At 43.1% G+C, this 57671-nt stretch carries 53 protein-coding genes and 1 pseudogene (2 of these 54 cut by a window edge); 22 read left to right on the forward strand and 32 right to left on the reverse strand.

Features of this window, described 5'->3' with window-relative positions:
• From F0227_RS00485 to F0227_RS00500, 4 genes are all read left to right on the forward strand, one after another.
• Positions 1 to 700, forward strand: the 3' portion of a protein-coding gene (locus F0227_RS00485; protein ID WP_171751182.1) for a PfkB family carbohydrate kinase. Its footprint begins 254 nt before the window's first position; 700 of the gene's 954 nt are visible here — the last part of the coding sequence; its start codon lies beyond the left edge, outside the window; the stop codon is at positions 698 to 700.
• 83 nt (positions 701 to 783) lie between these two features.
• The gene (locus F0227_RS00490; RefSeq protein WP_171751183.1) at positions 784 to 2019 is read left to right on the forward strand and encodes an OFA family MFS transporter; all 1236 of its coding nucleotides are present in this window, start codon (positions 784 to 786) and stop codon (positions 2017 to 2019) included.
• Between the two features lie 149 nt (positions 2020 to 2168).
• A complete protein-coding gene (locus F0227_RS00495) occupies positions 2169 to 2936 on the forward strand; it encodes a GntR family transcriptional regulator (RefSeq protein ID WP_253821996.1) in 768 nt (255 codons plus the stop codon).
• 3 nt (positions 2937 to 2939) lie between these two features.
• Positions 2940 to 3611 (forward strand): Crp/Fnr family transcriptional regulator, encoded by a 672-nt coding sequence (locus F0227_RS00500; protein WP_171751184.1) that lies wholly within the window; start codon positions 2940 to 2942, stop codon positions 3609 to 3611.
• Between the two features lie 44 nt (positions 3612 to 3655).
• Here the strand turns inward: F0227_RS00500 and F0227_RS00505 are convergent, their stop codons facing one another.
• Both F0227_RS00505 and F0227_RS00510 read right to left on the reverse strand, forming a co-directional pair.
• A complete protein-coding gene (locus F0227_RS00505; protein WP_171751185.1) occupies positions 3656 to 5134 on the reverse strand; it encodes a sulfatase-like hydrolase/transferase in 1479 nt (492 codons plus the stop codon).
• A gap of 37 nt (positions 5135 to 5171) precedes the next feature.
• Entirely contained in the window at positions 5172 to 6428 is a 1257-nt protein-coding gene (locus tag F0227_RS00510) for an anaerobic sulfatase maturase (RefSeq protein WP_171751186.1), read from the reverse strand.
• 237 nt (positions 6429 to 6665) lie between these two features.
• Here F0227_RS00510 and F0227_RS00515 point away from each other — a divergent pair, with 237 nt between their 5' ends.
• The 4 genes from F0227_RS00515 to F0227_RS00530 all read left to right on the forward strand — a co-directional run bounded on the left by F0227_RS00515 (position 6666) and on the right by F0227_RS00530 (position 10333).
• A complete protein-coding gene (locus F0227_RS00515) occupies positions 6666 to 7562 on the forward strand; it encodes an ABC transporter six-transmembrane domain-containing protein (RefSeq protein WP_171751187.1) in 897 nt (298 codons plus the stop codon).
• Positions 7563 to 7638: 76 nt separating this feature from the next.
• Entirely contained in the window at positions 7639 to 8307 is a 669-nt protein-coding gene (locus tag F0227_RS00520) for a response regulator transcription factor (RefSeq protein WP_171751188.1), read from the forward strand.
• Positions 8308 to 8312: 5 nt separating this feature from the next.
• The gene (locus tag F0227_RS00525; protein ID WP_171751189.1) at positions 8313 to 9611 is read left to right on the forward strand and encodes a HAMP domain-containing histidine kinase; all 1299 of its coding nucleotides are present in this window, start codon (positions 8313 to 8315) and stop codon (positions 9609 to 9611) included.
• A gap of 95 nt (positions 9612 to 9706) precedes the next feature.
• Positions 9707 to 10333 carry a LysE family translocator gene (locus tag F0227_RS00530; protein ID WP_171751190.1) on the forward strand — a complete coding sequence of 209 codons (627 nt, stop codon included), beginning with the start codon at positions 9707 to 9709 and terminating at the stop codon, positions 10331 to 10333.
• Here the strand turns inward: F0227_RS00530 and F0227_RS00535 are convergent.
• Together F0227_RS00535 and F0227_RS00540 are read right to left on the reverse strand one after the other, a co-directional pair.
• Complete coding sequence (locus F0227_RS00535; RefSeq protein WP_171751191.1) at positions 10316 to 10915, reverse strand: HAD family hydrolase; 600 nt, start codon at positions 10913 to 10915, stop codon at positions 10316 to 10318. The genes F0227_RS00530 and F0227_RS00535 overlap by 18 nt on opposite strands.
• Positions 10916 to 10990: 75 nt before the next feature.
• Positions 10991 to 11857: a LysR family transcriptional regulator gene (locus F0227_RS00540; RefSeq protein WP_171751192.1), complete on the reverse strand. Its 867-nt coding sequence runs from the start codon at positions 11855 to 11857 to the stop codon at positions 10991 to 10993.
• Positions 11858 to 12062: 205 nt separating this feature from the next.
• Here F0227_RS00540 and F0227_RS00545 point away from each other — a divergent pair, with 205 nt between their 5' ends.
• Both F0227_RS00545 and F0227_RS00550 read left to right on the forward strand, forming a co-directional pair.
• Positions 12063 to 12353 (forward strand): antibiotic biosynthesis monooxygenase, encoded by a 291-nt coding sequence (locus F0227_RS00545; RefSeq protein WP_171751193.1) that lies wholly within the window; start codon positions 12063 to 12065, stop codon positions 12351 to 12353.
• Between the two features lie 41 nt (positions 12354 to 12394).
• Positions 12395 to 13393 (forward strand): Gfo/Idh/MocA family oxidoreductase, encoded by a 999-nt coding sequence (locus F0227_RS00550; protein WP_171751194.1) that lies wholly within the window; start codon positions 12395 to 12397, stop codon positions 13391 to 13393.
• A gap of 66 nt (positions 13394 to 13459) precedes the next feature.
• Here the strand turns inward: F0227_RS00550 and F0227_RS00555 are convergent, their stop codons facing one another.
• The 4 genes from F0227_RS00555 to betB all read right to left on the reverse strand — a co-directional run bounded on the left by F0227_RS00555 (position 13460) and on the right by betB (position 18433).
• Positions 13460 to 13708 carry a cysteine-rich CWC family protein gene (locus tag F0227_RS00555; RefSeq protein WP_171751195.1) on the reverse strand — a complete coding sequence of 83 codons (249 nt, stop codon included), beginning with the start codon at positions 13706 to 13708 and terminating at the stop codon, positions 13460 to 13462.
• A gap of 121 nt (positions 13709 to 13829) precedes the next feature.
• Entirely contained in the window at positions 13830 to 15047 is a 1218-nt protein-coding gene (locus F0227_RS00560; protein ID WP_171751196.1) for a BCCT family transporter, read from the reverse strand.
• 221 nt (positions 15048 to 15268) lie between these two features.
• Positions 15269 to 16957: a choline dehydrogenase gene (gene betA / locus F0227_RS00565; RefSeq protein ID WP_171751197.1), complete on the reverse strand. Its 1689-nt coding sequence runs from the start codon at positions 16955 to 16957 to the stop codon at positions 15269 to 15271.
• Positions 16958 to 16966: 9 nt separating this feature from the next.
• A complete protein-coding gene (gene betB / locus F0227_RS00570; protein WP_171751198.1) occupies positions 16967 to 18433 on the reverse strand; it encodes a betaine-aldehyde dehydrogenase in 1467 nt (488 codons plus the stop codon).
• A 768-nt stretch (positions 18434 to 19201) separates the two neighbouring features.
• Here betB and F0227_RS00575 point away from each other — a divergent pair.
• Positions 19202 to 19441 (forward strand): type II toxin-antitoxin system RelB/DinJ family antitoxin, encoded by a 240-nt coding sequence (locus tag F0227_RS00575; RefSeq protein WP_171751199.1) that lies wholly within the window; start codon positions 19202 to 19204, stop codon positions 19439 to 19441.
• Entirely contained in the window at positions 19431 to 19718 is a 288-nt protein-coding gene (locus F0227_RS00580) for a type II toxin-antitoxin system RelE/ParE family toxin (RefSeq protein WP_171751200.1), read from the forward strand. The genes F0227_RS00575 and F0227_RS00580 overlap by 11 nt, the downstream gene beginning before the upstream one ends.
• 135 nt (positions 19719 to 19853) lie before the next feature.
• Here the strand turns inward: F0227_RS00580 and F0227_RS00585 are convergent, their stop codons facing one another.
• A complete protein-coding gene (locus F0227_RS00585) occupies positions 19854 to 20021 on the reverse strand; it encodes a hypothetical protein (protein ID WP_171751201.1) in 168 nt (55 codons plus the stop codon).
• Between the two features lie 473 nt (positions 20022 to 20494).
• On the opposite strand from F0227_RS00585, the gene F0227_RS00590 reads away from it, so the two are divergent.
• Positions 20495 to 21319: a DUF2797 domain-containing protein gene (locus F0227_RS00590; protein ID WP_171751202.1), complete on the forward strand. Its 825-nt coding sequence runs from the start codon at positions 20495 to 20497 to the stop codon at positions 21317 to 21319.
• 464 nt (positions 21320 to 21783) lie between these two features.
• Positions 21784 to 23028: an MFS transporter gene (locus F0227_RS00595; RefSeq protein WP_171751203.1), complete on the forward strand. Its 1245-nt coding sequence runs from the start codon at positions 21784 to 21786 to the stop codon at positions 23026 to 23028.
• 107 nt (positions 23029 to 23135) lie between these two features.
• On the opposite strand, the gene F0227_RS00600 is transcribed toward F0227_RS00595, so the two are convergent.
• Entirely contained in the window at positions 23136 to 23546 is a 411-nt protein-coding gene (locus F0227_RS00600) for a hypothetical protein (RefSeq protein ID WP_171751204.1), read from the reverse strand.
• Between the two features lie 182 nt (positions 23547 to 23728).
• Between F0227_RS00600 and F0227_RS00605 the strand changes: the two genes are divergently transcribed.
• The 3 genes from F0227_RS00605 (at position 23729) to F0227_RS00615 (ending at position 27312) form a co-directional block, all read left to right on the forward strand.
• Positions 23729 to 24133 carry a copper resistance protein NlpE gene (locus F0227_RS00605; RefSeq protein WP_171751205.1) on the forward strand — a complete coding sequence of 135 codons (405 nt, stop codon included), beginning with the start codon at positions 23729 to 23731 and terminating at the stop codon, positions 24131 to 24133.
• A gap of 525 nt (positions 24134 to 24658) precedes the next feature.
• The gene (locus F0227_RS00610; RefSeq protein WP_171751206.1) at positions 24659 to 26107 is read left to right on the forward strand and encodes an SEL1-like repeat protein; all 1449 of its coding nucleotides are present in this window, start codon (positions 24659 to 24661) and stop codon (positions 26105 to 26107) included.
• 161 nt (positions 26108 to 26268) lie between these two features.
• On the forward strand, positions 26269 to 27312 hold the full coding sequence (locus F0227_RS00615; RefSeq protein ID WP_171751207.1) for an SEL1-like repeat protein: 1044 nt from the start codon (positions 26269 to 26271) through the stop codon (positions 27310 to 27312).
• Positions 27313 to 27343: 31 nt separating this feature from the next.
• On the opposite strand, the pseudogene F0227_RS00620 reads toward F0227_RS00615, so the two are convergent.
• A pseudogene (locus F0227_RS00620) lies at positions 27344 to 27499 on the reverse strand (ogr/Delta-like zinc finger family protein); the annotation flags it as partial.
• 404 nt (positions 27500 to 27903) lie between these two features.
• Here F0227_RS00620 and F0227_RS00625 point away from each other — a divergent pair.
• From F0227_RS00625 to F0227_RS00635, 3 genes are all read left to right on the forward strand, one after another.
• Positions 27904 to 28278: a tyrosine-type recombinase/integrase gene (locus tag F0227_RS00625; protein ID WP_253822000.1), complete on the forward strand. Its 375-nt coding sequence runs from the start codon at positions 27904 to 27906 to the stop codon at positions 28276 to 28278.
• Between the two features lie 209 nt (positions 28279 to 28487).
• The gene (locus tag F0227_RS00630) at positions 28488 to 28700 is read left to right on the forward strand and encodes a hypothetical protein (RefSeq protein ID WP_171751208.1); all 213 of its coding nucleotides are present in this window, start codon (positions 28488 to 28490) and stop codon (positions 28698 to 28700) included.
• Positions 28701 to 29075 (forward strand): hypothetical protein, encoded by a 375-nt coding sequence (locus F0227_RS00635; RefSeq protein ID WP_171751209.1) that lies wholly within the window; start codon positions 28701 to 28703, stop codon positions 29073 to 29075. It abuts the gene before it with no gap.
• A gap of 1 nt (position 29076) precedes the next feature.
• On the opposite strand, the gene F0227_RS00640 is transcribed toward F0227_RS00635, so the two are convergent.
• Together F0227_RS00640 and F0227_RS00645 are read right to left on the reverse strand one after the other, a co-directional pair.
• Entirely contained in the window at positions 29077 to 29658 is a 582-nt protein-coding gene (locus tag F0227_RS00640; protein ID WP_171751210.1) for a putative adenosine monophosphate-protein transferase Fic, read from the reverse strand.
• A 2-nt stretch (positions 29659 to 29660) separates the two neighbouring features.
• Entirely contained in the window at positions 29661 to 30125 is a 465-nt protein-coding gene (locus tag F0227_RS00645) for a YhfG family protein (RefSeq protein WP_171751211.1), read from the reverse strand.
• Between the two features lie 846 nt (positions 30126 to 30971).
• On the opposite strand from F0227_RS00645, the gene F0227_RS00650 reads away from it, so the two are divergent.
• Together F0227_RS00650 and F0227_RS00655 are read left to right on the forward strand one after the other, a co-directional pair.
• Entirely contained in the window at positions 30972 to 32069 is a 1098-nt protein-coding gene (locus F0227_RS00650) for a YdcF family protein (protein ID WP_171751212.1), read from the forward strand.
• Between the two features lie 395 nt (positions 32070 to 32464).
• Positions 32465 to 34234 (forward strand): methyl-accepting chemotaxis protein, encoded by a 1770-nt coding sequence (locus tag F0227_RS00655; protein ID WP_171751213.1) that lies wholly within the window; start codon positions 32465 to 32467, stop codon positions 34232 to 34234.
• Positions 34235 to 34329: 95 nt separating this feature from the next.
• Here the strand turns inward: F0227_RS00655 and F0227_RS00660 are convergent, their stop codons facing one another.
• From F0227_RS00660 to F0227_RS00750, 19 genes are all read right to left on the reverse strand, one after another.
• Complete coding sequence (locus tag F0227_RS00660; protein ID WP_171751214.1) at positions 34330 to 34914, reverse strand: serine/threonine-protein kinase; 585 nt, start codon at positions 34912 to 34914, stop codon at positions 34330 to 34332.
• A 14-nt stretch (positions 34915 to 34928) separates the two neighbouring features.
• A complete protein-coding gene (tssM, locus tag F0227_RS00665; protein WP_171751215.1) occupies positions 34929 to 38390 on the reverse strand; it encodes a type VI secretion system membrane subunit TssM in 3462 nt (1153 codons plus the stop codon).
• A 1-nt stretch (position 38391) separates the two neighbouring features.
• Positions 38392 to 39552 (reverse strand): type IVB secretion system protein IcmH/DotU, encoded by a 1161-nt coding sequence (icmH, locus tag F0227_RS00670; protein ID WP_171751216.1) that lies wholly within the window; start codon positions 39550 to 39552, stop codon positions 38392 to 38394.
• Between the two features lie 7 nt (positions 39553 to 39559).
• Positions 39560 to 40876, reverse strand: coding sequence for a type VI secretion system baseplate subunit TssK (tssK, locus tag F0227_RS00675; RefSeq protein ID WP_171751217.1), 1317 nt, complete (start codon positions 40874 to 40876; stop codon positions 39560 to 39562).
• Positions 40876 to 41343 carry a type VI secretion system lipoprotein TssJ gene (gene tssJ, locus F0227_RS00680; protein ID WP_171751218.1) on the reverse strand — a complete coding sequence of 156 codons (468 nt, stop codon included), beginning with the start codon at positions 41341 to 41343 and terminating at the stop codon, positions 40876 to 40878. The genes tssK and tssJ overlap by 1 nt, the downstream gene beginning before the upstream one ends.
• A gap of 1 nt (position 41344) precedes the next feature.
• The gene (locus F0227_RS00685; RefSeq protein ID WP_171751219.1) at positions 41345 to 42322 is read right to left on the reverse strand and encodes an FHA domain-containing protein; all 978 of its coding nucleotides are present in this window, start codon (positions 42320 to 42322) and stop codon (positions 41345 to 41347) included.
• 1 nt (position 42323) lies between these two features.
• Complete coding sequence (locus tag F0227_RS00690) at positions 42324 to 42998, reverse strand: transporter substrate-binding domain-containing protein (RefSeq protein WP_253822001.1); 675 nt, start codon at positions 42996 to 42998, stop codon at positions 42324 to 42326.
• A gap of 107 nt (positions 42999 to 43105) precedes the next feature.
• Positions 43106 to 44263, reverse strand: coding sequence for an ABC transporter substrate binding protein (locus F0227_RS00695; protein ID WP_171751220.1), 1158 nt, complete (start codon positions 44261 to 44263; stop codon positions 43106 to 43108).
• On the reverse strand, positions 44260 to 46455 hold the full coding sequence (locus F0227_RS00700) for an MFS transporter (RefSeq protein ID WP_171751221.1): 2196 nt from the start codon (positions 46453 to 46455) through the stop codon (positions 44260 to 44262). Before F0227_RS00700 ends, F0227_RS00695 begins: the two co-directional genes overlap by 4 nt.
• 6 nt (positions 46456 to 46461) lie before the next feature.
• Positions 46462 to 47619: an ATP-grasp domain-containing protein gene (locus F0227_RS00705; RefSeq protein ID WP_171751222.1), complete on the reverse strand. Its 1158-nt coding sequence runs from the start codon at positions 47617 to 47619 to the stop codon at positions 46462 to 46464.
• Positions 47620 to 47748: 129 nt separating this feature from the next.
• Positions 47749 to 50361, reverse strand: a complete 2613-nt coding sequence (tssH, locus tag F0227_RS00710) for a type VI secretion system ATPase TssH (RefSeq protein WP_171751223.1) — start codon at positions 50359 to 50361, stop codon at positions 47749 to 47751.
• Between the two features lie 2 nt (positions 50362 to 50363).
• A complete protein-coding gene (locus tag F0227_RS00715) occupies positions 50364 to 51353 on the reverse strand; it encodes a type VI secretion system baseplate subunit TssG (protein WP_171751225.1) in 990 nt (329 codons plus the stop codon).
• Positions 51335 to 53134, reverse strand: coding sequence for a type VI secretion system baseplate subunit TssF (gene tssF / locus F0227_RS00720; RefSeq protein WP_171751227.1), 1800 nt, complete (start codon positions 53132 to 53134; stop codon positions 51335 to 51337). Before tssF ends, F0227_RS00715 begins: the two co-directional genes overlap by 19 nt.
• Positions 53127 to 53549, reverse strand: a complete 423-nt coding sequence (gene tssE, locus F0227_RS00725) for a type VI secretion system baseplate subunit TssE (RefSeq protein WP_171751228.1) — start codon at positions 53547 to 53549, stop codon at positions 53127 to 53129. The genes tssF and tssE overlap by 8 nt, the downstream gene beginning before the upstream one ends.
• On the reverse strand, positions 53546 to 54853 hold the full coding sequence (locus tag F0227_RS00730; RefSeq protein ID WP_171751270.1) for a type VI secretion system contractile sheath large subunit: 1308 nt from the start codon (positions 54851 to 54853) through the stop codon (positions 53546 to 53548). The genes tssE and F0227_RS00730 overlap by 4 nt, the downstream gene beginning before the upstream one ends.
• Before the next feature lie 108 nt (positions 54854 to 54961).
• Positions 54962 to 56440: a type VI secretion system contractile sheath large subunit gene (gene tssC / locus F0227_RS00735; protein WP_171751231.1), complete on the reverse strand. Its 1479-nt coding sequence runs from the start codon at positions 56438 to 56440 to the stop codon at positions 54962 to 54964.
• Positions 56440 to 56949 carry a type VI secretion system contractile sheath small subunit gene (tssB, locus tag F0227_RS00740; protein ID WP_171751234.1) on the reverse strand — a complete coding sequence of 170 codons (510 nt, stop codon included), beginning with the start codon at positions 56947 to 56949 and terminating at the stop codon, positions 56440 to 56442. Before tssB ends, tssC begins: the two co-directional genes overlap by 1 nt.
• A 74-nt stretch (positions 56950 to 57023) precedes the next feature.
• Positions 57024 to 57542 (reverse strand): type VI secretion system tube protein Hcp, encoded by a 519-nt coding sequence (locus F0227_RS00745; RefSeq protein ID WP_171751235.1) that lies wholly within the window; start codon positions 57540 to 57542, stop codon positions 57024 to 57026.
• A 32-nt stretch (positions 57543 to 57574) separates the two neighbouring features.
• Positions 57575 to 57671: the end of a type VI secretion system ImpA family N-terminal domain-containing protein gene (locus F0227_RS00750; RefSeq protein ID WP_171751236.1), read on the reverse strand. The gene runs 1304 nt beyond the window's last position; 97 of the gene's 1401 nt are visible here — the last part of the coding sequence; the start codon falls outside the window, past its right edge; the stop codon is at positions 57575 to 57577.

Genomic DNA, 57671 nt, shown 5'->3' on the forward strand with positions numbered 1-57671 from the left:
AGAAACCGCCATGCTGGAAAAAGAGTTAAGCAGCAGTCTCTATAATCATAGCGGTGATAACGGCTGGTGTATGGCGCTCGTTGAACCCGATGGTGAACGAACATTTTTATCAGTCAGCGGCGTGGAAAATGACTGGTCGCTAGAGACGCTATCACAACTTCCCATAGAGAAAGACGCCATCATCTATCTATCAGGATACCAACTCTCCTCTTCCTGCGGGGACACCCTAGTCGCGTGGTTAGAATCGTTACCAGATACGGTCGACAAGTTTATCGACTTTGGCCCTAGAATTGCCGACATATCTAGCGAGCTCTTTGCGCGCATCATGGCGCTTAAACCCATTGTGTCACTAAACCGGCAAGAGGCTGAAGTGCTTGGCATGGTGGAACCATCGCAGTTTGTTAAGCAATGGTATAAACAGCATGCATGTCCGCTAATTTTACGTATCGATAGTGACGGAGCACTCTTTGCCGACAAGGACGCTACCGGCAATGTTGAACCATTCAAAACCGATGTTGTGGATACCATTGGCGCAGGCGACAGTCATGCAGGAGGTGTTTTAGCTGGGTTAGCTTCTGGCTGGGATCTGGTCGATGCTATTTTGCTTGGTAATGCCATCGCTTCTTATGTTGTGAGCCATGTAGGTGGCGATTGTGCGCCAAACCTTCCAGAGATCACTCGCTACCTTCATCAATACTAAACTCATCAATACTAAATTCATCTCTTCAGTGCTGTTCCTCTTTCGCGGAAGAGCACTGACCTTATCTGTCGCGATCACCAATAATGACTAATTTTTTCAATAACCGATCTCATCAAATTCTTATTGCCAGTTGTGGCGTTAACCTTTGCATTGGAGTGCTATACACATGGAGTGTATTTAAAAATGCCCTAGTCAACTTAGGCTGGAGCAACGGACAAGCCTCTATGCCCTACACCATTACCATTGTAGTACTGTCATTGTCGTTATTAGTGGCAGGCAAAATTCAAGATAAAATCGGCCCTCAAAAAGTCCTCATGATGGGCTCACTACTTGCTGGCTTAGGGATGATACTGGCGAGCCTATCCATTACCCCACTTAATATGAACATCAGTTTTGGCGTATTAACAGGAATGGGAATTGGTTTCGCTTATGCTTGCTTGAATCCAACGGCAATGAAGTGGTTCCACGCTTCGCAAAAAGGGTTGGTAAACGGCATACTCGCCACCGCATTCGGGATTGCCGCCATCTATCTTGCGCCACTAACAAGTTATCTTATTGCCAACTACGGTTTAAGCAGCAGCTTTCAAGTTATGGCCGCCATGCTACTTTTAGTCGCATTACCTCTTTCAATCACCATTAAAAATCCAGCCAAAGATTATCAAGCAACGGTGGCTAAACGCGAGGTTAATGCGGCACCTCAAACAGAACAAAAGAGCTATCAGTGGCATGAAATGGTAAAGACCAAACAGTTCTATATTCTCTGGCTAATGTATGCGTTTGGCGCATCAGCTGGGTTAATGGTCATCGCTAATATCACCTCCATCGCAGCTACTCAAGCCAATATTCTCGATGGCGCTTATCTTGTCATCACTCTATCCATATTTAACTCGTCTGGGCGACTCGCATCAGGCTTGCTAAGCGATAAAATTGGCCCATTACCCACATTAGCTATTGCTTTGGTGATTCAGGCGTTCAACATGGCGCTGTTTAGCCAGTTTGTCACCAGCAACACACTATTGATTGGCGCAGCACTTGCGGGAATAGGTTATGGCACTCTGTTAGCGGTGTTTCCTTCCATTATGGCGGATCTATACGGCTTAAAACACTACGGAGCAAACTATGGCGTCCTTTACACTTCATGGGGGGTTGGCGGATTTATTGGCCCTATGCTGGCGGCCATATCCATGGATATGTTTGGAAGTTACCTTTATGCCTATATCATCTGTGCGGTTTTGGTGAGCATTGCCGCTGCGCTGACATGCAGAGTAAAACCCATAGAAGCCGATGCTTCACCGCTGTCTCCGCAAACGTCAGCTTAATCAGCGGCTAAGATTAACTATGTAAGCGGTTAATTCGCGCAAAACTGATTTTATTATTAATTCTAATCAACCAGATAATGTATACTTAATCAGCTCAAACAACGGAAACTATTTTTAGATAGATCGTCGTTTGGGCCAACATCTTGCGTATGACTGGTGACACTTTAATTAATATGAAACCCTATCAATCTCTAATCGATCTTATTCAGGCTCGTCTACAAAAAAAAGACAAGTCCCCTCTGTATCTAAAAGTCGCTGACTCAGTCAAGTTAGCAACGGAACAACAGATACTGAAAGGTGGTGACTTTATTCCTACAGAACGTGAATTTAGCGAGCGTCTTGGGGTATCCAGAATTACCGTGCGCAAAGCACTGGATATATTGGAAAAAGAAGGGGTCATTGTTCGTTCCCGTGGTCTAGGCACCATGATCAGCGAAACGCTAGAGTACTCAAGTAAAGAGGCCACTGGTTTTTCTCAGCAAGTGGTTTTAAAAGGCAAAAAGCCTGACACATTATGGATAAAGAAAAATATTATTCCCTGCTCTGAAGAGATCGCCAAACAGCTAAAAATATCCACCAATGATGATGTTTTTCTCCTCAAGCGCGTTCGTTATATTGATGAACAAGCGGTATCCATTGAAGAGTCATATGTCCCCTCGCATCTTATTCATGATCCTGAAGAAATTCAGCTGTCGTTGTACGACTATTTCCGCAGCCAAGATATTGTTCCAAGCAAAACGCAAAGTCGGGTATCCGCCAAGATGCCGACTGAAGAGTTTTTAGAAAAGCTGCAAATAGAAGAGACCATTCCAGTGCTGTTAATTGAACAAACCGCCTTCGACAAAAGCGGCTCACCCATTGAATACAGTATTAACCGCTGCCGTGGAGATATGTACGTATTTATAAGTGAAGATTGATTTATGCTGATAACTAAAGAAGATATTTACCATACGGAAAAAATTCTCGATTTCATTAAACAGAATCAACAAATTTTAGCGTTCAGACATCACCGAATACAAAAAGGCGATTTGATTTTGAATCAAGGCCAATCGGTTGAAAACATCTTTTTTATTACTCAAGGTCAGATTTCTCTATCACGTAGCGCAATTCAGGGAAGACGTTACCAGCTCGGCACATTTACTCACAATGGTTTTCTTGGGTTGATGGAACTGTTTTCTGACAAATCGTGCTTTTACACCGTTAGCGCAGAGTCGGATTGTGATGCTTATATAATAAATGGAAAAGCATTTTCAAATCTGGTTTGCAATACCCCTAAATTAGCCGCATATACATTCAAGCACCTCACTTCTAAATGGTATTTATCTGTTGAACGAATGACACGCAATATTCTTCATACCATTTCATACTGCATTATTGATGACTTGATCCTTTTCTCACAACAGTCTCCAGAAGAGAAGTTCATAATTAACAAAAGTTTAGAATGCGAAAGGTTAGGAACCAGCTTAAGAGTCTATAACCGAATTCTGAAGCATCTCAGCGAGATTGGTGCAATAAAAGTATCTAGGCAGCACATTGATATTTTAGATGTCTCTCTGTTGCTAGCTGAGAGAGACATTGAGTTAGAAAAGTAATGGTAGCGGAGTTGCTACCATTAACTATCAGATCAATTTGATTATCAATTCCAACGTTCTGCTTTTAGTAACTTTTCAGTTGTAAAGTTAGGGTAACTCATATTCCACATGTTCAAACCTGAATACTCATCGGTAGAATAAACTGCAAAGAACTCATCTAGCGCATTAATCATTTTCTCTTGAACCGCTTTACGTGGTGGAATAGACACGCTTCCTTCACCCAGTGGATGGCTTAAATCATACCAATCATCTTGAGGTTGCTGCTTTTTGTCGTAATAGCGAACCAGCTTCCACTTTCCATCGGTAATCATACGAGAATTGCCACGTTCAGCGATTTGGTACTGACGCCAATCCCGAACTCGTTCTCCTTTCAGCATTGGTAACAACGTTTTACCAGGACCATAACTGCTATCATACTGTTTATCCCCCGCGGCTATATCTAAGATAGTGGCATGCAAATCCATCAGATCGACGAACTCACCTCGAACCTGTTTCGAACGAACAAGCGCTTTGGGTCCTTTAATAACAAACGGTATTCGAACGGTTTCTTCATAATAATTATACGGAAAACTCGCATTTACCTTTCCATATAGACCGTATTGTCCCATTAGTAAGCCGTGATCTGACACAAAGGCAACAACGGTATTATCCAGAATGCCTCTCCCTTCTAAACTGTCAAGCAGTCGGCCTAACTGGTCATCCAATAGCGTTACCGCGGCAAGATATTGCGCCAGCTTTTCTTCATGATCTTTCGGTACTAAAGTAAATTTACTGCTGTTGTCCAAAACGGAATTGCCACCAAACGCCACAACCTTATGTGCAACATCTCGATACTTCTCCACTAGGCGTTCAGGCAAGCCTTCAAAAGGAAAGTGAGGTTCTACGTAATTTAGGCTAATGAAAAATGGCTTATCACTTTTTTCATCAACAAACTTGATTGTTTCATCGGTCAAGAACTGCGCTTGAACACCCGTATATTCAAGGTTCTCACCTTCATCAGAAAACAAGACCGTACCAGAGTGCAAATATTGATTTTTCCATCCAGCTTTCAGTGCGTCATAGCTAAGCCAACGATCAAATCCACGAATAGGTTCCTTACTGTCAGTAGTCGCGTGCCATTTTCCTAGCAGTGCTGTACGGTAACCTTGAGATTTCATCCTCTCTGACAATAGTTTTTCACCCTCTAGCCAATTTGCATCAAATTCTGGGTTTTCTGCCAGAAAATCATACACACCATGCTGAGATGGCATTTTACCCGTATGAAAAGAAGCCCTTGCCGCAGAGCTAACAGGTGCAGGAGTCATCGCATTTTCAAATCTAACCCCCGTTTCAGCTAAATATTCTAGATTAGGGGTTTCTATAATGCCTTGATTGTGAAAACTGTTTGCCCACTGCCCTAGATCATCCGCCATAATCACAATGATATTAGGCTTTTCAGCTGTCGCCGCCAGTATTGGCTGGCTGCATGTTATCGCAGCTAACGCACACGCCTTGGCCACCGCATTATGCGAAAATTTTTTCATTGGTTTCTCCAAATTAAGCTTATTAGAAAATACGTCGTCAAATAACGTTTAGCGCTATTTGCGACTCTTTTTGTTTAATGATCTGCATAATTGCAGCAGGTGCATAACCAGCCTCATACAGTTCTTTCATTAAATTCATATAAGGTTTGCTATAAGAGAAGAACGTTTTATAGCCATGACAAAGGTAGTTTTGTTCAGGTATACCGCGAGACGAAAGCGCGAAACGATGTTTAGGGCAACCGCCATTACATAAAGAAAGAAACTCACAGTTAAGGCAATCTTGAGAAAGGGATGTCTGTTTATTCAAAGCAAAATGACGATTTTCTTTACCTTGGTTTATCTCTTTGATTGATATTTTATGAATATTTCCTAGCTTAAACTCTGGGTAAACATAATGATCACAAGCGTAAATATCCCCATTACTCTCTAATGCGAATGCGCTTCCGCACGTTGGAGCAAATACGCAGATTTGAGCAGCTTGCTTGCAGGTTAATGCAAAAGTGTTTTCAAAAAGTTGTATATATACTTTGCCTACATCTTCTCGCACCCATTCTCGAAAAATAGCAGACATAAACAGGCCATATTGCTCTGGTTCTACGCTCCAGTCACATATACGCATCTCATCCATTCTGTCAGGATGCAAGAGTGTTAATCCATCACTACTCTGCTGTTGAGCCTCTCTCTCAATCAGTGGAATGAACTGCATATGCTCACTGCCAAGTTCTTTTAAGTAGCGATAGACGTCGAGCGGTTGCTTAGCATTGGCCTCACTGACAACGGTAAGCGTATTAAATTGCACATGATGCTTCTTCAGTAATGTAATCGCATCGACAACCTTATGATGGGTGCTCTTTCCTGAGCGTGTTTTTCGATAGCGATTATGTAGTTCAGCAGGCCCATCAATCGATATACCAATTAAAAACTGGTGCTCTTTGAAAAAAAGACACCACTCCTCGTTGATAAGTAACCCGTTGGTTTGAAACGTATTGATGATTTTTTTGTTTTTGTTGTAACGCAGTTGAAATGAGATTGCAGCGCGATAGAAATCCAGCCCCATTAAAGTAGGCTCTCCTCCTTGCCAAGCAAATATAACGTCATTACCTGCTTGAGCTTCTATCTGTTGCTTTACGTAACACTCCAGAGTAAACAAATCCATTTTCCAGCTGTCACCCTCCTGAGGATAAAGGGACTGTTTTTCCAGATAAAAACAGTAGCTGCAGTCAATATTGCACTTAGAACTACTCGGTTTTGCCATAACATGACAAGCATTGGGCGTATTAGTTGATGAGGTCATAGGTTGTTGCCATGTCAATTAAAAAGATAGGCAAATCCTATAAAGGAGAAGAGAGACCGAATAGGACAAATGTCCAAAAGAGTTTATCTTTTGTCGAGAAATCATTTTACTGAGTGATACATCACAACTTAATGTGGAGTAGTTAGCCCTATTTGGTCACGCGCTGTGTTAACTCTAAATTAACCACTCTCTCACTAAACTAAGCCATAACATTGTCAATAAACTACTGAGAATAAAATGGCGCGATACCGCAAGTTTGGCCTTCTACCTATTATCAAAGCTTATCGAAGCAAGATCATCATCACTTGGGCAATGATTGTTATTGAGAACATCTTAATTGCCTCTATCCCCTTGGTAATAGGCATCGCGATTGATCAACTTATTGAAGGTAATACCGAAACCATTGGCTACTTCGCCTTCATCATGCTGTTATTGATTGTGATCTCCGCGGGTAGACGCATGTACGACACTCGCGCCTTTGGCAAGATTCGAGTGGATCTCGGAAGCGAAGTCGAAAAGAGATTCCACTCTTTATCGATCTCCGTACAGAACGCTAGAATCGAACTGTCGCGAGAACTGGTGGATTTTCTTGAGAACGAACTTCCCGAATTGTTTACCGCAATCATTCAGCTGGTAGTGGGTTTTGTCATTCTGATCAGTTTTAAAATTGAGCTAGGCATAGCTTCATTGGCACTGATCATTGGCATGATGATTTGCTACAGTTTTGCTCACGGCATCTTCTATAAGCTCAACGCCAATTGGAACAATCAGGCGGAAAAACAAGTCAATATCCTCAATAGAAAAACCAACTACCAGCTAATTCGCCATCTTAATAAACTCAAATTATGGGAGATTAAAATCTCTGATACAGAAGCGATCGTTTACGGTGTTATCTTTGTCCTTATCGCTCTTTTTATGGGCTATAACTTATTAGAAAGTGCCTCTATTGCTGACCCTAAGCCGGGGGTTATTTTTACCATCATCAGTTATTCATGGGGGTTCTCTGAAGCCGGACTTGCTCTGCCTGTTGCCCTACAGAATATGAGTCGTCTTTGGGAAATTAGTGAACGGCTCAATAGTCAGCCTAAGCCCGTAGAAAAACCCATCGATGTTGCAGCCAGTTCAAACTTGTAGCCACAAGGGATCCTATTTTACTGACGGCTATACTAAAATACTGATGAATAGGTACCCAGCAGAGTAGGACAACAAAATGACAATAGAAGCATTGATCATCGAAGATGACCGAGATTTAGCCGAAGCCATCAGTGATTTTATGGAGTTAGACGGGTTCGAGTTCGACTTTGCCTATAACGGTGTAGCTGGACTCAATCTCGCCAGTGAAAACAGTTATTCTGTCATTCTTCTCGATATTAACATGCCGAAAATGGATGGATTAACGGTATGTCAAACATTGCGAGAGAAGGGCATTAGTACCCCCATCTTAATGCTCACGGCCCGCGATACTCTAGATGATAAGGTGAAAGGTTTTTCTGTCGGCACTGATGATTACTTAGTTAAACCATTCGCAATGGAAGAACTGCAAGTACGGTTACAGGCACTTGTTCGACGCTCATTAGGTACGGTGCAAAAGCTTACGGTTGGTGATCTTTGTGTCGATTTGGATAAACACACCGCCGTTCGGAATAATCAAACCGTTACCTTACCACCAGCATGCTGGAAAATGCTGGTCTGCTTAATGCAGCACTCTCCTAATGTTGTCTCTAAACAAGAGTTGGTTACCAGCGTATGGGGAGAAGAACTGCCCAATAGCGACAGCTTAAAAGTCCACCTATTTAAACTTCGACAAGCCATTGATAAACCTTTTGAAACGCCACTCATTCACACCATCCACGGTGTCGGTATTGCACTAAAAGAGTGATGAAAATGCTAAGTATAAAACGTGATATTTATATCTTTCTATTTGGACTGGCATTTGGGTTAACCGCGGTCTACAGCTTATTGATGAGCCAAAGCTACGAGATCGGGATAAAAGAGACCGAAGCTTATGGATTCAGGTACGAGATAGCCTCCATCGAGAAACAGTACCAAGCCACAGGATCACTGCCGCAGCTTCCCAAGGGTGAAACATTACAAACCTATTTAACTATCGATGATATCCCAGCTCAATACCAGAGCAGTTTCGACTGGCCCGCTATGGTGCATAATGAGATTTATGAAAATTACCTCACTACCGAGCAGGATGTTCTTTACCTTTATGGTTTCAAATACACACTCGCGGCTAGTAACATTACTCTCTATTTTGTTTCCCAATACAGTGGCAAACAACTAGAGCAGATTTTTTATGACAATCCACCAGAGTATGATCAAAACAAAATAATAGGTATGGCGGCTGGCGCACTGGTTCTGATTGTCTTTTTAATGGTTAGGATCTTAATTCACCGTATCACCAAGCCTGTGTTTCAGCTATCAGATTGGGCAAAACAGTTATCAGAAAATGATATCCCCCCTCCAAGCAATTTGCGCTATTCAGAACTTAATCGTTTAGCAAACCAGCTCTCTATCAGCGTCAAAAAACAGAGAGAAGCGGTAGAGCGTGAAGAGTTTTTCCTTCGTGCCGCCAGCCACGAAATGCGCACACCGTTAACCATTATCTCAGCAAGTGTCGAAATGCTTAACCGCGTTGCGGCAGATAGCCCTAAAAGCGCCACACGCGCCATTAATCGTATTTCTCGTTCAGTGGCAAATATGCAAGATATGGTCACCGCCCTATTGTGGTTATCTAGGGAAAACACACAAGGGTTAGCCACCGATACTGTCGCGCTTAAAGCGGTTGTAGAAGAGGTAATTCACCAGCATCAACACCTTATTTTGGATAAAGATATTACACTATCAATCAATGAACCCACTCCCGTTCAGTTACCACGAGAAGTGCCTGAACTGATAAAAATTGTGCTGGTTAACCTGATTAGAAACTCCATCCAACATACTGAGCAGGGCAACGTCAATATTGATCTGAGTTGTTCACAGATTAAGGTGACCAATCCATTCGAGCCACCCAGTTCTGTTCAATCGGGCTCAAACATCAATACCATGAGTTTTGGCATTGGGCTGTTTCTGGTGGAAAAAATTTGCATCAAACAAGGCTGGCAATTAACCCATCAACAAGATAATGAACACTTTATTGCTTCTATCCGGTTCAACAGACAGCGACCAACAGATTAGATGGCTCTCTGCGTGCAGGGATAAAATAGGTTGACGTCGATTTTTTAATCGATATTGTGTCTCAATGAATCTCAGGAATGGAATCAGGTGTAAAAATGTCTTTTGAAGGAGCCATCACTTTTTTTATCGCTATCTTTATCTTTAGCGTAACCCCCGGTCCGGGCGTATTTGCCATACTGGCAAGAGCCTTAGTATACGGCGCCAAAAAGTGCACCTTTTTAGCGATGGGCATGGCCATCAGTGATCTTGTTTATTTGATTCTTGCCTGCTTCGGTTTGGCCACGATAGCGGAAAACTGGACCGAAGTTTTTGTTGCTATCCGCTATATCGGTGCTGCTTACTTGATATATCTCGGTTACAAAATGATCAAAACATTGCCGCAAGCGAAAGACGCCATACAGTCTGAAAGTCACGGTACCAATGACTCCCACTTAGCGAGCTTTATTCAAGGTTTTCTTATCTCGGCCTCAAACCCAAAAGTGATCCTTTTCTATATCGCCTTTTTGCCGACATTTATCGACTTAACTCTACTAGAAGCCAATGACATCATGCTCGTCTCTGTACTGGCGTTCATTGGATTAATGGCAGGACTGATGCTTATCGCATTTGGTGCGGCCAGAATGGCTCGCTTGTTAAAAACACCACTAGCTCATAAACGACTTAACCGTGGTGCTGGCAGTATCATGATCCTAGCGGGAACCTACTTAGCAGTAAGCCGCTAACAACTGCTTTGGTGTATGAACAACATAGGTCGGGTTTCTTGTGGCAAGCAGCGACTCAGTTTGCCACCCCCAAGTTACCGCAATTGAACTCAGCCCAGCTTGATTAGCTGCATCAATATCGCTCGCGCTATCCCCTATCATTACGAGCTCTTCGCCATACTGCTGTTTCAATGCCTTAAGCTTATCCGTTTTACTTCCATCACTGTCTCCACCAAGAATAAAACTAAAATAATGTGCTATTTGGTGATGAGTAAGTATTGCCTTAACAATTGTGCTATTCCCTGCGGACAGTACCGCTAATGGCATTTTTTGGGATAGGGTTGCAATCACTTCAGGAATATCGTCAAAAAGGCGTGGCATTAAGGTTTGCCCTTTCACCGCTCTTGCTACTTCAATCGCAAACTGTTCTTCATTAAGCCCCAGCTTTTTACCCATCTCTTCAAAGGTAACAGGGTCAAGATCAGCAAATGGATTGGCTGGCAATGGTTGTTTATGGCCCAGATTTTTTGCTACATCACGACACACCTTGGCATAGATCTCCAACGTATCTGCTAACACACCATCAAAATCAAAAATAAGCATTTAACCGTCCCTGTTACTTGAGTATAAAAACCATTTATTATCACATTCTATTTTTAACAAACACCGTTGGTTTTATTATTTGCGCAGTGAAGCCAAAACAAAGTCAACAAACGTACGGTTTTTTAATGATAACTGCTTGTCTTTATACAATAAATTTATTGGTGAAGGTTCAAGTAAACTCTGCGGCAGTACAGGCTGCAACGTACCATCTGCCAACTGCTGCGCTATCAATATTTTAGGCTGGAGTATCACCCCTATTCCCTGTACTGCGGCATGAGTTAATACTTGCCCGTTATTTGATTTTAAACGCGTCCTAGAATGATTGAACTGCAAGGGGTTTGACGTCGTAACAGCATCATCATAATTAAAGCCGAGACAGGTGTGATGTCGAAGATCCGATACCGTTTCAATAACAGAATGTTGCTGTAAATAATCGGGGGAAGCAGCATAGATCATCTCATACACACCAACTTGTCTGGCGATCATTGACGAGTCAGCCAACTCCCCAATACGAACAATCACATCATACTGCTCATGAAGAGGGTCAATGAGTCGATTTTCCAGTATAAGATCGACGTTAATGCTCGGATATTGAGATAAAAATTCAACCACAATGGGGGCCAATATTTGGTTACCGTATGTCACCGGAGAGTTAACTCTCACCGTGCCTTGAGGTCTGTTTTCTAACGTCTGAATCTGATTTTCTGCATTATTAATATCATCCAAAATTCTTTGGCATTCGTGATAATAAATACGACCAGATTCCGTCAACGACTGGCGTCGAGTGGTGCGATTTAACAACCGGGAACCCAAGCTAGATTCAAGATACTGAATGTGTTTACCAACCATGGTGGCAGAGATATCAAAATGACCCGATGCACTACGAAAACTACCATGGTTTACCACGTGTACAAAGATCGCCATACTGCGTAACTTATCCATATCCCCTCATTGATAGCCAGATTCATGATTCACAAAAAGCAATAGCAATGCTTCTCTCAACGGTACAGTCGCAGCCATTAAAACCGGCACATTAACAACTATAAGTTTACAAAGAATCAATTTTAACCAAGTTTATCAATTTTAACGATTAGATAAAATAGACACTACTTTGTTTTAAATACGACCCCTTATTGAGGACACACACTTGTCAGACCCTACTATAGTTATCACTGCAGAGCTAAAAATCCGCGACAATATTGATATTGCAACGGGTAAAGAGGCCATTATTCAGTTCTGTTCCGCGATGCGTTCCGAACCCGGTTGCCTAATGGCGGATCCGCATCAGGGTAAAGAGAACCCTCGTCAATTTGTTCTGTGGGAAAAATATCGAGACCAATCTGCATTTGAAGCACACTTTAGCGCTCAACACACTCAAGATTTTATTGCCTCAGAAATCACAGAGCTAGTCCAAGCATTCGACTCAAAAATGGTTTAGCTAAAGATCCACTGCAATTTAACTTAAATAGGGTAACAACAATGAAAGAACCGTTACGCTGGGGAATTCTAGGAACCAGCTTTATTTCGGCAGTGATGGCCGAGGCGATAAACGCCAATGAAGAGAGTGAAATTTATGCTGTTGCTGGCCGCAATCAAGATACATTAGCGGCGTTCGCCAAACAACACGCCATAAGCAGCACCTTTACCGACTATGATGCGCTTATCCAAGATGAACATGTAGATATTGTCTATATCGCCTTACCCAACCACCTGCATCATCCTTTTATTGTAAAGGCCGCAGAAGCAGGCAAAGCGATACTGTGCGAAAAATCGCTCTCTGTTGATATGGAGAAAACCGAATTAGCGCTGAATGCCGTCAAAAAACACAAGGTCTTCTTTGCAGAGGGTTTGATGTACTTAAATCACCCTTTTAGTGCAGCTATTCAGCACGCCGTTGCCGAAGGAAAAATTGGTAAATTACGCTCAATCAATGCCAGTTATAGCGCCGCGATCTCGCAATTTGTAAACCCTGACAGCAAAGGCACTTTATACAATTTAGCCTGTTATCCAGTCTCTCTAATTTATAGAGTGTTACAGTCTCAGCTTAACCCACAACAACAGCAGCAATATGATGTGTCTGCTTATGGTCGACGAGGAGCGGATGGAAATATCTGTGAAATTTCAGGGTTGATACGTTATTCCGACGATCTGGTGGTACGAGTTCATAGCGCAGAAGATTATGGCCTTCATCCTGAATTTACTCTACTTGGTAGCAAAGGAAGTTTAACCATCAACAGTAATCCATGGCTACCGACAACAACCAACACCATGACAATAACCGAGTATGAGAAAGCGGGCGAACAGATAACAATAAATGCCGAGGGTGACGCTTTCTACTATCAGGTGAAGAACATTGTCTCTGCCATTCAACAAGGGGCATTATCTCTTGCTCAACCGGCGGCCAATATCGACGACTCTTACCAGATAATGAAGTTGCTCACGACCTTGGAACATTCAACAAGTTTTACAGGCAACTAGGTAAAAAATAGGTAGGCAAAAAGGTAAGCAGACGAATAGTACGCTCAATAGCCTATCTATGCGTTATTAGCTCAGTGATTCTGATTCTTTTGACGCATTCGTAGCAATAAAAGAGCGAATACAGTTTTTGCAGATACAGGTTTTTCCTTGCGCCTCTTTTGGCAGTGTCTGCAAAATCTGTTGAGGAAATTCAATGGTCGCATCTGCGCACCAGCAAGCGGCACTATCCCCACCTTGAGACAGATTTTCGCAGGCGTTATCGCCGCCACATAAAGGGCAGACATGTGGCTCGATTGATATCGGCTTTTTATTCAAAATCCATTCCTATTAGATACTCTTTTGGCCAACAATGAATAGCAGCTTAGCATAAGACAAAAAGAAAGCAGAATACCGTATAACGATATTCTGCTTTGTCGTTTATATCGATTAGAGTTAGCTAGTTTGCCAGCTCAATTTTGCCAAAGTCGATTTTGTTCTCTGCTGGTGAGGTTTTAATCTCAACCACTTTACGGTAATGGCTAACCAGAATATAACCGAAGCAGCCTAAGATTAGTCCAATCGCTAACGCGCCGACCCATTGAATTTGTAAGAAATCCAACTTAAACAGCAAGGTTAATCCGCTCAGCAATACCACATTACCTATGATGTACTTGGTCTTACCAAAACGTTGCACCGTTAAATTTAGGTTGTCAGTATACAGACGAACTAATGAATCTAATGAGTTGATTACAAACGTTACGCCAACAAACACCATCGCCATATTGCTAATACCCGCCACCGGAATGTCATTAGCGCTGTAGTAATACAGTACCGTAAACCAGATACCGATAGGCACAGATGGGAAAATCATCATTGAAGCTAATACTTGATAGGTTTTCATGCCACCAACAAAACGGGCAGTGAACTGGCCTATCATAATGCTCCACGCAAACCACCAGTAGAGATAAAACTCATGGTAGTCATTGATCGGTAAAACAAAGTTATGCAAGTTAGCAAAGTAGTCCCCTAGCAAGCCAAAGGTAGTAAAGAACTCGCCAACGCCAGAGCCGTCAGACAAGAATGCTCCAGCCCACATCATTACGATCAAGCCAAGGAACAGCCAGCTACTTCCTAGGCTCAAAATTCGTACATAGCGAATACTGGTACTTGAATAAACCGACGCCGCAATAACAGCAAAGACCACTAGATAGAAACTGCCAATAATGGTTTCGCCATCGCCGAGGGCAGGCATATACCATGGTAGGTTAACCAGTAGCAAATAAGCCGTAAACGCACAGGTTCCGATGATTATGAGGTTATTAATAAACTTGATTAACGGTATATCGAAAAACTTAACTCTAGGCTCTATTACGCAAAAGTAGAAACAGGTCAAAAAGTAGAATGCCCAGATAAAGAATGCCCAAAAACCAAACTCAATAGCCAGTGGATTACTGAACGCATATTCCGGACTGGTTGCCACGTCAGCGTAACCAGCAAACTCGGTCAATGGAAACATAATCAAACCCACATCCAGACCAGATGTGAACAGAATAGCAATAAAGGTAAAGTTACGTACTGGTGTCACACCAATACACTTAATATTACCCCAACGATAGATAACAAATGCAATAGCGGCAAATACAAACAATATGCCGATGGATAACCAAGTGGTCATTACTTAACCTCCATGTTGATATAACAAGAAAACATAATTCATTCCTTACGTTATGTTTTATTTGCTAAGCCGCAATTGTTACAACTGGCTCCTGCCATCAGGTTTTAACTATCGTGCTGACGATAGGTAAAGCCTGATAAATTGGACATAGCAATGTAATGGGCCGTTTGCGAGTATCGCGTAGGTAGGCCCCTCACCTTAATGGGTTAACAAAAATTCGATTAGTAACTCATCATTCTTTTTGGCGCTTGCTCTCGCTGATTCTCACGCCAGTCATCTGCCACAATCACTTCAGCATCACTTGCTGCCAGCATGTCGTTTCCTAAAATTAAGTCTGCTGCGCGCTCTGCAACCATAATGGTTGGCGCGTTTAAGTTGCCATTAGGAATGGTTGGGAATATTGACGAGTCGACGACTCTTAACCCTTCAACGCCATGAACCTTGGTTTCGGAGTTCACTACTGCCATCTCATCTTCACCCATTTTGCATGAACAAGAAGGGTGATAAGCACTCTCTACAGAACTGCGCACAAACTGATCAATCTCTTCATCCGTTTGTACCGCTAACCCCGGCTGAATCTCTTCACCACGATACTCATCTAAAGCGGGTTGATTGATGATCTCACGAGTAAGCCGCACACAAGCTCTAAACCCTTCGATATCGTCTTGATGCTGTAAGTAGTTAAACTGAATTTGAGGTGCCACGCGGGCATCGTTAGATACCACTCTTACTGAGCCACGGCTCTTCGGTTTATTGTGTCCAATATGAACTTGAAAACCGTGGCCTGAAAATGCTTCTTTTCCGTCATAACGCATAGCCGCGGGCAAGAAATGATACTGAAGATCCGGCCACTCCAAATTTGCCTTTGAACGAATAAAACCGCACGATTCAAAATGGTTCGTTGCCCCTAAACCCGACTTATCCAAAATCCAGCGAGTACCGATCCATAGCTTGTTGAGCGGGTCTAACTTGCCATTTAGCGAGATAGGCTTTAAACACTTAAATTGGAAGTAGAACTCTAGGTGATCTTGTAAATTTTCACCCACACCTGGCAGTTCATGCACCAAGTCAATTCCGGCATCAGCCAAAGTAGCTGCGTTACCAATACCTGAAAGCTGCAATATATGAGGGGAGCCGATCGACCCAGCGGACAAAATCACTTCTTTGCCACACAGTAGATCCACCATTTTTCCCTTGCGCTCATAGCGAACGCCGACGGCTTTCTTACCTTCAAACAGTACTTTGTGCACTTGAGCGTGCGTGATAACCGTTAAGTTTTTACGCTGCCTCGCGGGTTTTAAATAGGCATTTGCTGTCGACCAACGCACACCATTTTTTACCGTCATATGCATTGGGCCGAAGCCCTCTTGTTGAGCGGCATTGTAGTCGTCCGTTTGTAGATAACCGGCGTCGCTGCCCGCGTCTACAAATGCCTTATACAATGGGTTCTTCATATTATTGCCGTTGTTTACCGCTAATGGGCCACTATCGCCACGATAGTCTGACGCACCAAACGCCCACTGTTCCGCTTTTTTAAAATAAGGTAAGCAGTGCGCATAATCCCAATTTTGAGCTCCTTCTTGCTGCCACTCATCAAAATCACGAGCATGCCCACGAACGTACACCATGCCATTGATGGATGACGAACCACCTAACACTTTACCTCTTGGGCAGTGCATGCGGCGTTGGTCTAAAAAGGGTTCTGCTTCCGTTTCAAACTGCCATGCGTATTTACTGGTGTTCATCGGAATAGAAAGAGCGGTTGGCATCTGTATAAAAATGCTTTTGTCACTGCCACCGGTTTCCAGCAGCAGCACTTTGTTGTTGTTCTCCGCAGAGAGACGGTTCGCCAGCACACACCCTGCACTACCCGCGCCGACAACAATATAATCGTATTGGACTTCAGTCATAGTGACTCCTTAAAATGGGCTTTCTAGAGATTGCATACCAACATATACCGCTTTAACTTGGGTATAGGCATTCAGAGTCTCTCGGCCATTTTCTCGACCAATGCCAGACATTTTATAACCACCTACTGGCATCTCTGCCGGTGACGCGCCATAGGCGTTTATCCAGCAGATACCGGCTTGTAACTGGTGAATAACTCGGTGAGCACGAGTAATATCTTGAGTAAACACACCCGCAGCCAAACCTAAGGCGGTGTTATTGGCACGACGAACCACTTCCTCTTCTTGTTCGAACGTTAAAACAGACATTACAGGCCCGAAGATCTCTTCTTGCGTTAACGTCATCTCATCGTTGCAATCGGTAAAAATGGTAGGCGCTACAAAGAATCCGTCTGGGGCATTGTCAGGCTTTAGTGCGTGACCACCCGTTAATAGAGTTGCTCCCTCTGCTTTGCCCTTTTCTATATAACTCAGCACTTTTTGCTGATGATCATGGGAAATCAAGGCGCCAAAGTTAGTTTCTGCATCCATTGGGTCACCACACACAATATTTTGCTCGGTACGTTGAACCAGTCGTTCAATAAATCGTGGATAGATCTCTTTTTGCACAAATACACGCGTACCATTGGTGCAGATTTCGCCTTGAGTGTAGAAGTTTCCAAGCATGGCGGCTGACACCGCGTTTTCTACGTCGGCGTCGTTGAAAATGATGAGTGGGGATTTACCACCAAGTTCCATGGTGACTTCTTTAAGCGTGCTGGCAGCAGAAGCCATCACTTTTTTACCGGTTGATACTTCTCCGGTAAACGATACTTTGGCAATCTCTTCGTGATGGGTTAACCACTGGCCAACGCGACCATCACCTTGCACAACATTGAATACCCCATCAGGAACACCTGCTAGAGAGAAGATTTCTGCCAAACGTAATGCGCCAAGTGGAGTCTCTTCTGATGGTTTAAAGATCATTGCGTTACCGCACGCTAATGCCGGTGCTGCTTTCCAACACGCAATTTGTAATGGGTAATTCCATGCGCCTATACCAGCACAAATACCTAGTGGCTCTCTTCGCGTGTAATAAAAGTCATCACCAATACTTTGTTGGTTACCCTCTAGGCCCGGCACCAAACCGGCAAAAAATTCTATGGAATCCGCACCGGTTACTACGTCGACAACCGAGGCTTCTTGCCACGGCTTTCCGGTATCTAATACTTCTACTTGAGCAAGCTCATCATTATGCTCGCGCAACAGTGCAACAGCTTTAAGTAAAATACGGCTACGCTCTGTAGCCGTCATAGCTGACCAAGCAAGAAAACCACTTCGGGCACTCTCAATTGCAGCTTGTTGAATGTGCTCATCAGCAACTTCAACAGCGTAACTTACCTTCCCTGTAGCAGGGTTCACTACCTCGAACGTTTCTCCGCTTTTGTTAGCGATGAACTTTCCGTGGATATAATTTTGATAAACGATTAACGATGACATTGGTTTCTCCCAGACTGCGCGATCACAGTGTTGATAATCGCTGGAAAATCGGCCAGCAGTAATGAAATAGGATGAGATAAAGCGAGACAATATGGAGGCATAAAAACCACTACCGATTAGGTAGTAACAAACCACTGACGCGACATAGACAAATCCTTTATCTTACATTCCTTGAGTAAATGAACGCCTAAATTGATTCTTTTTCGAATCATTCGAACACTAAATATATCAAAAATGAATTCTTATTTTTCATTAGGCACATTTATAATGTCGAGGATAATACCTTGCTTTTAATCAAATAAATAGCGCAATGTTGCATTTTTTAGCGGTTTGTTTTGATTTTGTTGCGTAAAAAAACAGTTCGAACAGTAATTATTTTTTACGAAATCGGTAAGAAAATTGAGTAAATTAGTAAACGCACTGCTAGGTTATCGCAGCCTGAAACCAGAGGTTTTTTTGGTCAACAACGAATAGGTGATGCCGCTACAAAGTGACTACGGCATAGGGTATTTAGGAAAAGTAATTCGGCTTGTTACAAATAACTCTGATGCTCCTCGTAATGATTGATTTTTACTAATGATTCTTCCCCAAAACAGACTATTTTTTTACTCAATCAATCACCAATAAACAGAATGAGCGCTGAAGGCTATCGTCATCAGTATTGGCTTGCTTTTTAAACCAACGGGTACAGAGGAAAAATAAAAATTGACCACTTGCCTTGTAATGACTATTGTAATTACAAAATGTGGATTTATATGTAGGTTAGTTATGGCAACAATTAATATTCGTATCGATGATAAGCTAAAAGCGAAGTCTTATGCCGCTCTTGAAGAGCTAGGAGTGACACCCAGCGAAGTGTTGCGTCAAACTTTAGAATATGTAGCTCAAAATAACAGACTTCCTTTTCAAACCATTTTAGTCAATGAGGAAGATATGGAACTGCTTGAAACGGCGAAGCAGCGATTAATATCCCCTCAAAGAGTCAAGGTAACGTTGGATGACCTATGAGCTTGAATTTGATGCAAGAGCATTAAAAGAGTTTAAAAAACTTGATAATACTATTCGTCAACAATTCAAAAAAAAGCTTAAAGAGATACTGATTCTCCCCAAGATAGCCGCTAACCAACTGAGAGAGCTCCCCCACTGTTACAAGATAAAGCTTCGTAGTTCTGGTTATCGAATGATTTACCAGGTAAATGATGAAACGATCACTGTTCTAGTTGTTGCCATTGGTAAGCGAGATAAGAGTAGCGCTTATAAAAAAGCAGTGACTAGAATAAAGTAACATTCATTCTATTTATTGCCTTTGAATACTGTCAAAAACAAGTCCCACACAAAAAGTTCGTCACAACCACTTATATAAAATCACAATCCCATAAAGCACCGAAAACCATCCCTTCGGTGCTTTATCCATTCAAACCTACTCTAGTTCTTGCTGCTTGTAGTGGTTCAATAACGTCAACAAAAACAAGCGGATTTCGTTCTCTGTGGCGTTATCTAGGTTACTGTTGGTGCTGGCGTTTAAGATAAAGTCTTCGACTTGCAGGTAAAAATCGGGTTCTGAATGGGATTTCGTTGATTGGGTCACAATGACCTCCATGTGATTTGTCTGAATAAAAATCACCAACCAAAGGTACGAATCAATGGGTGGTGAACTGAACAAGGTTCGTACTACCGCTCACACGAAACGGCCAACCCAAAGGTTGCCTCGCCCAGCCCACCATAATTCAGCTTACTGTCTAGTTATTAGACAAAATCACCATATTTAGGTGTGCAAAAGCCGCACATGAAAAACCAGCAAAAAGCTGGCATCAATGTGCCGTGTGAAACATAAAGCGGGGTACGAAACCCGACACTGGATTTTGCCAGTGCGGGGTAAGCATATGATTTATTTGCTTGAAGTGTCAATGTGTTAATTATGGAATGCGATGAAGGCTGTGAGTCGTCTATTCTTCTGAGCCAAAACAGTAGAATAATATGGTTGGATAACTCTATCAGCGACACTTCTTTGCTACAATCCAATCAATGAATATTTATAATGACAAAAATAATAGGTAGAACATGTCCATTTTAGCAAAAGGAACCTTGAGTAAAATGCGTGCCAATTTAGGAGAAGCGGTATTTTATCGTCTACCTGTTGGAGACTCAGAGATTGATCTTAATCCATATATAGGTCAATCGATTACACTTACGCACACAGGTAATATCTTCTGCAGTTCATGCGGTAAAAAAACCAAAAAGAGCTACTCTCAAGGTCACTGTTTCGTCTGCATGAGGAAATTGGCGAGTTGCGATATGTGCATTATGAAACCTGAAATGTGCCATTACGACCAAGGAACATGTCGTGAGCCGCAGTGGGGTCAAGAGAACTGCATGATTGACCATTATGTGTATCTGTCTAATACCTCTAGCTTAAAGGTCGGTATCACTCGTCATAACCAAATTCCGACAAGATGGATTGATCAGGGTGCCACCCAAGGTTTACCTATTTTCAAAGTAAAAACTCGTTATATCTCTGGATTGATTGAGATTGAACTAGCAAAACACATCTCGGATAAAACCAATTGGCGTACCTTATTAAAGCAAGACGGTGATGCCATGGATTTATCAGAAAAATTTGCTGAGCTTCTTCCTTTGGTTTCCAAAAAGATAGAGGAAATTAAAGAGCAATTTGGAGCAGATGCGATACAAGTATTGACCGAGCCAACAACCGAGATACATTATCCAGTGACTGCTCATCCAACCAAAATTAGTTCACATAATTTCGATAAAAACCCTGAAGTGACGGGTATTTTGCAGGGCATTAAAGGACAATATTTAATTCTTGATACTGGTGTGATTAACATTCGCAAATTTACTTCTTACGAGATTAAAGTGAGCGATTAACTGGAGTTATAGAGTTCGAATCAATGACCCGATGTAAGTCATAAGGTGACAGGCAAGTCTCATATTAATCAAATAATGGTGTGATTAGCGGCTCTATTCGCATCATTTCCCCTTCATAAAGCGATCTGAGTAAGCCGTTTTTCATGCCAGCTCAGACATTTTATACCTTTCCCGGCATTAGAGAGTAAAAACGAGATTAACATAATATTTTTCTCAAAAACTCAAGATAATAAGCTAACTTTTACGGCGTAGTAACGTGAAAAGAAGAAACTAAAACTGCAATTAAATTAGGCAATTACTCTATTTAAGCATTTAAAAGTGATCTGCTTGTTATTGCAAGGAATAAAGGGGCTATCTTTTCTAAATCAGTTTCGTATACTGCCTAAAAAACCAACAAAACATGAGCTGCATCACATCCCCTGTGATTTCAGACTCATAATTACAGTCAGTAAGGAGAGGTTCACATGGAAGAGACAAACAGCTTATTTCAATGGCAGCGAATTCAACGGTTTAACTTTTCTGTCTGGACTGTCCTTGGTGGTGTATTACTTGCTCGTACCAGCTATTTTATGGCGTGGCCTTTTCTTATTGTCTTCTTGTACCAAGATTACGGTGTCTCTGCGATAGATGTAGGCGCTATGCTTGCTTCATCCGCTCTAATTGGATCTATTGTTGGCCTATACTCTGGCTATCTTTCAGATAGGTTTGGTCGAAAGTGGGTCATGATCGCTGGCGCAGTCATTGCAGCCATCGCCTACACCGGCATTGCTATGGCACAACAGGTTTGGCACTTCTATGTTCTGATTATTATGAGTGGGTTAATGCGGCCTATGATCGAAGCGCCATCAAAAGCGGTTATCGGCGACAATCTCGATAATTTGGCAGACAGAGAGTTAGCGTTAAATATCCGTTATTTCTTAATTAATTTAGGTGGCGCAATAGGTCCGCTACTTGGGGTGACATTAGCATTGAGCTCACCTCAAAGCCTTTTTTATATCACAGGCGCTACCTATGTGTTTTATGGGTTTTGGTTGTTATTTGGTATCGAAAGGGGTAGCCGTTTCACAAAGCCGGATCCATCACAACTGCCTAATTTTAGATCCACTCTTAATGTCATTAGAAAAGATCGAATCTTTATGTTGTTGCTGATTGCTAACTTCTTAATGATGTTTGTTTATGCGCAGTTAGAGTCATCCATACCTCAAGTTATTGTAAGAGCAACAAGTGACGAAGCGGCTTCCATAATCGCAGGGTTGGTATTGATTAATACCTTAACCATTATTATCTTCCAGTTCCCTATGTTGAAGTGGCTAGAAAAAGTGCCGTTATTTACCCGAACTCGCATTGGTATGGCCTTAATGGGGTTAGCACAGTTTGGATTTATGCTGACGCCCGTAGATTGGCCTATAGGCTGGGGAATTGCCTGTTTTGTACTGAGTATGGGCGAGGTGATCGCCTTCCCTACCCTAAATGTACAAATAGACAGAATGGCTCCTGCTCACCTTAGAGGATCTTACTTTGGTGCTGCGGCGCTTTACTCTCTGGGATTCGCCGTCGCTCCTCTACTTGGTGGCGTTGTGATTGAAAACCTCAATGCCAATTGGCTGTTCGGTATTTGCATCATATTCTGTGTAGTTATGGCGTGGTTGTATCAGCTTGCAGAAAACAGTGAAGATACCGTAGAAAGAGAGCCGGTATCACAGGCGTAATCCCCGAAAACAATCAAGCACCTCTTAGACAAATGAGGTGCTTTAATGACTCATTACATAAGGAAATGGTAAGAATTTTGACTTGCCGAAGGCCATAAGCAAGTACGCTACTGTATCTCTTCAATCTCGATATAGTCCTCTTTTTTCCTTAAGTAAAACTTTCGATCGACCATCAAGCTTCTCTTAAGCAAAACCACAACCTTGGGGTGAATCTCATCCAGCTTCCATTTTGAAAGATCGATGACATAAGAGGTGAAATCTGACAGGTTCTCCGACATACAAGCGTCATAGGCGTCAAACCAATTATCATGAGTAATAGGTAAAAGGCCAGATCGCTGTCCTTCTATTATTTGACTGGCACTCTTCTCACAGATATTGCCAGCTTGTTGATATACCTTACCCAGCTCAAAAAGCCGATACCCCACAGCAGCCAGCTCTGAAATGACCACCAGCGAGACAACAAAATTGATGATCCGCCTTTTGATGATCTGCTTTTGCGCTTGCCTATAAAGCTGCATAGAAAATTAACCAGAAAAAAGAGAAGTATTATATCAGAACAGAGACGCCAGCTTTTAATTTCAAAACAGCAGTAGATAAACAACCGTGGTGTCATATACTAACTAAACAAATGCCACATCGGCATATGGACAATACAACTAGGAGGCATCTCAAAACCTCCATTACCTATAGAGACTTTTATATGAACCACTTTTTGGTCGCACTATTGATTGGCTGTTCGGCGTTGGTTGGATGTCAAGCGAACAGCGACTCTACTGATGCGAGTTCCACCGCAGATAACTCGCGAACTTCCCTTGACTGGCCCGGTATGTATAAAGGAATGGTTCCGTGTGACGATTGTGATGGTACGAATATTTTACTAGAGCTAAATACAGACGGAAGTTACATGCTAGGCCGCAGTTATATTGGGAAAATGGGCATTATGAGCATGGAACAAGGCGCGGTTGTTTGGGGAAAAAATGGCAACCGTATTACCGTTGGTGAAATGCATTATCAAGTGGGTGAAAACCAACTAATCTTGCTGGATCAAAATGGTCAAAAATCCGTAAACCAAGATGGTAATAGCTACCTATTACGTAAAGAGTAGTATGAGTAGAAGGACAAAAAAAGAAGACTGCCATCTCTAAAATTTGGAAATGGTGATCTTAAAAATCCCAGTTTTTAGCTAAACATTATTTAACGAATAGCATCTATCATAGTGACTTGAGGATCAGGGCGATACGCTGGAATATTATTGATTTTGTCTCCGCAGGCGGCCTCGTTCGGACTCCCCCTCCCTCCGCACCAAAATTCAGCACGTTAATTTTGTGATCCTATAGGCGCCTTACGAATGTGCGTTAAAACCTTGGTATATAAGGGCTTGGGGCGTTTTTAGAGAGGTGGGCAGGATCGTATTTGGGCGCTTTTGGGCATAATTGCGATCCTGATTTGTTGGAAGGTTCAGTTCTTAATTCTGTAGTTTCGATTCGATGTCACGTTTGCTGATGGAGTTCGGTGAAATTGATATGCTCTTGGTTGATTTGGGATTATAGTTTTAGTGTTTGTTTTACAAGAAAAAAGCAAATAAACCATCGTCTTTATTACTTTCCAATTTTTTAACTAAGAAGTCATCATGATGCTACCTCTGATTTCAAACGTCGTTCGTCATAACTCCCATATGTGTACTAATTTCAAACTAATCATGATTAGTATTGTTATAGCTATTGTTCTGGCAGGTTGTGCCTCTAGCTTTAATGAAACTAGAGAACTCGCTAACCAAGGCAATGTGAGTGCGCAAAATACTCTTGGCAATAACTATTTTTTTGGACGAGGCGTTGAGAAAAATGATGTAGAGGCTGTTAAGTGGTATCGCCTAGCCGCTGAACAAGGATATGCCGTTGCACAGTTCAATCTTGGTTTGATGTACGAAAAAGGGCTTGGTGTAGTTCAAAGTAATGAAAAGGCTGTGAGTTGGTACCGCATAGCAGCAGAGCAAAATCATGCAGACGCACAGGTAAATCTTGGTTGGATGTATAGAAATGCTAGAGGTGTAAAGCAAAGCGATGAACAAGCAGTAGAGTGGTTTCGTTTAGCTGCTGAACAAGGTAATGCGAGGGCACAAGTCAGTCTTGGAGAAATGTACGAGAAAGGACATGGCACAGTACAAAGCTACGTGCAGGCATTGAGGTGGTATCGATTAGCTGCGAAGCAAGGCTACGCCATGGCACAGAATCGTCTCGGAAATATGTATGAAAATGGGAGCGGTATAGAAAAGGATTATGTGCAAGCATTAAATTGGCATCGCTTGGCGGCTGAGCAAGGCTACCCTAGAGCACAAACAAATCTTGGTTTGATGTATGCAAAGGGGGCAGGTGTAGAGAAAAATGATGAGGAGGCAGTTAAGTGGTTTCGGTTAGCCGCCGAACATAACTATGCTACGGCACAAACCAATCTTGGTGGTATGTATTTAGTCGGGCGAGGTGTAGAGCAAGACTATGAGTTGGCAGTGAAATGGTATCGCTTAGCTGCAAAACAAGGCTATGCTGTAGCACAATACAACCTTGGTAAGATGTATAACGATGGTCGAGGTGTAGAGAAAAATTACGAACATGTATTGAGTTGGTATCGCTTAGCAGCAGAGCAAAATTATTCAGGTGCACAAGTAAGTCTTGGTATTATGTACTTAAAGGGGCGAGGCGTAGAAAAAAGCTACGAGCAGGCTGTGAAATGGTTCCGTTTAGCTGCTATTAGTGGAGATGTATATGGGCAAAGTAACCTTGGCTCTATGTATGAAAATGGACAAGGCGTGGAGCAAAGTGATGTGCAAGCAGTGAAGTGGTATCGCTTGGCAGCAGAGGAAGGGTACGCTTCAGCACAATACAATCTTGGTACGGCGTATTTAAAAGGGAGTGGTGTGGAGCAAAGTGATCAGGAAGCGCTGAAGTGGTATCGCTTAAGCGCGGAGCAAGGTCATACTTTATCACAATACGGCATTGGCTGGATGTATCAGGAAGGTCGTGGAGTAGAGCAAAATGATGAGCTGGCAAAAAAATGGTTTCGCTTAGCCGGTAAGTCACGTTGACATCAAAACGTTTAACAATGAACAGGAATAAATAATCATCCAAGGAACTCTCCTTGCTCCAAATCCTCCGGCCATACACAACTCAGGCTAGAGTTCGGGGGCGGGTACTCCCAAGAATCCGTTTAATAGTTTTCATTAAAATAGATAAGAATCTCATAGATATGCGTATAAGTTTCAAAATGATATTGGTCAGCATTGCAATGTATGTTGCTCTAGCTGGCCATGCTTTTAGCTCCAATACAATAAATGAAGTTGATGAACTTGCTTTGCAGGGAAATATCGATGCGCAGGTAACTCTTGGTGACAAGTATTACTTTGGTCGGGATGTAGAACAAGATTATCAGGAAGCAATGAAGTGGTATCGCTTAGCCGCTGAGCACGGTTATGTCAGAGCATATTTTAATCTTGGCTTTATGTATGAGAATGGCCATGGCGCTGAGCAGGATGATGAGTCGGCTGCAAACTGGTATCGCAAGGCTGCCGAAAAGGGGATTTCAGATGCTCAAAATAATCTTGGAGCTATGTATTTTGCTGGCAGAGGTGTAGAGCAAAGTAATAAGCAAGCAGCATACTGGTATGGCCTGGCTGCTGAACAAGGTCATGCCTATGCACAAAATAACATTGGTTGGATGTATGAAGAGGGGCTAGGTGTAGAGCAGAATTACGAGTTAGCAATGAAATGGTATCGTTTAGCGGCTGAACAAGATTTTGCTCAGGCTCAGTTTAATATTGGATCTATGTATATTGGTGCGCGCGGTGTAGAACAAAGTGATGAGCAGGCTGCGAAGTGGTACCGTCGAGCTGCGGATCTGGGTTTTGCTGATGCTTACGCTAACCTTGGTTATATGTATGACAAGGGGCGTGGTGTAAAACAAAGCGATAAGCAGGCAGTAAAGTGGTACCGGTTATCGGCTGAGCAAGGAAATGCTGAATCACAAGTTAACCTTGGGTCTATGTATCTTTTGGGGAATGGCGTAGAGCAGAGTGATGAACAGGCCGTATACTGGTATCGCTTAGCTGCTGAGAAAGGTAATGCTAGCGCGCAAAACAACCTTGGTTTTATGTATGAAGAAGGGCGTGGTATAGAGCAAAGTGATGAATTAGCGTTTAAGTGGTATCGCTTGGCAGCTGAGCAAGGCAGTACCAAAGCGAAAAGTAACTTAAATATTATTCGTAAGTCGGTGTGGCCTATTTTTTCAGACTAGCCTGACTTCTAGCCTCATTACTCACCCCATCAGGCTCAATAATCCGGTGTACGGATGTGTAAGTCACAAAGATAACCCCGCAGCTTAAGTTCTGGCACTGGCAATAAGCTTCGTGGGTTTCTTTGGTGATAGCCCATGAAGTCGCAATACGGGCTTTAGTTTCGCATTTCGGGCAGGTGATCAGCATATCCGTTAATCTAAAATCTAAATACTTCATCAATATAACCAAAACCAATCTAAAAAAGCGATTAAAAATAATTGCGGTAGGTTGATTTGGTCGCACAAGCCGAAAATTCCCGCCTTTTTCCTTGCTAAGCCGTCGCGAAGCGACACTACAGAGCCACAGGCAGCGCGCAGACATCAAAATGGTCACAGATAGGTTTCACCATACGGGGCCCGTCAATGGTCGTTACGAGGCGTTATGGTGGTGATAAAACAGGCTGGCCATTGATGGGAGGTACCCTTTCCCGAAGGGAGTTATCCCCGTGTTTTTGGGGATAAACAATAATAGATCCTGCAACGAATTCATCCCTTATCCATATCGTAAAAATCTGTCTGGCCACCGGTGCAAGTTGGAGTGAGGCAGAATCCCTGAAAGCGAACCAGCTGCAAGACGGTAAGATCACCTACCTGAACACCAAGAGCGGGAAGAACCGCACAGTACCCGTCAGCGAATCGCTGTTTTCAGAGTTAATGAGCTTAGGGGTTACTGGTGACCAAAAGCTATTTATGTCGTCACTGTCGGCATTTCGTAAGGCCATCAGCGCCGCAAAAATCGTCCTGCCAAAAGGCCAGATGTCTCACGTACTGCGACACAGCTTCGCCAGCCACTTTGTGATTAACGACGGCAATATTGTGGTGCTGAAAGACATCCTTGGCCACTGCACCATTACCACTACCATGCGGCTACGCATACCTGACACCGGATCACCTGTCGGATGCGGTGGAACTAAACCCGCTGGATAATCCGGCGGGTTAAGGGAACTAGATTTGTTAAGTCAGTGCCGATGATGTTATGTCTAGATTATTCAGTTGGTTATCTTGTTTTGCTTTCATTGTCTATTTAGTGATGTACGGAGTATTTTAAGTGCGGTGGTTGGAATAGAATCGTGTAGGAATTGTTGCGCTTATCCGTTTCTGGATAATGAATCCGTCAAAGTAACTTGGAGAATAGTATGGAATCAGTATGTAAATCGCTAATTTACCTAGTGCAGTATTTAGCTTGCGACCGAAATGACGAAGAATACACAGAAGATGATGATTTAAAAGAGATTGAGGCAGTAGCAAGCCTTTTACAAAGTGCAACTGAAGAAGAGAAAGCAATCTTAATAGCCCTTTCAAAAGAGTTAGGCTTCAAAAATTGGGCGAATCAAATTGGTATTGAATAAATGAGTATAACTTTGATCGTTACACAAGCGTATGACGTAGATTTCAACGAGACTGGCCGAGAAATCGATGAACAGGAATGGCAAGAGTTTGTTGAGTCTCAAGACAATTTGAGATTTTGTTTAGATTCTATTGTGGCTGAAAATCCAGTGACCGGTGAGACAATTAAAATCGCCACATCAGAAGGTGATACAGAAGTTCTAATCAATGATAGTTGGCAACCATTTTTAAACTACAGTTATGGCGAACTTCGCATGGGATACATTGCAGATATGGAAAACTCAGATAATCCTATCCGAGCTGCGGTTTCTAGTGTGGCGGGTTATTTTTCTGCAATCATTACCCATGATGCTGGTGACGAGATTTTGGCTTGGTAATCTAAGTAACGATTCTTTTAAAGATTCTGGCCATAGAGGCATAATTTACATTTACACCGTCGATATTGGCCTGAATCCACTCTTCCGGCAGCACATCTTCCCAGCTCAGTTCATATCCTGCGGATAGGGCAATATGTTCGAAAAGCAGACGCTGAACACGGCCATTTCCTTCACGGAATGGATGCAGCATATTGATCTCGCAATAGTGCTCTGCGAGTCTGTCACAGAAGGTTTCCCTGTCCAGGTCTTGTAACCAGTTCTCTTTTTCCAGTGCAGCAAACAATCTGGCAGCTTCCGGCTCGATGCGGTCAAAGTAGCAGAAACGTGTACCGCCTTTTGAGATATCGATGGTGCGGGTTGTGCCGGCCCAGTCGTATAGGCTGGAGAAAAGAGTTTTGTGTAGCGATTTTAAGTAATCGAGATTATAAGGCGGTGTGTGATAGACAACTTCGTTTATCTGGATCTCGGTGATTTCCCGTTCAGCATCTTCCAGCGTATCAAGGTCTTTAATGTTTAGCTTGTTCTTTAGAACAGAGGTGTCGGGATAGCAATAGTGATCGCCGGCCGCATCATATTTGTCCATCGCTATCTCTGGTATTTGGCTAAGACAGATTCCAGTGATTTATCGGCAACAACATTCATGTTGATGCCTTCTAGTCTGGAACTGTGCTGAAAGTTCTTGTGCTTGGTTTCTTCGAATTTCTGGTAAGGGTCAAAGGCCGCTTTTTTGAATGCTTTGCAAAGCAATAAGAAATGGCTTTTTAACTGCTTACTGTCAGCCGTACTGAACTTCACATCTATCAGCTTTTCGATCTGTTTCTTTGCATCTTCGACAGGATGGCTGCTGATGATGCTTAAGATCGAGGCTTTATTGGCTGGCGCCGCTTTCTGCAGGTGTGTGACCTTATCGAACAGAGTTACCCAACTGCGGACGTTTAGCTTGAGGCTTAGCTGGTTCTCAGTCACGCGCTTAAGCTCAAGATAGGAACCTTGCGCTTTTAACTCATTAATATCATGGGAACTCAATATCTTGCTAATACTGATGCTCATTGAACCTCGATAAGATTTCTAAACCGACTATAAGGTTAATATACCATACATATCACTTTTCAGCTTACATGACTTTAGTCGCTAGCTTTGATCATTTTTACCTTGCTCAATATTCACTCTTTATGCATTTAGTCCCTTCAAATATTCCGTTGGTAATTGTGAATTTACTAGGCTTTGAAAAGCCGACTTGTTTATATGTACCCCATATGCTCCCCGTTTGTTATTTTCCTCTTTTTGTAATAGATTGATTTTTTATAGATTTGTCAGGTTTTCCAAATCAACTTCATCGACATCCTGTGCAATATCATACTCGAAAGAACCTGGCCGATTGTTATCATCCCAACTGCCATACCAGCCAAGTTCTTGTCTATTAATCTGACTCTTAACAGAGAGAATCCCATAATATCCAGTAGCAATTTCAACATTACTATCATGAGTTAAATTTATTCGCTTAGTTTCACTAGTTGGCTTGCCAAGAGTACTAGTAAATGATGAGACAAACGTACTATGGCTTAAAAAAATAATACATCAATATATTATTTTTTATTAGAAAAGCAGAATATTATCAATAAGCAGTAGATGAAATTCAGACAATCAAACACATTCAATTATATTATCAATCACTTCAAAACAATCTAAAATCATTTTAATCAATGCGAATTTTCTTATTAAAACCACAAAGAAAAGACCATTAAATGCAGCAATAATAGACATCAATTTGTAGGAAAATTCTTATTTTAACCTGACCTACTCATAAATAAATACAACTGTGAATCTCTACTCAATTTATTTCGAATGGAAAATTTACACTGAAAATTATGTAGTATAAAAAAGAAGGTTAACTCCATGAGAAAAAATATTATCGCTCTAACTCTTAGTAGTATTATCGCGCTAACTTCAGCACCCATTACTTTTGCTGCCAATGCCTCTGCAATCCAGTCTTCCACCGACTATTCGCAAGTAGTAACCAAACGCCAAGTAGTCGATCAGTTGTTAAATGATGCCCTAAATGCATTCAAGTCCCCTACACGTATTTCTCACGCGGGCTTTACTGCAAAAATGCCAAGCAATATGGAAATCGTGACCAATCGACTTCTCGAAGCCTATCAGCTAGAGCCTTATCGCACCGATTTATTGATTTCCGCGGCTAATGCTCAGATCTATAACAAAAATGTAGATGGAGCCATCGATCTGTTTAAGCAAGCTTTGAATGTAGCTCCTGACGATGTGGATTTACATGCCTACCTTGCTGTATGGCAACGATTTAAAGGCAATCAAACCGAGTCAAACAAACACATGGCAGCGTTAACTAAACTAGATGCGGGCAAAGCAGCCGATATCAAACGCATCTTCCAAACCGTTGAACGCATTCTAGTCACGCCCCTGAAAGAGAATGCAGATAAAGGTAAATTAGACAGCAAAGGCGCTATTGTCACTTTAGGTTACGCATTAAACCCTGATGGCTCCATGCACCCAATCTTAGAAGAGCGCTTGCAAACAACATTAAAAATGGCCAAGGCCAACCCTGATGCGCTTATCGTGCTAACAGGCGGCGTACCAAAAAACCATAAAACCGAAGGCAAGTTAATGGCTGACTGGCTGATAAAAAATGGCGTCAAAAAAGAGCGTATCATTGACGAAAACTACGCCACCAGCACGGTAGGCAATGCACTATTTAGTAGCTATATTTTAGCTCGCCATAATATAAAACACGCAACGATCATCAGTTCGGCAAGCCACGTTCGTCGCGGCCAAACACTATTTGAAATCGCCAGTTGGCAAACAGGTCCAAAAGGGATCACCTTTGACACTGTTAGCTACCCTGATAAACCGCTAAAAACACTTATTAAGGCCAGCAGCAGTGAACTGCTTGGTATCTACCGTGATGCATTGCGCACGTACGGTATGTGGAGTTATCGTTCCTATCCACTAGAGTCACGTTAAACTATTGAAGCCCTTTCTGAAAGGGCTTTATACTTAAGTAATCTCAAGATGCTTGTCACTTATATCGCGTTCAGATCGAGCATGTAATTCGCTGAAAAAGCATCTCCTCAATAAATACCGTTATTATTTCTGTTATCACCTGCGGTAGAAACCAGAATTAACCTTAAAAACAAAGCCGGTATTCCAAGCATGATTTAAACTCAAGAATAGCAAATAAATAAAACATGATGTTTTTATGACATTTTTATTAATTATTTATTAATTTATGATTAACTATTTAAGTCACTACTGACTATTTTAATAATACCTACAGCTTCCATTTGATTAATTGCAATTTCGTTCATATGGTTAATGTTAATGTTAATGTCAATAATCAGATGCTAAAGGTATACGGAATGAGCATTAAGCAAAAATTATATATGTTAGGCTTTATTGCCACGTTGGGAGTCATCACGTTAGTCGTCACCACTTCCCAGTTTTCCAAAAATACCGAGCAACTTAATACAGCAACCAATTTAGTCGCACAATTAGAGATCCGCTTATTAAACTTAAGACGCAACGAAAAAGATTTCTTGCTTCGTAAGGATATGAAGTACTTAGATAAGTTTAATAATAATATGGAGATTTTTTTATCGTTAGAGAAAGAGCTCTCTGGCATTTTGACTAGCGCTAAGCTTCTTTCCAGTGACCAATTAAAAGCTGACGCTTTACGCTACCAGAAAGGCTTTCAAGCTCTGGTACTTGCATTTCAAGAGCACGGACTGAAAGACGATCAAAGCTTACTGGGAGCGTACAACTCTGCTCTAGAAGCGTATCAATCTCGTCTGACGGGCGATCAGCTACTTTCCGTCTTTGCTTTTGACAAACAGATTCATCAAGGCATCTTTGACCGTTCGTTACTGACCACATCGGGGTCAACGCCACTGCTCACTGCGGCAGAAACACTGGTTGCTCAAAAGGTTGCGATTGGGCTTAAATATAACGAGGGAGCATTAGGTGACACTCGAAAACTCTCCCACACCGTAGAAGAACAGTTTAAAACTTTCTCAGCAGCCTTAGATGGTGAAATTAAATCTGAAGAGTCGCAACTTTTGATTATTGAGCAGGCAATAACCGCAGGCGTTATTATTTTAATTATCGCTTTAGTTTATCAAATATCCCGTTCAATAAATTCACAAGTCGCGAAACTGCTGTCGGTCATTCAAAATATCGCCAGAACCAATAATGTAAGTATGAGAACTCAGCTAACTGGAAATGATGAGTTGGCGTCGATCGGCATGTATTTTGATCGACTGCTAGATAAGTTAGAAACACTTATCTCCAGCACACAGGGCAAATCAGCTCAGCTGTTTCATAACACCAGTAATATGCATAATGAACTTCAAGATGTGATCGAACAGTTTAATGTTCAAGTGGAACACACCTCGACAATGGCCACATCAGTACAAGAGATGGTTGCCACCATCAATGAAATTTCAGAAAGTACTGCGGTCGCGGTAGAAGGAGTTCAGCAAGCTTCTGTCAATGCAAAGCATGGGCGGCAAGTTGTGCAGTCGACGGTACAAAATGTCGATGAACTCTCTAACATATTGGGTAAAAGTCAGCATTCCATCTCTTCGTTAAACGAGAACGTCGATAAAATTGGTGGGGCTGTAAACATCATACAAGAGATTGCTGAGCAGACTAATTTACTCGCGTTAAACGCAGCAATAGAGGCCGCACGAGCAGGTGAACAAGGCCGAGGGTTTGCCGTGGTGGCCGATGAAGTAAGAGCCTTAGCAAGCCGCACCCACCAGTCGACTGAAGAGATCACAAACGTGGTTTCATCTATTCAAAATCAGATGTCAACGGTGGTAACCAATATAGATCAATGTAATGAACAAGGACAACAAACCCTTTCTGCTTCACAAACACTGGATGAGAGTTTAAGTCAGATTATTGGAGATATGGACAATATTCAATCCAACTCAGAGAGAATTGCCTCTGCCATTGAGGAGCAAGGCATTGTGATGAATCATGTCGGTGAATCCATTACCGAGTTAAACAGTATCTCAGACAATAACATGCACTCTGCGGAGCAGTGTTTGGTCGAGGTCGATATGGTTTCAAGCCAAGCTCAGGAGATGGATGCGGCCGTCGCCGAGTTTCAAACCAATAAGGGGTAAACCGCTCCACGCAGCTCACTATGCTGATGCTTGCCATAACGCAAGAAAATTGCCATGCAGTAACAAAGATCGAAGACAGTCGATTTTTGTTACTGCTAGTCGGAATGTGTCTCCAACCGTGTCTTTAACCATTGCAGTATGCGGCTAATTTTTCCATGTTGTCTTACCGTTAATGTATGCTGCATTAACTGCCTCAGCCAGACATTAACCGCATTCCAATCATCACCGGCAGACACTCTACCAACCCCATTACGGCTGGTGGAAGTCGCAAAGGTAGGGGTCATTTCCCACTGTGATAACGCATTCCTATCGCAACCAAGGGGCAGTGCGGCAGCGAAGTCTATCAACACGATACGCTGGCTCTTTTCTAGGTACAAAACATTGGATGGTTTGATATCACCATGCACCCATCCCTGTTGATGGCAGTGATGGATTACACGGATCAACTGTGGAACAAGTTCAAGAAAACGGTCAATATGCTGATAAGAAAAACTCAGCATATCTTTAGCGTCGGCATAATAGTGCAACGTTAACGTTCGTTCCTCACTGTTTTTGCTCAGTAAGGGTTGAACAGCCGGACAGGCACACGCTTGTAATGCCTGCCACTCAAAGTTAAATGCGCTAACATCCTCTCTGGTTTTAATTAGCACAGCTCGCTGTGCTTCATATCGGCTATTCATTAAAACAACAAAAACTACAGCTTACGGGGCAATTTATAACCAGAGAAAAACAACTTATTAAACTTAACGCTGCTGTCTCCCACGGTCATATCTACCACGATATGTTTGCCATCTATCTCATACAGCACTTTATTTACCTGCCTATCACTCGTTGCCGATATCTTGCTGTCAAAGATAACTCGTATAAAGCCCCACTTTCCGTTGTAAGTTTGTGTTGCCACTCGATCTTCAGCACGGTAAAAACTGCTGGTAAGTTCTGACTCATCGCTGTTCGATGGCCAGTTAATCTCACGCCACACTCTTGGCCCATGACGATAGTCAAAAATGGATTCCACTTCTACCATTCTAAACTCAGTTACGTCAGTGCTCATTGAGCTAGGCTTAATTCTAAATTTGACCGACAGCTCTTGTCCTGCGGCATTAAAGAACAGTTTTTGAATCTGTTTACTAAAAGAGATCTGAGCCAGACCGTCACGGCTAATGGGTAAGCTTCTACCATTCACGCTCTTCGCGACCAGTCGGCCATTATCCCACTCAACAAATGGGCTCAGTACTTGCTCAACAAAACTCTCTAACTGCCCCTGCGCTTTAAAGAATGAACTAAAATCACTTAGGGCAATTTCACTGCGACTTGTCGGCACAAATGGGAAGCGGCCAAAAATGGCTTGAGAGTAAAACTCATACACCTTGTTTTGCCACTCAACATTGACATAGTCCATCGACGAATCAATCACATGTCCCCACGACTGCTTAGCGATGGATTGTACCCATTTGCCAACATACCCTGGTGCACTACTCGACTCTCTGGCAAACATGACAATGGCGTCTTGGCTACCTTGAGCATGAGCCGCAGCATAGTCATAAATCGCTTTACTTGGGTTTGCGCTGGTTAACGCAGCATCAAAATAGCCATTGAGCTGATCAAATTGCGCCAAAAGTGAGTCCAATGGCGCGGTTCCTGACGCATTGCCATCGACACTGATGTAACTCGAGTAGCTCTTAAATGCTTCATTTACCACAAACGATGGTTGTAACCGCAATATCTTATCACCGGCTAAACGGTTTATTTTATCCGCTTTCTTAGCAACTTTAGCGACCTGCTTAATACCCAGTTGGGCAGCAATTTGCTTCTGTTGTTTGGTGTCTGGCTGCTCTTCTACCGCAAGAGTAGTGTTGACAACAATGGCTTCAAGAACGTCCAAGACCGGGCTAGAAGCGGGCTCACGGGCAAGTTTTAATGCCAACGCAAACTCTTGAGTAGAGCCGAATGACTTAACATGGATGTTCTTTATTAAGTCCTTCCATCGGTAAATATAATCAGCAAAGTAAAGCCGCTGAATCTGTTTGCTTAGCTCGGTAAGCTCAGTGATGGAAACAGCAGAAAAATCCCCTTGCAGCATTTTAAACTCTTTTAGCTGCAACCTAAGAATGGCGGATTTAGCAGAAAGATCCAAATTACTAAAGCCTTGCTTGGTATAGATCTCTGGCATCAAAAAGCCATGATAGGCGTCTGAGAAAACAAAAATCTGCCCAAACTTTTCACCCAGTTGTCGACGGATATCAACCTGTGCGTTGTACTTAGGCAAACTCTTAATACGAGAATAAATAAGTCGTTCTGGAGAGAGCCCTTCTAGGTTATTCACCGCGACCGCTATCAGCTCTTTGTTTGGAGTTAAGGTTTTATCATACTGGCTAGAAAACAGATCTTGAATCAAGTAAGAGAGCTTATTGATATCGTCCTCTGACACATCACCTTGGTCTTTAAGGTTCTCCAGCAAGTACTCTTGCATATCGGCAATGTCCAGTCGCTGTTCATTAAACAGCATTTGGTAAAAACGCAATATCTCAAAAATACGGCTTGGATTGCCCAAGCTGATGTAAACATACAACTCATTGCTGATAAGTTCTTCAATTTTAGGTAACAGAATCAAATTAAGCTGATTCTCGTAAGCCAAGTTCACAAGCTGAGCGGTCTCCTCTTGTTTAATGCTTACTTTTTCATACCACGGCTTGTGACTAACACCTTCGGCAACCACTTCTCGCAGCTCATACAACACGGCAATAACGTCAGTGAGCGAGCTGCTCTCTGAGTTGAGTCGTTCTATATTAGAGCTATAAACACTCAACTGAGTAGTTGTTCTCGCACGCCATGCTTCATCAGCATTCCAGTTATCTTTTAATCCCAGCCCAACCACAACCAGCAGTGATACCATGGTCAACAACACGACCGCTCTTAACAGGTAATAGCTGTTCTGTCGGGTTTTATTTACCCCCACCAGACGACTTTCTGGCAAGATCACCTTACTAAACAACCCAGAAACAAAGAAACTCCGGCGATGACTCGTTTGGCCTTTGACGCCGGCACTTACAAATTCAGACTGATCCGCTATCGCTTGAGTAAGAAGATCAAAACTGGCTCCCTTTTGTCCTGATGAAAGAAAGTACGCGCCTCGAATCCAGACAGACTCTCTCACTCGGTTTTCTCGGCCAATCTCTTTGAGCAGCTTTTTCACTCGCTCCATAAAGATGCGTAGCTGGTAAGGGAACGCCACAACCGCGCTGGACTTATCGCTACTGATATTCTTCAGCAACTCAAATTGTTGATCCCCCAGCGATGAAATTAACGCTTTTAACTGCTCATCAAAACGGTATGAGTCAAACTGTTTAGCGGGTGTATCTTCAAAGGTCATGCCAAACGGATTATCCAGCGTGCTAGCAGGAAAAGACTCAAAAAAGTCGACAAAATCCGCGATGGTATCGGCTTTAGAGAACAGAGTATAAACAGGGATACGAATGCCAGTTTTATCACTTAGGGTCAAAATGGCTTCTTGCAAAATTGAACTCAAGCGTTGCTGATCTTTGCTGTCACCTTTTAGTATTCGGTCACAACCTATCACTGAAATAATGCCATTCACCGCCTGTCTTGGGCGATGCTTCATTAGCTGTTGGCTAAGAACTTCCCATAGCGCTTCATCAATACCTTCGTTATCAAACAGACGATGACCGACTTCGATGACCACAGCACGATCATTACTCCAAAAAGTAAGGTATTGCTCTTCTTCTTCCGGCTGAAGCTGATGGCTTAATACCTTCTCAAGGTTATTCTGCTGAAGAACAGAGCTTTTCGCATCACCTTCTCCGCCAATCAACAAGTACCATGGCAAGTCATAAAGGGTTTGTAGTTTGCTACTGCCGCTACCACGAACTTTCTTTACCGACATAGCAAAAATATCACTGATGTATTGGCTATCTTTTTTTAACAGTATCTGTTGTTCATGTGCAGCCTCTGCTTCTCGGTCTTTTTTCTTTGGTTTAAATAGCCAAAACAGTCCAAGTAACAGTATTAGGCTTCCTACCACAATACATAGATAGTTGAGCCAAGTTTGCTCATCAACAAAGTAGTTGAACCACCAAGGCATTAAGCCTGCAATAAACAGAACAGAGGTCAGCAATAACACCACTATTTTTTTAATCATTTTATTTCTGCGCCCTTCTTAGAGTGGCACTTAAACTAAAGCGAACATTTATCTCGTTCTTTAGCTTTTTCGCCTCAGACAAATCATTGCCCGCCATTAACAGTACATCTACCCTTTCATCTGTCGATTTAACAAATGCATCATAGCCAGACCGCTTAAGTGTGGTGGCTAGTGATTGTGCATCTGCCAACTTAACAAACGACGCTAATAGCAGTTCCCACTCTTTTAATACTGTATTTGTTGTTGTCGCTTCGGTTTGTGAGGCGTCCGATGATGACGCATCTGACGACTGTAACCCCAGATCATCGTCGGTACTGACATAGACAAGATCTCGGTTACTATTAGTGAGATCCATATTCACTTCATTGAGCATGGTTAACTGAGCAACAAATGGTTCGCTACGATTAAAATACCAATACTCTGAAGCGGCATAAGCACTCGATAAGATGAAGCCCATCAACAAAAATAGCTTGGTTAAACTTAACGGCCGGCTTGGTGATTTGGATTCATGTAACTCTGGTGTGGTAGGCAACAGCAGCGGCTTTTCATTTCGGAAATGACGGATAGCACTGTATGTTTCCGCTTTAATTTCATTGAGTTCATTTTCATCAGCATGGCGATATCGGCCTTTAAAACCGATCATCATAAGCACATATTGCAGCTCTAAAAAATCCACCAATTTACTGGGTTGTTCCCGCGCTTTATCCAATAAGACGAAAAAGGCTTCCCCTCCGTTTCGCTGAGAAAAAACCTTACTCAGCAACGAATAATTTTCCCAACGCCCTTCTTGTCCCCACTTGGTGTACAACACCGCTTCATCAAAAGCGGCACACAGCACAAAACAGCTCTTATCTATAACACTTGGATGGTAGTCCAGATATAAACCACGGCGACGAAAAGTACTGATTCCATCTAAGATCTGTTGTCGAAAACGCTCTATATTTTTAGGGGAACCTTGTCTAGCAATGGTCACCAAAACACTTAATAACTCAGACGCTGCATTTAGCAATGGGCTATCATGAAGCTCCAAGTTCTCCAGCAATTTGTCTGCACCATTTAAGTCCAGATACACCTTCTCTGCGGGTTTACTCGCAGAGGGTTGAGCTTGCTGGCGATCTCGCCTGACAACAACGGTGGGTTCTTCGTTAAATAATCCGCTCACCTACTACCTACCTAATTACGTAGAACTCAACTTGCACATCCCCAATACGGTCATCAATATGGAGGGCAATGGGTTCATCTTTCTTAACTAATGCTTTCCAAAGCTCAGATTGAGTATCAAGCTCAAAATAGGCAGCATCATGACGGGATTTTAGCTCGGAAGGCGCATATGGTAGTGGCAATAACGGCACACCAGACAGCGCATTACGTACAAGTTCAGCAATTGCGCTATTACCTGCAAGCTTAGCGGCAAATGGGAACTGCTCTCCCAGTTTTGCCGAACCTAACGACGAGGTCACCACCAGCACAAAGCGGCCATTGTTAAATAGGCTACGCTCTTTAATCAGCGTTCTAAGCAGTCGTCTTGTGGCAAATAGGTTGGTGTCCCATTTTAGATTGGTGACGTTATCTAACTGCACTTCTCGTAATTGCAGCATCATTTCAGAAAAGACATGAGAGAAAATTTTGTACAGCTCGTTAGGGTTCCATGCCAGCACTTCTTTGGGCATTTTTCCTTCAAGGCCTGCCATCTGGCCTACCATAGAAATACACTCAAAATAGAGATCACGCGTCGCAATCAGTTCACCATCCACCCAGAGCTTGAGCTTAGGTAGCCATCCACCTAAAGCCTGCATCCACAAATAATCACGTATCAATGACTGATAGCTTTTGCTCTGACTTTCGGCGTTGAGTCTCACCGCGATAGTGTTTGCTCGATACTGCATTTGAGCATGGATATCACTTAAACTTTCTACCAGATAGCTAGACGCACCAAAATGCAAACAGTTCGGCACAAACGCTTTGTTGAGTAGTACTGTACCTTCCGATTTGTGCTCACTCACTTGCGCCACAGGGATAAGGGTATAATCTTCTAACTCTTCCCCTTCTAGCTTTAAAGTGACATTTAGGTTCGCCACGTCGAGCTGAACAGGTTCACTTCTGTCTCGACTGGTATCAAATACGCTGGTTTCACTGGGTTTATTTCTTAGTCGGTCGTCATCACCTACATCGACGGCTCCTGAACGATAAACAGGAAGTGCTAAATAGACTCGTTGATTGATAAAACCTTGTGGTATATCGATCACCAAGGCTTGCTGAAGTTCAAAAGGCGTGCCATCCGGAAAACGTCCTCTGGCATGTTTGATGCCAAATTTGCCTATTTTTAATAGCGCCGTATCAATATCAAGCAAGGAGAAGCCAAACGCCATGGTTCCACTCTGCTCACTAAACTCACGAACGTAATTCTCTAGGTATCTCTCTTGCTGCTGAAAGTGCTGAGGACTAAGGAACATTCCCTCACTCCAAACGACTTTTTTATTATCCATTATTCTTCCTCTGCACCAGATATGGAGATATTTAAACCATCAATAGAGACATGAACCGTCACCAATCCAAGTTGCTTAATTTTATAAATGGCTTTGCTCTTTGCTTCTCGGTAGTTGGCAAACGAGCCCACAACGGCTATGTATCTTGTTTCTAAACTAATTGGAAAGGCTTTCACCCGATACTCTCCGGGCAAAATACTTGGCAAGTGGCGAGTAGAGACCAAGCCCGACTTAAGAGCCCCTTGATCATCATCGTAGAGCTGTAAAAAACTGGCCTGATTGAATGCGTCATTATCAGATAGCTGATAAACACGTAGCTCTAAAGGTGATGCCTCTCCATTCACATTAGGGTTAATGTTTTTTTGTGCGTGGATTTTCAGTGTCAGTTTTGGCGGAACTTCATCACTAAAAAAACCGCATGAGGAGAGAGATAGACTCAGTACGACACCAATAAACAGATTCTTCATGCTACTTTCCCTCCAATTTTTGTTGCACTTTGATGGAGTCTTTAAAATACGCTTGAAACTTCACTTGTAGATCTCTTGAATTCATTTGTCGCTTAAAATAACGCTTATACAGCTCCCAATATTTGGGCTGACGCCTAAACATGCCGGGGGTAGATAACTCATCAAACATAGATTCAAGATTTTCAGGAGCAAGCTCTTGCAATAATCGGTTGAGTGCCATCTCTATCGCTTGATCAATATCGGGTTCATAGGGCGTTGGACCAAAAAATGGGTCATCCTCGATTCGAGTATCAACATTGACTTGATTTTGACGATTGAGGGCCACAGGGGAGTTGATCTCTTCCTCTGATGTTGGCGTGGAACCCATTGGTGATGATGGGAAAACAGGGTTCATATCAAACTGAGAAAACGGGTCATCGTCCAGCTCTCTAAAATCATTATGTGTTTGTGGTGTGGCCTGCTGCTTTTTACTCGGTTGGCCACCAAATGGATCCTCTTCCACCACTGCATAATCTGAAATGGTAAAATCCACCTCTTCAGTGACGGCATCATTTGTTGTCTCGACATTTTCAACAACGTCAGCGCTGGAGAACGGGTCATCAAACACGTCCCCTTGTACCTCACCCGCGGGTTGAGACAGCAGCGCCGGCGCACTGGGAATAAAGCAGGAAACCAACAGGCGAAAACGCCCCAGATCAAGCACATCACCATCATTTAAAGGAGACTGATTCCCTTTACCCAATGGTGTACTGCTACCATTAACAAACAATCCGTTAGAGCTATTATCAATAATATGATAGCCACGGTTGGACTTTTTTATCGTGGCGTGACAATTTGACAGCTCTCGGCTGGCATCACTTAATTGTAAGGTTGAGCCAAACGCGCGACCTATGTCCCCGCCACTTTCAGGGAACTGCTTATTCCATTCTGTAATGTTCTCACCGTCCGGAGAACTTATAATTCTAATCGATAATGGCATACTAAATACTCTTACACTTTTTGATCGCAAGATTAAATGTGGATAAAAATTGAGGGTATTTTTTGGTGAACTCTCGAGAAAAATACACTCCTAAAGGCTTTCTTTTTACTGTTGTTTTTGCAATGGCTCGATAACTTAAGCCCATCTTTTTTATCGTTTGTTCAATAACTTCATCATTGCCAAGTATAGCGCCTACATCGCCACTAATGAGCAGTTCTAGCATCGCTTTTACAGAACGAGGCTTTTTATTCACCAAGTAACCCTGATTTTGTAACCAAAACCACTTATTTGAGCCAAAAAGTGCGGCTACCTCTACTTGCTGTTTAAACATAGACTGATTTAAGTCAATCGCGTCTGAGAGTGAAAACCAGCTCCATTTTTGCTCTAACACCGGATCAGACAACACCGCGTATTTATCGCGAACGTCATTTCGCGAGGCTAGGAAAAAACCATTTTGCGTCCCGACTTCCACCAGCAATTGAGCATTATCCCATTGGGTCATCGTTAACTGATAAGGCTGTTCCATTTTTCGCATAATGCATTTTATTTTCTCAATACCGCGTCCTTTCATTACCCCATCAACACTATATTGATAGGGATACCACTCCTGAGTGGTCAATAAAAGACGTTCGGGCTTTTTAGCCGCATAAGCGGTATTCGCCATCAGCAATGCCATGCATACCGCACCACTCGCCTTAGCCATCCATTTTTTCTTAGCCATCGACTCGTTCTTAACAATCCAGTCGTTCTTAAAAATCCAAGTCGCCAACACTGCTCCATTCATTACTTAACATCTTCCATACTCATACCACTACTGCGTATCGCACTGCCATCTTCGGCATATATTTCACTGGCCATCTCAACCAATATAAATGGCATGACGGCGTCGATACGTTGGGCTTGCATAAAGTTTAGTGATATATCTGGCGGATAGATAACCCCAACAGGTAAATCTTTCGCCTGTGCCTCTTTATTTAATATCTTAAGGCCATATAACGCCGCTTGATACGCGTTGTTTACAAAACTGGTCCCTACTGACATCAATGCGCTTTCGCTACTGCCATTCACCGCTTCAGGTACTGCGGTCAATAGAGGAAGTTCAGCAGAGTACTGATTTATTTCACCGATTCTGCGTAATAAACTTGAGCTACCGGTTAACCATAAAATGGAGTGAGACAAGGTTGGATCCTGTTTACGCATCTGGTTAACTTGCTGCTCCATAACCGCCTGCAACTGGCGTTTAGGATCATCTTCATCGACAGAGAGTGCGAACACTTGCATCCCTTGTTTTTCTGCTTGAGATTTTAGCGGCAAATATTGCGTCAAATACGCACTTCGGTTGCTCTCTGCGTATAGCACGCCAATTTGCGTCAGCTCTTCATCAAACTTCTTAATAAAACTGAGTGTTACCGACGCCGATAAGTTAAGAGAAGTAAAGGCAAAATTATTGCCTGAGCCCGAATAGTCTTCAATCAGTTCCAACAGTACAGGATCTTTTGCATTCACAGACACCACAGGCACTTTTCCTCCTGCGTACTGTTTATAGATGGTTGCCGTCGCTTTAGAACCAACGGTATAGAGCAAATCCGCTTGCTGCTCCATCGTGTTTAACCAACTCGGTAATTGCTCCTCTACATCACTGAGTAAAAAGAGGCGGAACTGAATGTTCTCAGCCTGCTTTTTATACACATTAAGCATGGTCTTTAATGCCGTATCATACGATTTGGCAGGTTTGGATAATATCATCCACACCTTAGTCTGCTTACTGATGCTTGACAGCTCAAGAGAGTTACCCGATGTTGAGACATTCCAACTGCTTTCTGCTTCTACCTTAACGTCATTACCCAACCAGTACGGCCACGATTCATCACTAGTGGTCTCCGCCAGCACGCTGCTAATGCCACAAAGTAACAATAAAAGGATAATCAACTGTCGGCTCATTGTGTCACCTCAACGTTGGCATCTTTTTCCCATATATACATAACCAATGTGGCGATCACAAAGAAGCCAGCCAAAGCGTAAAACGCCATTTCTGCCCCCAGCATATTAATCAGCATGGCAACAACAATTGCTCCTAAAACATGACCTAAGCGCTCAAGGAAGCGATAAGTAGAAGCAATGGTGGTGTCTGAATCGGCTTTTGCTACGCTGACCACATGGCTAATAATTGGCGCATTGATAAAACCGTGAGATATCCCCATCACCAGCATTGCCACCATGGTCATATTAACCACCACGGTACTCGACTCAAACGTGACAGCATAACCGAGTAGTCCCAAGGAGAGTACAGACACTACACTGCCTGCGGTTAGCGCCATCTTGTAGTTTTGTCGAACATCTATACGCTTTGCGGCTTTACCACTGGTCAACAGCACCGCACAAGCATAAGCCATCAATACCTGACCAATACTCTCTTTAGATACGCCCTGATTATTTAGCAATATCGGCACAGCATAGGTCACGACCCCGGTTAGCATCATCTTGGTTGGTATCCCGACAAATAAGATGGTGCGAAAAAAAGCTCGCTGTCTGAGTAACTGAGCCGAATGAACCAAGGTCAGATTTAATTGTGATAAGAAAGACTGTTTCGATGAATGCATTGACGCCATGCGAGGTAGCAAAGTAGCAAAAGCCAACACCACCACGCCTGAGCATGCTGACAACAAGAAAATACCCTGAATACCTATATAATCCACCAGCAATGCACCAATCGATGCACCAGCAATAAAGGCGGCATTAAAGCAGAACACAATAATTGCGGCGGCTTGTGTTTTGTTGTTCTTGTTACTGAATCTTAGAATATACCCTTGCACCGAGATAAAGATGATCGCTTGGCCGATACCCGCAACAAAACGAGCCGCGAACACCGCCATAACCATATCGGTATACGCTAACAGCAAACTACTTAGTACCGATAATATAACCCCAATATTGAGGACATTTCGAATCGCGTAACGCTCAATCAGCCTCGATGCTGGCAATAAGGTTAACGCAAAACCCACAAAATAGACGGTAAAAATGTAGGAAGAGAGCGCCATCTCTCCCCCACTGCTGGCGACCACACTTTCTAAGTAAGGAGGCAGCACTGGCGCCATAATGGATTCCATCAATACGGCGGCGAGAAAAAGAGGTTTTAACCGTTCTAATACGGTGTCAGATGGCGCTTGCCGCTCTGGTGTATGTAATATTCTGGCAAAGACAAAGCAGATAAGTGCACAGCCAATAAATAGAATAACGAAACTCTTCACTATCTTAGCCAGATTGGACACTAATTTTGCCGCACTAAAACTGATCTCTACCTGATTACCACCACCTACCGAGTATTGATAATCCGAGAAATCATTCATGGTGGTTAGGCCACCTTCGCTAGAGCTTGAAGCGATAATGGCGCCATTTTGTCGAACCAAAATTGATGATACTTCGTCATTAGAGACTCGGTAGGTATTTAATAGTTCGTCTAAACCACTTACCCGATGAGCACTGATATCGCTATTAAGGACAGGCGCCATTCGCTGATTAAGGATATTTGCCATGGAAGCCGCTTTACCTTCTAACCCGGTTCGGTACAAGCTTACGACCACAAAAATTACCGCCAGCGTAACCGCGGCAAAGACCAAGCTAAAGCGTTTTACGTATTGATTTGGATCGCTGTTTCTTAACAAGCTCCATAAAAACAGCAACACCAAAGCGATACAGATCGCCACCAGAGAGACAAACTCACCGCGAACCGACTGCTCTATCACACTGTCGTTAATCACAATCTCTAACCGTCCCACTTTGGTAAATTTATTGTTTAGCGGGATCTGTAAAAAAGTGCCTATACTGGCATCATTGTACTGATAAAGGGGTTTTTCGTCGGCCACAATGCGGATATTCGTCACCGCGTCATTAACCGACACAATAGGTTTAAGAACCGTCTCCAAATTGGCAATATCATAAATGGGAACCCCTGAGCCCAACACTTGTTCGATGCCAATTTTTACCGCTTCCGCTTGCGCTAAGACCACTTCACTGGTTTGCTGCTTATAACTTTTTAAGGCCTGCGCATAACCGATGACAATCACCAGCGATACCGATAGCGCAACCAGCACTATCCCAGACAGCAAAGTAAAATATGATCTCTTATCACTCATCGTGAATTAACCCGCCTTATCCAATTGTTCAAACTCACTATTGAAACAGTGCGCAACTGTGGTTGGCCGACTCTCTTTAAGGTGAATCAGTCGGTTAAAGACCATTGACTGCACCAAGTCGGTATAACTCATATTCTCATTGTGCAGATCGTGACATACCAAGCTCACCTTATTACCACACGGCATTTTGAGATCCGGTTTAGGATTGGTTTCCAGTACATACAGTGTCCCTTTATCATCCATGCGCAGATCGACCCTGACTAAGGTTTGTAGCGCCAAAAGTTGATATATTTTCTCTCCGATACTGGATAACTCAGCTCTCAATGCTTCATCACGAACCGCCAACAAACGATCTTGAGTAATGGGTTTTACATCCATTGAGGTAAATATCGCTTCATCACTGCCCAATACTCTCTCTGTGATGGAAAACGAGAATGGTTTACCTAAGCGATGCAATGCGCCTTGACGAAAAACCGTCTCTCCAGCCACTGCAACGACAAACTCTCTACCGGATAAATAAGGTTCTATCAGCACGGTATTGCCCGTTGCTTGCTGAACCTTGCTAACCACTTCATCGAGTTTTTCTCGTTCAAAAACGGGATAAACATGGATAGATGCACGCCCAGACACAGGCTTAACAATAAAGCCTTTGCTAAAGCGTTCTTCCATACTATCTAGCTCTCGTTGACAAGCGGGACTGAGTACCGATTCATCCGCTTGTAAGGTGATAAATGGCGCAGTCCTAATTCCCGCGGCACCGATTTCATGTTTAAACAGGTGCTTATTATCCAATATTCCCGCCGTCATTGGTGAGTGACCCACGTAAGGCACACCTAACATCTCAAGCAGTGAAGGCAAATGGCACATAGAGTCAAACCCTTGTAACCCTCCACTATTGGTAATAACTAAATCAATCTTCTCGTTGGCTAACTGAGTGGCAAGATGGCGATCTTCAGCCAGTACCGAAACCGACTGAAAACCAACACTCCGCAACGCGTTAGCGATGTCATGCGCCACAGGCTGATAAGTTTTGGTGGAACGAGGATTAAGGTTTTTATAAATAAAGGCCTCACTCTCCTCATTGTCTCCACCGTGGATGACCGCCAATTTAATATGGTCGCGTATCCACGCCATTTGTGATGTTGAAAAGACGTTACTGTTCATTATTACTACCTATGTTTAGTCTCGTCCTTTGAAACTGATTAACCTGTGTCATTACTGCTAACTACTTATTTTAAAACTGAGAAGCCAAATAATTTAAAACTGAAAAATTAGTTGGCTTAATACAAATAACTACTTGATATCAAACTCAAACACGCCGTTATTGAAACCAACGTGAATATGACCAATAGGCAGTGACTCACTCATTCGGGTGATACACATATTGGCCAGTTCCGGCATCAGTTTGCGGTTGATGATCTGCTCCACTGCCCGAGCGCCGGTTTCTGGTGAGTGATTTAATGCAACCAGTTGAGAGATAACGGCATCATCGTAATCAAAGCTGGCGCCATAATGCTCTAACACACGTTTCTTAATTCGATTTAATGACAGACCGGCAATCTTGGCCATTTCTTCGTCATTAAGCGGAAAATATGGAATGATGGTTGCGCGACCTAAGAAGGCCGGTTTAAAGAACTGTTGCAGTTCAGGGAAGATCGTTTCTGTTAGCTTAGCGACACTTGGTCGGTGTTCCTCACAGGCATTAACCACGGCACTATCTGCGGCATTAGAAGTCATGATAATGATGGTGTTCCTAAAGTCGATATGACGACCTTCACTGTCGGCAATGCTGCCTTTGTCAAAGATCTGATAGAACACGTCATGAACACTTGGGTGCGCTTTTTCCATCTCATCAAGCAGCAACACGCTATACGGATTCTTACGTACCGCTTCGGTTAGTATTCCCCCTTTGCCGTAGCCGACATACCCGGCTGGAGAACCTAGCAACATCGAGATTTTGTGCTGCTCTTTAAATTCTGTCATGTTGATGGTGGTAATATTGTTCTCGCCACCATAGAGCAAATCGGTCAGGGCTAATGCCGTTTCTGTCTTACCCACTCCGCTTGGACCACACATTAAAAAGACGCCAACAGGTTTACGTGGATCCGTTAATCCTGCTCTCGACATTCGTATCGACTGTGCGATTTCGTTAATTGGGGTCGTTTGGCCTATAACCCGCTGAGCAATATGTTTCTCTAGCTGCATTAGGCGTTCTACTTCTTTCTTCAGCATATTGCCTACCGGAATACCGGTCCAAAGTGAGATCACTTCCGCAATGGTTTGATGCGTAACCTGAGGTAACACTAGAGGTTGTTCTCCTTGCAAGGCTTTCAACTGCTGCATCTTCTGCTTAAGTTGCTGTTTTTCGTCCAGCTCGCTAAGGCTCTCTCCCTCTAAGAACTTATCATCCAGAGTTGTCTGTAAGGCCAGGATGTCACTTACCAGTGCTTTCTCTTGATCCCAGCGCGCCTCTAATGCTTTGTGCTCTTCCTGTAAAGAGATAAGTTTTTGCTGGTAACTGTCGAGATTGTCGCTCTCGATAGACCACAACGCATTTTCATGCTTAAGGGAGGCGATTTCATTTTCGGTATAGCTAATCTGTTCCGCGAGACCTTCTAATTGAAACGGCGTGGCACTCTGGCTTAACCCGATTCTTGAACAAGCGGTATCCAATAGACTGATGGCTTTGTCAGGTAGTTTACGCTCTGGTAAATAGCGAACAGATAATGTGACTGCTGCATCAATGGCTTCACGCAACACTTTGACATCATGATGTTTCTCTAGCGCAATTTTGACACCACGAAGCATTTGAATGGTATCTTCTTCGTTTGGCTCTCCTACAGAGACCACTTGAAAACGTCGGGTCAATGCCGCATCGCTTTCAAAGTACTGCTTGTATTCTGCCCATGTTGTTGCCGCGAGAGAGCGGAACTCTCCACGAGCTAATGCCGGCTTGAGAATATTGGCCGCGTCATTCTGTCCTGCCGCGCCACCTGCACCAATCAGAGTATGTGCTTCATCAATAAACATGATAATGGGTACTGATGACTGCTTAATCTCGTTGATAATGTCTTTTAAGCGGTTCTCAAACTCGCCTTTAATGCTCGCACCAGCTTGTAGCAGTGACAGATCTAAACTTCTCAGTTCAACGTCAGCTAACGCAGGCGGTACATTGCCATCCACTATCTGTTGAGCTAGTCCTTCTACAATGGCGGTTTTCCCCACTCCCGGGTCACCGACCAGAATAGGGCTGTTTTGTCTTCTGCGACACAGAATATCAATGGATTTTCTGATCTCGGAGCTACGGCCGACAATGGGATCTAGCTCGCCATTACGTGCTGCGTCGGTCAGGTTGCGAGAGTACTTATCTAGAGCGGTTGTCGCACCGTCACCTTGTTGCGACACTGCACCAGACATCTGCGCCGGTTGGGTCATCTGTGCGGAAGAGGATTGTGCCGACTGGGACTTTAGCCACTCTGACGAGATGGTACCGATCCAAGCGCTTAGCGCTCCATTATATGACCCCTCAGTTACTCGCTGCTTAAGCACCAACAGAAGATGATACTCATTCACCACCGCCTGCGAGTGATCTAATGAGGCCAACATCCAGCTGTCTTTGAGTAACTCCACAAGGTTTGCCGCCAAAGATGGAGCGGTATCATTCCCTTTTGAATAGCGAGATAGCTGCTGGTTAAGTTGATCGGTTAATGTCTCCTTGGCGACAGCCGTTTTGAGCATGGCTTGATGCCAGCCCATCCCACTCTCCTGAAGTAGCTGAATAAACCAGTGCTCTAACTCAATGCTGTAATGCGTACGGGCTAAGCAGTCTCCTGCCGCCGCTTCTAAGGTAGACTTCAACTCAGGTGACAGTCTTTTTACCAAACTTTGTAATTCAATGTTAACCATAATTAGCTCGCTTTTAGTGGCATTTCTACATACTGTGTGACACTATTTTTCCCTTCCATCCATGCGGATTCTCCCAGTTTCAAACCGGCTTTTGGGTTATAAGCCAATTTCAAACCCGGAAGGTACTTCCCATTTACTTTCATATGCAAACTGACATTTACGTTGACCCCTAGATAGATTTTCATCATTTGATAAATGCTTTGGGTTAACGTTGGATTCTTATTAATTTCTTGATATTGGCGATAGTTAGCCGGACAGATTTTTACCAACAGTTTTTGTCCTACCATGGCAGCATTCTGACCAATCAATGCTCCCATCCCCAACGATTGGTTTTGCCCTGTTAGGCCTATACGAGTTAACGAGCAGGCCGTTAATGGTTGATATTCAACGGGAGAGTGCTCTATCTCAAAGTCGTACTGAAAATAGTCTTGAAGTAACTCTTTTAACACCAAAGGAGAGGTGAGTTTCATTCCTATTAGGCTGGCGTACTGAATAAAATGGCTGTTAGGAATCAGCGGGCTCTTTTCCAATACACCCGTAAGATTAGCTAACAGATCCGATACCGACTTCTGGTAGTTTTGTGTATTCCATTCAAAAGTCTCTTCTTCCAATAGGTCCACCATACTGTGCTTAATTTCACTGGCACAGTAGAGACGGTAGTATCGACTATTGAATACGTTATAGAAGTCGAGAGAGGCGTAGTTACCCTCATCAAACAGAGCGTTAAGGGCCTGTTTATTGACCGAACGTTGTAGAACCCCTTGGTTGCCTGACAGGCCGGGCAAGCTGGTTTTAATCAGCCAGTAGCCACTCTTTTTCTGCGCAACAGAGGTCACTTCAGAGCGATAATAAGCGGGCAGATTTTCGCTGGCAAAACGTACTTTTGGCCGCACATTCATGCTTTGAGCATGGTGTTTCATCAACTGCCATGCGCGATGAAGCTGTTTGTCGTAGTTTGCGGATTGTAGAAGATTTATAACAGGCTCTTGCATCCTGACCTCCTAGCAAAACGCTTATAAATTCCCTCTTTGCCACGCAATTTCACATCGAGCTGGGTAAAGCTGTTGAATCCACAAAAATAGCTAAAGAAATGATCCAGTAGCGTTGAAAACAGCTCGACACCACCATTGAGCCCTTTGTCGTCTAGCGTGACTTCTATGCGTGTACCGTAGGCGAAACAGGATTTTCCAGAGACACGAATAGGCGCAACTACATGCTCTTGTTCAATGGCAGATATTGACTCTATATACGCTGTATTTTGAGGGTTCTTATTGTGATTATAAAGATGAAAAATATGCTTCAAATTAGCAACAGGGTCTTCTCCCCCCAACACCGCTTGGTAATTAAACTGTAGGTGTGATAAGAGTATCCACGCACTCATTTGTGAATCGAGATTGCTGACCGATGTTGTCGGTCGGCGATATAGACTCATGGTGCCGGGAATGGTTAGCGCATCACGGCAGCGAATATCACTATTCGCTGACAGTAACGAAGCCTTGTTGCCGTTGGTACAAGTGACATCCGCCACCCATGTCCTCGCATCATTATGAAGACAGCTATTATCAAGATCCGCAACCTGAAAACTGCTTTGCAAGCGACCACTCTCTTTCATTGATTGGGTCAGATTCCAATGCAGCCCTTTTGACAGGCTGGCAAACTTATTGCTGTATATCTGTGGGATCTCTAAAGTCTGGTTTTGGGCGATATCCAACACTCGATCAACCGAAAACAGCTCTGACGCATCTGGGTTTGAGGCGTCAATAACGATAGGGTATTGCTTACGGGTAAAGTCTATCGACAACGGCTCAGTTGTGGTTTTAAATAGATTGATGACCGGTACGCTATACAGCTCAAAATTTTCCCGACTCACCGCTCTGGCCAACTCTACAGATAGCTCGGTTAAATAGAACTGCAAGGTAAATCGGTTACCCTGAATTTTTTTGCCAGCTTCTATCTTGTTATCTTTGTCTGAGAGATTGACTTTCAAGCTGTTAAATTTATCCGGAAACATAAAAAATTCCGTCAATAATTTATAGCCATCAAAAGTCACTGATTTGTACGGTAGCATCGCTTGATCTATATCGAAGCCGACATTGGTTAGAGCATCAGCTCCGAGTGTGATTGTTTGCTCGCCGCATTGAATACAGATTTGTGAGACTGAATGATAAATTAAGTCGTACAGCCTTAGGATAAACCCTGAATCTCCACGTAAGTTGAGATCAAGATGATCAATATTCAGTTCTGAAATTTCTATCCCTTCATCTACCGCAACAATATCCAACTCAATAAGTGCCTTTGAGTTTTCTGCCCCTCTCGGTTTATCATTTTTAAAAGGAGCAAAATGGACATTCACCTCATCCAGTTGCAAAGGATAAAGGGTGATGTCTCGAGTGGTACAAAACAGGGCGCTATTGCCCTCTTTGTCTTTCACTTCAAACTCTGTGCCTTTCGCTATGGGATGCTTGGCGCTGGCATCTTTACCGATATCAATATTAAGCAGGCTATATGAGGGAATCGGGCGCAAATAGTGCGGATACAACAAGCGAATAAGGCTTTCTGTAAGCTCTGGAAATGAGTCATCCAATTTTTGTTGTAGCCTGCCATTTAGCAATGCCACGCTCTCTATCAACCTAGCAATTTGAGGATCATCCACACTCTCATTGCGAATACCAAGAGCGTCAGCCGTTCCGGGATGACGGGCAGCAAAGTCACTCGCTTCTTCGCGCAAAAAGCGCAGCTCTTGTTCAAAATAGGAGAGTAATGACTCAGACAAGATTTGATTTCCTTATATCTAATTTACTGGTGGCAAAATCAAGAAAAGAGTCCAGCACTACCGCTTCATTGCCCATCTCGGTGTTCATCACCGCAGAGATGCGAAACTGTAGTCTGTTTTGTTGAATGCTCTCTTCTGCCAGTTCAAGCTCAACCTGAGTTAAACGCGGTTCAAATTTTCTGATCACTTGGGTGATGTCTTGCAAAACCACATCGCTATTTGCTTTGCTTTGAGAGCGAGCCATATTTTGCAAACCTAATGTCGCGATGGTTCCCTGAAACTTGCTTAACTCCACCCCTTCAGGCCAGATAGGTGCGCGACTAGAAATTAGCGAGCAGATGTTCTCAATAATGGAGTCACGAACATCGTCACTGCTGTTTTTCCAGCGTCCATTTAGTTTCGCTACTAAACTCATGCGGCTTCTCCAACTTCTTTATCAGACACCGAGGTAGCCAACACAATATGCGCATCAAGAATTTCATATTGATATTGAGGTTGTAGGGTAATTTTGCACAAGTAACGGGTTTTATCTTGAGGATCCTCAACCAGATCGATATTGCACGATTTTAGAGGGTATCGCGCCATTACCGCATCCTCTCCATAATCCACTTCACTTATGTAGTTACGCAGCCATTTCTCCAAACTGCGACGGCAATCATCGGCGCTATGGTAACTACCAAGCTGATCTCGTATTTGCGCTTTAATGTAGTGACCAAAACGACAAGCCATTAAGTTGGTTTGTAGCATGCCTAACAAACGAGAAGATTCGTTCGGTGCATGCCAAACCGATTGGTTGCTAAAAAAGCCATTTTGTTCGGTAAGATACAGGCTAGATAAAGGAACAAAGCCTTGTTCAGCCCAAAATCCATCATCTTCGCTAAATATCTCTACCCGCCCAGTGATCTCTTGTCCTGCAAACTCGGGGACAATGGCTCCGTAAGATCCGAACTCATCGTAAGCACGCAGAAAACCAAACCAACTAATACGGTCAAACTCGCGCAGAACATTCCCCGCCAACAGATACACTGAGTTACCCCATAAGGTACTCTGTTCATTGTGCTTCTCATTAAACACAAATCCCGCAGCACAGTTGTTCCATGCTGTTCGCTGAAAATACTCAGGCAAGACTAAATGAAGAAAACGAGACGACTCGCTGGTTCTCAACAGCTGCCAGCTTTGAAAATCTCGGCTATCAAGAATACGTTTGATTCTCGCACTGTCATGCAGTTGACGGCTCTGATCATCACCAAAAAAGTGAGGATTAACCCCTAGCAGTACCGGACATAAAGCGCGCTCACCCAACTCAGAAATAAGCTGTAAGGTATAGAGATCATCAAAGTCTTGTTGGTCAGAGAAGTCCACCGAAACTTTATGATCCACCACCAACATACCGAAAGGATTCCCTCCAGCGGTATCCAGCTCCTGCATATAGACTTTTTTGTACAGTGTGCTGCGCTTAAGATCGAACGATAAGTTCAGGTCGGTAGATAATCTATTCCAGCTCATGTCCAGCAACTTGATTTTAATTCGTCGCTGAGAAACAGGCAGATTGCACAAGCCATATAGACCTGACCAGCTCGACTCTAACGCTTTAAACTCTTTATGCTGAATGACATTAGAAAGCTGTTCACTTAATAGCTTATCTATTTGAGCAATGGAGGAGGCAAGTATTGCTTTGAATTGAATATCATTTTGTTGCGATGCAGCATCCGCTAACATCGTTAATGCATCGTCCCCTAAAATGTTTCGCAAATCTGAACTCAATTTCGGGTTATCCATACAATATCCAATTCAAAGCAATTCGGGGACTTTCATCCCCGAACAGATTTAGCCCGGTATGTTCGCTACCATACGCAATGACGTGGTTAACTCTTCCATCTGTAACCATGGACGCAAGTAGGCGACAGCAGAATAAGCACCAGGGCGACCCGCTTGCTCTTCTACCGTTACTTTTGCTTCCACTAATGGATGTCTTGCTTTCGCTTCGTTACCGATAGCATTCGGGTTCACGTATTGATGGATCCAAGTGTTCAGATCTTTCTCTACATCACCCGGTTCAAGGTTTGAGCCTATACGGTCACGCCCCATCACTTTCAGATATTGGGCAATACGGCTACTGGCCATGGTGTACGGAAGACGCGCTGAAATAGCAGCATTCGCCGTCGCATCTGGATCAGTATACGTTTTTGGTTTATGCGCAGTTTGAGCACCCAAGAAGACAGCGTAGTTGCTGTTTTTGTAATGCACGAGAGGTAAGAAACCTAAATCACTCAACTCTTTTTCACGCTCATCCGTCAGGTTAACTTCGGTTGGGCACTGCTGTAGAAGATCTCCAGCATCAGACTGATAGGTAAAGTTAGGAAGGTTTTCTACTTTACCCCCATTCTCAGCACCACGAATAGCCGTACACCAGCCAAACTGCGTGTATGCCTGTGTCATTAGCAAGCCGTGCTCATAAGCGGCGTTGCTCCAGACAAAATCATTTTCTGAATCGACCGCTTTAACGCCGTTTTGCTTAGACGCGAGCTCTTCAAAATCAAATGATTTAACTGGCACAGTATCAGCACCATAAGGTAGGCGAGCCATTGTTTTTGGTAATGTAAGTGCAACGTAGCGCGAATCATCGCTGGCACGGAATGCATTCCAACTGGCGTAAGCAGGTGAATCAAACCCAGCCGCTACAGGTTTGCCATCGGCAAAGGTAGCAAAGGAGTTGAAATCAAACATGCTGGCGCTTGCTGCGGCAATAAATGGGGAGTGAGATGCTGATGCAACTTCGCCCATGTAACGCAGTAGTGCAACATCTTCATCACCGTAACCAAACTCATAATCGCCAATTAATGCGCCATAAGGTTGACCACCGGCGGTACCAAACTCTTCTTGATACACCATGGTGAAAAAGCGACTACGATCAATCGCAGGTGCGTCTTCGAACTGCTCTAACAGTTCATCTTTTGTGTAATCAACCAGTTTGATCTTAAGATCCGGTCCAAGCTCACTGTTTTTAACCAGCTTTTGCACCCCTAACCATGTTCCTTCTAACTTCTGGAAATCGTTATTTTTCATTACGCCAGAAAGTTGTTCAGAGATCTTACCGTCGATTGCTTGTATCGCTTTCTCGATGGTTAGTGTTAGGTTTTTATCCCAAGTAACTGTGCCGTCTAACGCTTGAGAAGTCAGAATGCTCAGCAGTTCTTTGGTGGTATCCACTGGCGTTTGAGCCGTCGCGCCAATTGCACGCTCAAGAATACTCTGCTCTACCGTTTCTTGCCCTTGTGCTGGGCTACTTTGTTGTTCAGTAGACATTATTCGTCTCCTCCTTTACCAACACCCAACTCTTCCGCTAACCCTTGAATAGCGTCGGTACTTTGCAGTACTTCTTTCAATAACTTTTCTAGGTCACGAGAACGATCAGCCTTGCTGAGTAGCACTTTGAGCTGGTTTCTTGTTTCAACAAGTTGTTTAAGCGGGTCAATTTGTTCAACCAGATTTTCTGGGTGAAAATCTTTCATCGAACGAAACGAGAGGTTCACTTCAAACTGGCTATCATCGTCTGCCAGTTTATTGTCTACTTTATAAGATAGTTGAGGGCCAATTTGTCCCATTACGGAATCAAAGTTGTCTTTATCTACTCCAGTAAACTCACGCTCATCTAAATCGGCTTTTTGGTCTTCTGGTTTGTGTCCAGAGAAATCACCGATGACACCGACAACAAACGGTAATTCTTTGGTTTCTACCGCTCCGTTTGTTTCAACATCATAAGTAATACTTACTCTGTTTTTGCTTACGCGTTTATGCTGTGAATTTAATGCCATGACAATTTCCTAATTGTAATGTGTACTACTTATTCTGAGCTTAGCTATTTATTAGCTAAGCTCAGGGATTAGAACTACTTAGCGCCTGACAGAAGCTTAGCTTGAGGTACGTTATACGTAACGATACCACCATCTTTCACTTCACCGCCTTCTAGTTCGTAGTTGTGTTTCTGAGATATTTCTACATATGATAACGCTGCACTTTCGTATGGTTGAGCACCATCAGAACCGCTAACGTTATAAGAGACTAAACGAGCGTTGCTCAGTTTAATTTGGAAATAAACAATTGCGCCTTGTCCTGTTGGTTCAGGTTTAGTAAACGCAATCTCAACGGTTTTACCTTCTTTACCTGGGTTGAATAGGAAAGACAGCAAATCTTCTGATGCACCATCAACTTGCTTGGCAATGTTCACTTCGCTCATTGCAACCATACCGGAATCGGCATTGTTGCCATTACCAATATCCATAGCAACGTTACGAACACCACCCCAACTGTATGAGCTGAGTGCAAACCAACCGGTTCCGTCCAGGCCTTCAACTGTCGCTCCGCCTTTAACATCAACACCGTCAATACGCATATAAATACTTGCCATAATGATCTTACTCTCTTTTAGTTGTTGAAAAGTTACCAGCGCAAACTCGATGATGAGCTGGACGTTTTCTTGGTTTCACTTTGTTGTGTACTATCCACATCGCTAGACGCGCTAGCAGATGCAGTGGAA

It is taken from the genome of Vibrio sp. 99-8-1 (assembly GCF_013114595.1).
Lineage (GTDB): Bacteria > Pseudomonadota > Gammaproteobacteria > Enterobacterales > Vibrionaceae > Vibrio.

Coding starts and splice junctions, on each gene's coding strand:
- F0227_RS00490 (WP_171751183.1), top strand. CDS start 784: ATGACTAATTTTTTCAATAACCGATCTCATCAAATTCTTATTGCCAGT.
- F0227_RS00495 (WP_253821996.1), top strand. CDS start 2,169: ATGACTGGTGACACTTTAATTAATATGAAACCCTATCAATCTCTAATC.
- F0227_RS00500 (WP_171751184.1), top strand. CDS start 2,940: ATGCTGATAACTAAAGAAGATATTTACCATACGGAAAAAATTCTCGAT.
- F0227_RS00505 (WP_171751185.1), bottom strand. CDS start 5,134: ATGAAAAAATTTTCGCATAATGCGGTGGCCAAGGCGTGTGCGTTAGCT.
- F0227_RS00510 (WP_171751186.1), bottom strand. CDS start 6,428: ATGACCTCATCAACTAATACGCCCAATGCTTGTCATGTTATGGCAAAA.
- F0227_RS00515 (WP_171751187.1), top strand. CDS start 6,666: ATGGCGCGATACCGCAAGTTTGGCCTTCTACCTATTATCAAAGCTTAT.
- F0227_RS00520 (WP_171751188.1), top strand. CDS start 7,639: ATGACAATAGAAGCATTGATCATCGAAGATGACCGAGATTTAGCCGAA.
- F0227_RS00525 (WP_171751189.1), top strand. CDS start 8,313: ATGCTAAGTATAAAACGTGATATTTATATCTTTCTATTTGGACTGGCA.
- F0227_RS00530 (WP_171751190.1), top strand. CDS start 9,707: ATGTCTTTTGAAGGAGCCATCACTTTTTTTATCGCTATCTTTATCTTT.
- F0227_RS00535 (WP_171751191.1), bottom strand. CDS start 10,915: ATGCTTATTTTTGATTTTGATGGTGTGTTAGCAGATACGTTGGAGATC.
- F0227_RS00540 (WP_171751192.1), bottom strand. CDS start 11,857: ATGGATAAGTTACGCAGTATGGCGATCTTTGTACACGTGGTAAACCAT.
- F0227_RS00550 (WP_171751194.1), top strand. CDS start 12,395: ATGAAAGAACCGTTACGCTGGGGAATTCTAGGAACCAGCTTTATTTCG.
- F0227_RS00560 (WP_171751196.1), bottom strand. CDS start 15,047: ATGACCACTTGGTTATCCATCGGCATATTGTTTGTATTTGCCGCTATT.
- betA (WP_171751197.1), bottom strand. CDS start 16,957: ATGACTGAAGTCCAATACGATTATATTGTTGTCGGCGCGGGTAGTGCA.
- betB (WP_171751198.1), bottom strand. CDS start 18,433: ATGTCATCGTTAATCGTTTATCAAAATTATATCCACGGAAAGTTCATC.
- F0227_RS00575 (WP_171751199.1), top strand. CDS start 19,202: ATGGCAACAATTAATATTCGTATCGATGATAAGCTAAAAGCGAAGTCT.
- F0227_RS00580 (WP_171751200.1), top strand. CDS start 19,431: ATGACCTATGAGCTTGAATTTGATGCAAGAGCATTAAAAGAGTTTAAA.
- F0227_RS00590 (WP_171751202.1), top strand. CDS start 20,495: ATGTCCATTTTAGCAAAAGGAACCTTGAGTAAAATGCGTGCCAATTTA.
- F0227_RS00595 (WP_171751203.1), top strand. CDS start 21,784: ATGGAAGAGACAAACAGCTTATTTCAATGGCAGCGAATTCAACGGTTT.
- F0227_RS00600 (WP_171751204.1), bottom strand. CDS start 23,546: ATGCAGCTTTATAGGCAAGCGCAAAAGCAGATCATCAAAAGGCGGATC.
- F0227_RS00605 (WP_171751205.1), top strand. CDS start 23,729: ATGAACCACTTTTTGGTCGCACTATTGATTGGCTGTTCGGCGTTGGTT.
- F0227_RS00610 (WP_171751206.1), top strand. CDS start 24,659: ATGATGCTACCTCTGATTTCAAACGTCGTTCGTCATAACTCCCATATG.
- F0227_RS00615 (WP_171751207.1), top strand. CDS start 26,269: ATGCGTATAAGTTTCAAAATGATATTGGTCAGCATTGCAATGTATGTT.
- F0227_RS00630 (WP_171751208.1), top strand. CDS start 28,488: ATGGAATCAGTATGTAAATCGCTAATTTACCTAGTGCAGTATTTAGCT.
- F0227_RS00635 (WP_171751209.1), top strand. CDS start 28,701: ATGAGTATAACTTTGATCGTTACACAAGCGTATGACGTAGATTTCAAC.
- F0227_RS00640 (WP_171751210.1), bottom strand. CDS start 29,658: ATGGACAAATATGATGCGGCCGGCGATCACTATTGCTATCCCGACACC.
- F0227_RS00645 (WP_171751211.1), bottom strand. CDS start 30,125: ATGAGCATCAGTATTAGCAAGATATTGAGTTCCCATGATATTAATGAG.
- F0227_RS00650 (WP_171751212.1), top strand. CDS start 30,972: ATGAGAAAAAATATTATCGCTCTAACTCTTAGTAGTATTATCGCGCTA.
- F0227_RS00655 (WP_171751213.1), top strand. CDS start 32,465: ATGAGCATTAAGCAAAAATTATATATGTTAGGCTTTATTGCCACGTTG.
- F0227_RS00660 (WP_171751214.1), bottom strand. CDS start 34,914: ATGAATAGCCGATATGAAGCACAGCGAGCTGTGCTAATTAAAACCAGA.
- tssM (WP_171751215.1), bottom strand. CDS start 38,390: ATGATTAAAAAAATAGTGGTGTTATTGCTGACCTCTGTTCTGTTTATT.
- tssK (WP_171751217.1), bottom strand. CDS start 40,876: ATGGATAATAAAAAAGTCGTTTGGAGTGAGGGAATGTTCCTTAGTCCT.
- tssJ (WP_171751218.1), bottom strand. CDS start 41,343: ATGAAGAATCTGTTTATTGGTGTCGTACTGAGTCTATCTCTCTCCTCA.
- F0227_RS00685 (WP_171751219.1), bottom strand. CDS start 42,322: ATGCCATTATCGATTAGAATTATAAGTTCTCCGGACGGTGAGAACATT.
- F0227_RS00690 (WP_253822001.1), bottom strand. CDS start 42,998: ATGGCATTGCTGATGGCGAATACCGCTTATGCGGCTAAAAAGCCCGAA.
- F0227_RS00695 (WP_171751220.1), bottom strand. CDS start 44,263: ATGAGCCGACAGTTGATTATCCTTTTATTGTTACTTTGTGGCATTAGC.
- F0227_RS00700 (WP_171751221.1), bottom strand. CDS start 46,455: ATGAGTGATAAGAGATCATATTTTACTTTGCTGTCTGGGATAGTGCTG.
- F0227_RS00705 (WP_171751222.1), bottom strand. CDS start 47,619: ATGAACAGTAACGTCTTTTCAACATCACAAATGGCGTGGATACGCGAC.
- tssH (WP_171751223.1), bottom strand. CDS start 50,361: ATGGTTAACATTGAATTACAAAGTTTGGTAAAAAGACTGTCACCTGAG.
- F0227_RS00715 (WP_171751225.1), bottom strand. CDS start 51,353: ATGCAAGAGCCTGTTATAAATCTTCTACAATCCGCAAACTACGACAAA.
- tssE (WP_171751228.1), bottom strand. CDS start 53,549: ATGAGTTTAGTAGCGAAACTAAATGGACGCTGGAAAAACAGCAGTGAC.
- F0227_RS00730 (WP_171751270.1), bottom strand. CDS start 54,853: ATGTTAGCGGATGCTGCATCGCAACAAAATGATATTCAATTCAAAGCA.
- tssC (WP_171751231.1), bottom strand. CDS start 56,440: ATGTCTACTGAACAACAAAGTAGCCCAGCACAAGGGCAAGAAACGGTA.
- tssB (WP_171751234.1), bottom strand. CDS start 56,949: ATGGCATTAAATTCACAGCATAAACGCGTAAGCAAAAACAGAGTAAGT.
- F0227_RS00745 (WP_171751235.1), bottom strand. CDS start 57,542: ATGGCAAGTATTTATATGCGTATTGACGGTGTTGATGTTAAAGGCGGA.